Below are 57,671 nucleotides of genomic sequence, written 5' to 3'. Positions count from 1 at the left end.
GACCTGGCGTTCATGCCACACGGCGAGAACGTCATCCTCGTCCTGGACGGCGGGACGGTCGAGCGGGCGATCTTCAAGGACATCGCCGAGGAGATCGTGGTGATGGACCCGGAGGCCGACCTGCCCCCGCTGGTCGAACGGGTCAGGGCCGACGTGCCGGAGGACATGAAGCTGCTCTCCATCTTCACCGACGTCTTCGACGGCTTCCTGCGCTACCTCAGCGCCATCCTCGTCACCGAGGGCGTCCTCGACGAGGAGACCTTCTGGCGGACGGTCGCCGGGTGCGCCGCCGACTACGCCGACAGCGTCCCGCACCTGGCCGAGCGGCTGCGGCGCTACGACCTGTTCGCCCCGGAGTTCGCACTGTCCTGCCTGAACCGGCTCCAGCTGCGCAACAACCAGCAGATGGTCGACCTCGCCGACCCGTCGGCCGCGCTGCAACTCGTCGGCACCCTGACCAACCCCATCGCCCGCTTCGCCCCGGCCGCCCGATGACGACGACGCTCGCGCCCCCCGCCGGGGCGCCGGCCGGCGGCGCGGACGGTCGGGTGCGGGGCCGGTGGCTGATCCTCGCCGTGCTCTGCCTCGCCCAGGTCACCGTGGTGCTCGACAACACGGTGCTGACCGTGGCGATCCCCGTGCTCACGACCGAGCTGGCCGCCAGCACCGCCGACGTGCAGTGGATGATCAACGCGTACGCGCTGGTCCAGTGCGGACTGCTGCTCACCGCGGGCAGCGCCGCCGACCGGTACGGTCGCCGCCGGATGCTGCTGGCCGGCCTCGTGCTGTTCGGGCTCGGGTCGCTGGCCGCCGGGCTCGCCCAGTCCAGCGGCCAGCTCATCGCGGCCCGTGCAGGCATGGGGATCGGCGGCGCGCTGCTGGTCACCGCCACCCTCGCGGTGGCGGTGCAGGTCTTCGACGACGCCGAGCGGTCCCGGGCGATCGGCCTCTGGGCGGCGGCGAGCGCGCTGGGCTTCGCGGCCGGGCCGCCCTTCGGTGGGCTCGTCCTCGCCCACCTGCCGTGGGGGGCGATCTTCCTGGTCAACGTCCCGATCGTGCTGGTCTGCCTGGTGGCGGCGTGGGCGCTGGTGCCGGAGTCGCGCCAGCCGGCCGGCGGGCGCCTCGACCTGGGCGGGGTGCTGCTCTCCACGGCCGGCCTGACCGCGGTCGTCTACGCGATCATCGCCGGGCCGGAACACGGCTGGGCCGCCACCCCGGTGCTCGTCGCGGCGGTGACCGGGGTGCTCCTGCTCGCCGCCTTCGTGGCCTGGGAACGGCGGGTCGCCGACCCCATGCTGGACATGCACTTCTTCCGCAACCCCCGCTTCGTGGGCGCGGTCTCCGGCGTCGTCCTGATCACCTTCGGCGCCACCGGCGCGCTGTTCCTGCTCACCCAGCACCTCCAGTTCGTCCGCGGCTACCCGGCCTGGGAGGCGGGGCTGCGGATGATGCCGTTCGCGCTCTCCATCGTCCTGCTGAACGTGGGCGGCGTCGCCACGCGGGTGATCCACCGGCTCGGGCTGGCGTACTCGATCGCCCTCGGCATGACGCTGCTCGCCGCCGGTCTCGCCCTGATCACCCACGCCCCGTCGGACGGCTACGGGGTGCTGCTGCCGGGCCTGCTGGTGATGGGCGCCGGCTGCGCCGTGGCCAACCCTGCCATCGTCGAGGCCGTGATGAGCGCCATCCCGCCGGAGAAGGCCGGGGCGGGCGCGGGCGTGGACGGCACCATGACGGAGGTCGGCAGCAGCCTCGGCGTCGCCGTGCTGGGCGCGATTCTCAACGCCCGCTTCGCCGCGCTGCTGCCCGCCGCCGTGGCCGGCGCCGGCTCGTTCCCCGCCGCGCTGGCCGCCGCGCGCAGCGAGTCGGAGCGCGCGCTGGTCTCCGACGCGTTCCGCTCCGCCCTGGAGACCGGGCAGACGGTCGGCGCCGTGGCCGTCTTCGCGGGCGGCTGCGTGGCCGCCGCGCTGCTGCGCCGCGCCGAGCGGGCCGGCTGAGCGCCGACCCGACCCGCCCCGTTCCGCTCCGCCAGCCGACGGTGCCGCGGGGAAGGGCTCGTCGCCGCGCAGGTGACCGACGCCGCCGCCAGCCGCGGCGTCGGCGTCCGGCCCGACCGCGTCGACGTCCGGGGCCGGACGGTGCCGGCGTCAGGGCCGGACGGTGCCGGGGCCTGGCCCGACCGTGTCGACGTCAGGGCCGGCGGAGCGTCCGCAGTGCGCCGGCCCAGGCGACCACCTCGTCGAGCATGGTGTTGAGGGCCTGCTCGTGGTGCGCCGCCGGCCGGAAGTCACGGAAGTTGACGAAGTCCGTCGTCAGGGAGAGCGCGACCTGGGACCGGACGTCGGCCACGCCGAGCTGCCCGAGCACCAGCCGCAGGTGCTCCGCCGCCCGCGTGCCGCCGTGCACGCCGTAGCTGACCAGGCCGGCGGAGGCGTGCTGCCACTCCTTGAACAGGAAGTCGACGGCGTCCTTCAGCGCGCCCGGGATCGAGTGGTTGTACTCCGGGGTGACGAAGACGAAGCCGTCGAACCCGGCGATCGTCGACGCCCAGCGGCGTACGGCGGGGCGCCTCGACGGCGCCATTGACGGCGGCAGCACCTCGTCGAAGTGCGGCAGGTCGTGGTCGGCGATGTCGACCAGCTCGACCGTGGCGTCGCCCCGCTTGGCGGCGACGTCGGTCACCCAGCGGGCCACGGCGTCGGCCTTGCGGCCGGGCCGCGTGCTGCCGACGATGACACCGATCCTGACCATGGCTGATCTCCTCTACAGGGTGGGTACGGAACGCACGGGGGCCGGCGGGCCGGTCAGGCCACGGGCCAGCTCCACCGCGCCGTGCAGGGACGACAATCCGCCCAGGGCGGCGGCCCGCACCGGTGGCGCCGGCCGCCCGGGCCGGCCGGCGGCGCGGGCCCGCTCGGCGACGAGCGGCACGAAGTCGGGCAGGCCGGCGGCGAACCCGCCGCCCACGATCGCCAGCGCCGGGTCCAGCAGCTCGCCGAGGCTCACGACCGCCGCCGCCAGCGCCCGGCAGCTCGCGTCGACCGCCTCCACCGCCCACGGCCGGCGCTCGTCGAGCCCCGCCCGCAGGTCGTCGAAGCTCACCTCGGCGCCGCGGCCGGCGCCCGCCCGGCGCAGGGTGGCCGGGCCGGACGCGATCGACTGGAGACAGCCGCGCCGGCCGCAGTCGCAGCGCTCGCCGTCGAGGGCGACGACCATGTGACCGATCTCGGCGGAGGAGCGGCCGGGCACCGAGCGCCCCGCCAGCACCACGCCGCCGCCGATCCCGGTGCCGACGCCCAGGTAGACCACGTCGTCCCGGCCGGCGTGCCGGGCCTCGGCCAGCGCGGCGAGGTCACCGTCGTCGGCGACGGCCGTCGCCGCGTCGGGGAAGAGGCGGCGCAGCGCACCGGCGAGGTCCAGCCCCGCCCAACCGGGCCGGCCGGGCCAGGTGGTGACGGTGCCCGCCGGGTCCGTGGTCGCCGGCATCGCCACCCCGACCGCACCCACCGGTCCCCACACCTCGCGCAGCCGGTCCGCCTCGGCGGCCAGCGCGGCCAGGTCCGCGGCCGGGTCGGCGCCGCGTGGCCAGCGGAAGGTCCGGTCGTACGCCGGCCGTCCGGGCGCCTCCGCGCGCAGCGCCACCTTGGTGCCGCCGACGTCGACACCGAGCACGCCGTCGCCCCGCTGCGGACCGGTCACGCCCGCGCCTCAGCCCTCAAGCACGTGCAGGACCACGAGCGCGACGGCCGCCACCGCGAAGATCACCGGCGTCAGGGTCATCGGGGCCGGGTCCTTCGCGCGGGCGTGGTAGACCACCGCGCCCACCATCTGCAGGGCGAGGCCGATCGCCGCCGCGATGCCCAGCGGCGCCCAGAGCAGGCCGAGCAGCAGCCCGGCGACCGCGGCGAGTTCCAGCACCCCGAGCAGGCGCGTCAGCCCGGGCGAGACGCCGAGGTGGTCCATCCGCTCGCGCATCTGCGCCTGCCCGGTGAGCTTCGGCACGGCGGTGCCCAGGAACACCGCGGCGAGGATGAGGGTCAGGACGAGGATGGGAATGTGCACGTGATGTCCTTCGGGAAGAGTCGGAACGTGCGGACGACCGTACCGCTGGCGCATCGACGCCGATCGGGCCGGACGGCGCGGTGACGGGTCGTCATCGGACGGTCGCGGCGAGGGCGCGGGCGGCCAGGCGGTAGCCCAGCGACCCGAGCCCGACGATGACGCCGCTGGCCAGCGGGGCGATCACCGAGTCGTGCCGGAAGCTCTCCCGGGCCCAGACGTTGGACAGGTGTACCTCGACGAAGGGCCGGGGATAGTTGGCCAGCGCGTCGCGCAGGCTCCAGCCCGCGATCATCAGGGCGCCCGGGTTGACGATGGCGCCCACGGTGTCGTAGTTGTCCTGGATGGCGCGGATCATGGCGCCCTCGCAGTCGTGCTGCTCGGCCACCACCCGCCAGCCCCGTCCCGCGATCTCCTCGCCGACGGCCCGTTCGATGTCGTCCAGGGTGTCGGTGCCGTAGATCTCCGGCTCCCGTCGGCCGAGGATGCCCAGGTTCGGGCCGTTCAGCAGCAACACGTCCGACACGCTTCACCTCGCGGGGCGTGGCCCTGTCCCGACAAGGCCCGATGACTGGTCCACCGCAGTCTTACTACGCCCGCGACGCCGGGCGAACCGGCGGTGGCCGTGGCGCGGCGGACTAAGGGGTGGCTAGGGGCTGTTAGGGGCGGTGACCGCGCGTCCGCTTCGGTTACCGTCCTCCCTGCCGAAGCGACGCCGCCGACTCCAACGGAAGCGTCACCTACCTCGAACCGGCCATCGGCGCCCCGGTGCGCCCGGACCGCGTGCCGGCGGTACCCGGTCGTCCCGCCCGATGGTCCGGCGAAGCCCCTGGTCTGCCCGAGTTGGGAAGTGGGAAGTCATGAGTGGTCAGCCCTCGACGGTGTCGGAGTTCCCCGAGTGGCCGCAGTTCGGCGACGAGGAGCGCGCCGGACTGATCCGCGCCCTCGAACAGGGGCAGTGGTGGCGGATGGGCGGCAGCGAGGTCGACTCCTTCGAGAAGGAGTTCGGTGACTACCACGGCACGCCGCACGCGCTCGCCGTCACCAACGGCACCCACGCCCTTGAGGTCGCCCTGGAGGTGCTCGGCGTCGGGCCGGGCACCGAGGTGATCGTCCCAGCCTTCACGTTCATCTCGTCCTCGCTGGCCGCGCAGCGCCTCGGCGCGGTCGCCGTGCCGGTCGACGTCGACCTCGACACCTACTGCATCGACCCGGCCGCCGTCGAGGCTGCGATCACCCCCCGCACCAAGGTCGTCATGCCGGTGCACATGGCCGGCCAGTTCGCCGACATGGACGCGCTGGACAAGCTCGCCGCCGACGCGGGGGTGGCGGTGCTCCAGGACGCGGCGCACGCCCACGGCGCGCAGTGGCAGGGCAAGCGGTCCGGGGCGCTCGGCTCGGTGGCCGCGTTCAGCTTCCAGAACGGCAAGCTGATGACTGCCGGCGAGGGCGGGGCGGTGCTCTTCCCCGACGAGGAGCTGCGCGAGCGGGCGTTCCTCGTGCACAGCTGCGGCCGGCCCCGCACCGACCGGGACTACCTGCACGGCACCACCGGCTCGAACTACCGGATGGGCGAGTTCACCGCCGCCGTGCTGCGCGCCCAGCTGTCCCGCCTGGACGAGCAGATCGCGCTGCGCGAGCAGCGGTGGCCGCTGCTGTCGAGCCTGCTCGCCGAGATCCCCGGCGTGGTGCCGCAGACCACCGACCCCCGTACCGACCGCAACCCGCACTACATGGCGATGTTCCGCGTCCCCGGGATCACCATCGAGCGCCGCCGCGCCGTGGTCGACGCGCTCATCGCCCGGGGCGTCCCGGCGTTCGTGGCGTTCCGGGCGATCTACCGGTGCGAGGGCTTCTGGAAGGCCGGCGCTCCCGACGAGTCGGTCGAGGCGATCGCGGCCCGCTGCCCCAACGTCGAGCAGATCCACTCCGACTGCATCTGGCTGCACCACCGCACCCTGCTCGGCACGGAGCAGCAGATGCACGAGATCGCCGCCGTGCTCGCCGACGTCCTCGCCGGATGACGGCCCTGCCCCCGGCCGCCGCGCCCGACCGACCGGTGCGGGTCGCGGTGGCCGGCCTCGGGTGGGCCGGGCGGGAGATCTGGCTGCCCCGGCTCGCCGCGCATCCGGGCTTCGAGGTGACCGCCGTGGTCGACCCGGAGCCCGGCGTACGCGACCGGGCCCGCGCCACCCACGACGTCCCGTCCGCGTACGCCGACGTCGACGACCTGCCCGCCGGGGCGGTCGACCTGGTGGTGGTCGCCGTACCGAACCACCTGCACGCCACCGTGGCGGTCCGGCTGCTGCGCCGGGGCGTACCGGTGTTCCTGGAGAAGCCGGTCTGCCTGACCTCCGCCGAGGCGACCCTGCTGGCCGACGCGGAACGCGACGGCGGCGCGGTGCTGCTGGCCGGCAGCGCCGCCCGCTACCGGGCCGACATCCGGGCCCTGACCGGGGTGGCCGCCGAGCTGGGCCCGATCCGGCACGTCGACGTGGCCTGGGTCCGCGCCCGGGGGGTGCCCGACGCGGGCGGCTGGTTCACCCGGCGCGACCTCTCCGGCGGGGGAGCGCTGGTGGACCTCGGCTGGCACCTGCTCGACACGGTGCTGCCGATGCTCGGCCCGACCCGGGTCACCCACGCCATCGGCAGCGTCTCCGACGACTTCGTCAACGACAGCGCCGCCCACGCCGCCTGGCGCAGCGACACCGGCGCCGGTGGTCGCGCCCCCGGGGACGTCGAGGACACCGCCCGGGGCTTCCTGCTCACCGCCGAGGGGACCTCGGTCGCCCTGCACGCCTGCTGGGCCTCGCACGAGTCGCTGGACCGCACCACCGTCACCGTGCACGGCGCCGCCGGATCGGCGACGCTGCGCTGCACGTTCGGCTTCAGCCCCAACCGGGAGCCGGCGCCGGTGCTGACCCGCACCCGGGACGGCGAGACCGTCCGGCTGTCGCTGCCCGAGGAGCCGATCGGCGCCGAGTACGACCGCCAGCTCGACGAGCTGCCCGCGCTGCTCGCCGACCCGGCGTCGCGGGGCGCGGCCGTCGCCGAGGCCCGCCGGACCATCGACATCATCGAACGGATCTACCAGTCCGCCCGGCCCACCGCGCCGGAGCGGCAGCACGCGCTGGCGGGCCATCGCGACCGGTGAGAACCACCGTCGGCCACACTCGCTTCCGGGAGCAGCCATGAGCCATCCATCGTCCACCGTCGAGGTGACCCCGCCGTCGCCGGGCCGCGGCCCGATCCGCGCGGTCGTGTTCGACCTCGACGGCGTCATCGTCGACAGCTCGGCCGTCATGCGTGAGGCGTTCAGCATCGCGTACGCCGAGGTGGTGGGCGACGGGCCGGCGCCGTTCGAGGAGTACAACCGGCACATGGGCCGGTACTTCCCGGACATCATGCGGCTGATGGGGCTGCCCCTGGAGATGGAGGAGCCGTTCGTCCGGGAGAGCTACCGGATGGCCCACCTGGTGCCGCTCTTCCCCGGCGTCCGGGAGACCCTGGAGACGCTGCACTCCCGGGGGATCCGGATGGCGATCGCCACCGGCAAGGCCGGCCCCCGGGCCCGCTCCCTGCTTGACCAGCTCGGCGTGCTGGGCCTCTTCGGTCAGGTGATCGGCTCCGACGAGGTGGCCCGCCCGAAGCCCGCCCCGGACATCGTGCTCCAGGCGCTCGGCCACCTCGACGTGCCGCCCGGCCAGGCGATGATGGTCGGCGACGCGGTCATCGACCTGCTCAGCGGCCGGGACGCCGGGGCGACCGCGGTGGCCACCACCTGGCACGGCGGGGACGTCGCCGCGCTGCTCGCCGCCGGCCCCGACCTGGTCGTGCACGCCCCGACGGAGCTGCTCGCGCACTGCCCGGCGGCCCTCGTCCACTGAGACCCGCCCGCCCGCTCCCCGTCGTGACGGGCGCGACCCGAACCTGTCGTGCACGTCCGGCCCGCCCTGAACAGGCGGGCCGGGACACCGTCCGGAGTCCCCGCCCGCCTGTCCGGTGTGTCCGGTCGGGTCGGTTCAGCCGTTGCGGCTGACCGGCGCCGTACCCACCACGTAGTTGGTGCCGACCTCGACGCTGTTGGGGATCTCGCGGCTGGTCTGGGTGTCGCAGTTGACGATGTTCCAGTGCAGGTGCGGGCCGGTCACGTTGCCGGTCGCCCCGGAGGTTCCGATCCGCTGTCCCTGCGCCACGCGGTCACCGTTGTTGATGATCGTGGCACTCAGGTGGGCGTACTGGGAGCACCGGTTGTTGCCGTGGTCGACGAGCGCCATGATCCCGCCGCCGCCCGCCCAGCCCTCGAAGCGGATGGTGCCCGCGGCGGACGCGAGGATCGGCACGCCCACCGGCATGCCGAAGTCGATGGCGTGCCGGTTGTAGACGTCGTTGTGGGAGAAGCTGCTGCCCGCCGCCTGGGTGATCGGGTAGGCGCGTCCGGCCGGGAACGGCAGCTTGAACTGGGCGGAGCTGCCGCAGGGCGGGACGACCGGGCCGTTCGAACCGGTCTCCAGGAATCCGTCGGTGAGCCACCCGCCGCCCGAGAGCTTGTTCCAGATGTTGGTGACGCCGGCGAAACCCTGGACGGAGTCCCCTCGGACGTGGCAGGTGATGGTGACGGTGTTGCCGTTGGGGACACTGCCGATCACCGCTGCGCTCACCGACGGCGCATTGCGGATGTTCAGCGGGAGTCCACTGGGTACGTACACCCTGACCTGGGCGGCGGCGTGTGCCGGCACAGCCGACAGGGCCACGGTCAAACAGGAGACCAGGACAGCGATCAGGGTCTGCGTTACGCGGCGCAGGGAAATCACCTCCGACTGGCCCGCCGGGGGCGGGCGATAGATCATCATCGACAGCGTGATGCTAGCCCCGGCGGAAGCCGTGGCGATACACGTCGATAGGGGCCCCTGAAGCGCTCTCAGTGCGCGCCGTCGACGGCCCCGGGTCCGGCTTCCAGGAAGCGCAGCATGGCGGTGGCCAGGATCTCGGCGACGGGGGCCGGGACCAGGTCGGTGCGGATGGTGACGCGCAGGAGGGCGCCCCCGTTGCCGGGAAGCACCTCGGCGACGCAGGAACCCGACCACTCCCGGGCGTACGGCTCGACGACCTCCTCGGTCCGGCAGCCGGGCAGCTCCAGCGGCAGCACCACGTTGTCCTGGTAGGCGAACGAGGGCATGCTGTTGGCCACCTCGCGGGACATGCCGAGGACCGGGTCGACGGTCATCTCCACGAAGGAGACGTCCTGGGCGGCCATCAGCGCGTCCGCGGTGCGCTGGACCGCTCGGATCAGGTCCTTCTCCGGCCCGTCGAAACGGACCCGCAGGCAGTTGGAGGTGATCCTGCTCGTGAAGGTGGAGTCGAGGATCCGGCTGCCGCGCTGGGCGACGATCATCAGCAGGGCGATGTCGTCCTGCTGGTGGATGGTGCGCAGCGCCGAGGCGTAGGCGGCGGCGAAATAGGTGGAGCGGCTGAACCGCTGTTCGCGGGCGGCCCGGTCCCAGCGGTCCAGCACCTCCGGAGGGACGGTGACGATGTGCCCGGTCCGAGGGCCCCAGGTCGGGGTCTGCTCCAGCAGCGACTGCGGCCGGCCCTCGCCCTGGCGGGCGAGGCCGCGCAACTGCTCGCGCCAGTAGTCGCGCTGCGCGTCGAGGTCGGTGGCGGCCCGCAGTCGGGTGTGCTCGTCGTGGAACTGGCGCAGCGTGGGCGCGGGGCGGTCCCAGCCGGGCGCCCGGCCGGCCAGGCGGGCGGCGTAGGCGTGGCCGAGGTCGCGGACGAGCAGCGCGTGTGACCAGCCGTCGAAGGCGATGTGGTGGATGCCGATGCCGAACAGGATGCGCCCGGTCGACCTGTCGCGGATGAGCGCGGCCCGCCAGTTGCGGCCCTGGGTGTAGTCCAGCGGCTGCTGCACGGCCTCGGCGAGCTGGTCGAGGGCCTCCTGCTCGCTGGTGGCGTCGGTGAGCAGTCGCAGCTGCGGCATGCCCGGCTTCGGTGGGACGACGGCCACGGGGGGGTCCACCCGCCGGTAGCGGGCGTACAGCGCCTCGTGCCGGCGGTGCACGTCGCCGAGCGCCGCCATCAGCGCGCGCAGGTCCAGCTCGCCCTCGATCCACCAGGTGGTCGGGCAGACCAGGTCGAAGGGGAGCCAGACGAACTTGCCGACCGACAGGGTCAGCGGGACGGGCCCGGCCGGGCCGGGACGGCCGGTGACGGACGGTTCCGGTTCGGCCGGGGGACGGCGGGGCGCGGTGGTGAGCCAGTGCGCCAGGCCGTGCGGGGTGGGCGTGCGGTGGATCTGCGAGACGGGTACGACGACGTCGGCGGCCTCGTCGACGGCCGCGGCGACGGCGGCGGACTGCAGGGAGGTGCCGCCGAGGGCGAAGAAGCTGTCCCGCGTGCCGACCCGGTCGATGCCGAGGACGGTCGCAAACACTCCGGCCACGAGACGTTCCTCGTCGGTGGCGGCCTCGACGTAGTCCACGCCGAGGTCCGGGCGCTGCGGGCCCGGCTCCGGCAGCGCCCGCCTGTCGATCTTGCCGGTGCCGCCGACGGGGAACCGGTCGAGGACCATGATCACGGCGGGGACCATGTACGGGGGCAGCACACCCGAGGCGTGCTCCCGCAGCTCGGTCACGGCCGGCTTGCGGCCGTCCCGGCCGGTCACGTAGCCGACCAGCCGGGCGACGCCCCGGTCCTCGCGGCGGACGACCACGGCCGTGCCGACGCCCGGGTGCTGTTCGAGGACGGCCTCGATCTCGCCGAGTTCGATGCGGATGCCGTTGACCTTGACCTGGTGGTCCATCCGGGCGAGGATCTCCAGCGCCCCGGAGGCGTTCCACCGGCCCAGGTCGCCGGTGCGGTAGGCGACCCCGCCGCCGTACGGGTCGGTGACGAACCGTTGGGCGGTCAGCTCGGGTCGGTTGAGGTAACTGTCGGCGACCCCGGCGCCGGTGATGAGGATTTCGCCGGCCACGCCCATGGGGACGAGGCCGAGGTTGGCGTCGACGACGCGGATCTGCCGGTTGGGCATGGGCCAGCCGATCGGCACGTACGCGCCGCTCCAGCCGGCCGACGCGTCGAACCACGTGCACGCCACGGCGGCCTCGGCGGGCCCGTACGCGTTGATCAGGCGCGCGCCGGCCGCGATCCACCGTTGCGCCATGCGCGGCGGAACGGGCTCCCCGGCGAGGGTCACGCAGGACATGCTCGGGCAGTCGGCCGGGTCCACGGCGGCGAGGTTGGTGGGCGGGCAGAACGCGTGGGTGGTCTCCTCCTTCGCGATCAGCTCCGTCAACCGGCGGGCGTCGAGCAGGTCGTCGCGGGAGCTGACGACGACGCGGGCGCCGGAGGTCAGCGCGGTGTAGATCTCGCCGAGGGCGACGTCGAAGACCGGCGCGCAGCAGTGCAGCATCCGGCTGTCCGGGCCGACCGCGCACTCGTCGCGCATCCAGGTGACGAAGTTCGTCAGCATGTCGTGGGTCAGCACGACGCCCTTCGGCGTGCCCGTGGAGCCGGACGTGTAGATCACGAACGCCGGCCGGGAGGCGTCCACGACCGGCAGCTCGCCCGCTTCGGCCGCCTCCACGGCGGACCACTCGTCGTCGAGGGCGACCACCTTTACGCCGTCCGGGCGCGGGATGCGTGGGGCGACCTCGCCGACGGTGAGCACGACCCGGGCGCCGTGGTCGGCCAGCAGCAGCCGCATCCGCTCCGCCGGCCAGGACACGTCCATCGGCGTGTACGCCGCTCCCGCCCGCAGCACGGCCAGGGTGGCGACGAGGGTCAACATGCCGCGGTCCAGCGCCAGCGACACCACGTCCCCGACGCCGACACCGGCGGAGCGCAGGTAGCGGGCGAGCAGCTCCGAACGGCGTGCCAGTTCCGCGTACGTGACGACCTCGCCGTCGGCGACGCCCGCGACCGCGTCCGGCGTGCGGCGCGCCCACGCCAGCACCAGCTCGTGCAGCGGCTCGGCCGGCACCGGGCGGACCGGACCCCGGCCCCAGGCGAGCAGCCGCTCCCGCTCGGCCGCGCCCAGCAGCGGCAGCCCGGACAGCGGGACCTCGGGTTCCCGCACGCCGGCCGACACCAGCGTCACGGTCTGGTCCAGCAGGCCCCGCACCCAGTCCGCGGAGAAGCCCTCCGCCGCGTGGTCCACCCGCAGCCCGGACCCGTCCGAGGCCACGCTGACCACCAGGTCGACGTCCACGGTCTCCGGGCCCACGCCGGGCACCGGGCCGTCGACCAGGCCCACCGCCACCGGGCCCACCACACCCGCACCTGCCACCGGCGCGGCCCACGCCGCACCCACCCGGCCCACCAGCTCACCGAACGCCGGATCGTCCGCCACGCCCACCCGCAGCACCGTCCCGCCCGAGGACAGGCCGAGCGCCACCTCCTCCTGACCGGTGTAGCGGGCCAGCACCCCGACGAGGCCCGCCAGCACCACCAGTCCCGCCGGCTCCGGGCCCGCCAGGTCGGGTAGCGCGAGCGTACGCAGCTCGGACGCCGCCCGGGCCGGCCACGCCAGCGGCCGGCGCAGGTCACCCATCAGGTCGAGGGCCTCGAAGTCGGGCCCCGCGACACCCGCGGTCGGGGCCTGGGCACCTACGAGCCCGACGGACATGGGTCAACCTCCGATCAGGACCGGCACCACCGGCAGGGGGTACGGCCGGGTCAGGAAACCAGGAACAGGTGCGTGTACGGGCGGTCAGGCGGTGCCGGGAGCCGGGGCGGGCCCCGATTCGAGGAAGCGGAGCATGTGGGCGCCCAACTCCTCGGCGAGGGAGAACGGGATCAGGTCGGTGCGGATGGTGATGCGCAGCAGGGCGTCGGTGTCCCGGGGGATCGCCTCGACGGTCAGCCCGCTCATCACCTCCCGCGCGTACGGCTCGACGACCTCCTCGGTCCGGCAGCCGGGCAGGTCCAGCGGGAGGACCACGTTGTCCTGGTAGGCGAAGCCGGGGATGCTGGCGACCACCTCGCCGGGCAGGCCGACGGCCGGGTCGGCGGCGGTCTCCGAGAAGGGGATGTCCTGGGCGGCCATCAGCTCGTCGACGGTCTGCTGGACGTGCCGGAGCAGGTCCTCCTCGGGCCGGAACCGGACCCGGACGCAGTTCGAGTTGATCCGGGTGGTGAAGGCGGAGTCGAGGATGCGGCTGCCGCGCCTGGCCACGATCATCAGCAGGCCGATGTCGTCCTGCTGGTGGATGGCGCGCAGCGCGGAGGCGTACGCGGCGACGAAGTAGCTGGATCGGCTGAACCGCTGTTCCCGCGCCGCCTGGTCCCAGCGTTGCATGACCTCGGGGGTGACGGTGACGATGTGCCCGGCCTTGGGGCCCCACGCCAGTGCCTGCTCCAGGGGCGCCTGGGGTGGGGCCTCGCCCTGGCGGGGCAGGCCGCGCAGCTGCTCGCGCCAGTATGTCCGCTGGGCTTCGAGGTCGGCGGCGTCGCGTAGCCGGGTGTACTCCTCGTACGACTGGCGCAGCGTCGGCGCGGGGCGTGCCCAGGCCGGGGCCTGGCCCGACAGCCGTGCCGCGTAGGCGTGGCTAAGGTCGCGCACGAGCAGCGCGTGTGACCAGCCGTCGAAGGCGATGTGGTGGATGCCGATGCCGAACAGGATCCGGTTGGTGGTCTTGTTGCGGATCAGGGCGGCGCGCCAGTTGCGGCCCTGGGTGTAGTCGAGGGGTTGCTGTACGGCCTCGGCGAGCTGGTCGAGGGCCTCCTGTTCGGTGGCGGCGTCGGTGAGCAGTCGCAGTTGCGGCATGCCCGGGTTCGGCGGGATGAGCGCCACCGGCGGGTCGACGCGGCGGTAGCGGGCGTGCAGGGCCTCGTGCCGGCGGTGCACGTCGCCGAGCGCCGCCATCAACGCCCGCAGGTCCAGCTCACCCTCGATCCACCAGGTGGTCGGGCAGACCAGTTCGAAGGGGAGCCAGACGCACTTGGCGACCGAGAGGGTCAGCGGGACAGGCTTCGACGGGCCCGGACGGCCGGTGACGGGCGCCTCCGGTTCGGCCTTGGGGCGGCGGGGGGCGGTGGCGAGCCACTGGGCCAGTCCCTGTGGGGTGGGGGTGCGGTGGATCTGTGAGACGGGTACGACGACGTCGGCGGCCTCGTCGATGCCGGCCGCCACCGCCGCCGACTGCAACGACGTGCCGCCGAGGTGGAAGAAGCCGTCGCGTGCCCCGACCCGGTCCAGCCCGAGCACCGCCGCGAAGACCCCCGCGACGATGCGTTCGGAGTCGGTGGCCGGCTCGGTGTACGGCACGTCGAGGTCGGGGCGTTGCGCGTCGGGTGCCGGTAGCGCCCGTCGGTCGATCTTGCCGGTGCCGCCGACGGGGAACCGGTCGAGGACCATGATCACGGCGGGGACCATGTAGGGCGGGAGCACGGCGGCGGCGTGCTCCCGTAGCTCGGCGGTGACGGGGAGGCGACCCTCGCGCCCGGTGACGTAGCCGACCAGCCGGGCGGTGCCGTGGTCCTCGCGGCGGGTGACGACGGCGGTGCCGACGTCGGGGTGTTGTTCGAGGACGGCCTCGATCTCGCCGAGTTCGATGCGGATCCCGTTGACCTTCACCTGGTGGTCCATCCGGCCGAGGATCTCGAGTGCTCCGGTGGTGTTCCACCGGCCCAGGTCGCCGGTGCGGTAGGCGACTCCGCCGCCGTACGGGTCGGTGACGAACCGTTGGGCGGTGAGTTCGGGTCGGTTGAGGTATTGGTGGGCGACCCCGGCGCCGGTGATGAGGATTTCGCCGGGCACGCCCATGGGGACGAGGTCGAGGTTGGCGTCGACGACGCGGATCTGCCGGTTGGGCATGGGCCAGCCGATCGGCACGTACGCGCCGGGCCAGCCCGTCGACGCGTCGAACCAGGTGCAGGCGACGGATGCCTCGGCGGGCCCGTACGCGTTGATCAGGCGGGCGCCGGCGGCCATCCACCGTTGCGCCATGCGGGGCGGGATCGGCTCCCCGGCGAGGGTCACGCAGGACATGCTCGGGCAGTCGGCCGGGTCCACGGCGGCGAGATTCGTGGGCGGGCAGAACGCGTGGGTTGCCTGCTCCTTCGCGATCAGGTCGGTGAGGCGGCGGGCGTCGAGGAGATCGTCGCGGGAGCTGACGACGACGCGGGCGCCGGAGGTCAGCGCGGTGTAGATCTCGCCGAGGGCCACGTCGAAGACCGGCGCGCAGCAGTGCAGCATCCGGCTGTCCGGGCCGACCGCGCATTCCTCGCGCATCCAGGTGAGGAAGTTGGTCAGCATGTCGTGGGTCAGCGCGACGCCCTTCGGCGTGCCCGTGGAGCCGGACGTGTAGATCACGAACGCCGGCGCGGACGCCTCGACGACCGGCAGGTCGACGGGTTCGGCCGCCTCCACGGCGGGCCACTCGTCGTCGAGGGCGACGACCCGTACACCGTCGGGTCGGGGGACGCGTGGGGCGACCTCGCCGACGGTGAGCACGACCCGGGCGCCGTGGTCGGCCAGCAGCAGCCGCATCCGCTCCGCCGGCCAGGACACGTCCATCGGCGTGTACGCGGCTCCCGCCCGCAGCACGGCCAGGGTGGCGATCAACGTCCAGAGGCTGCGGTCCAACGCCAGCGACACCACGTCACCGGGCCGTACGCCCAGCGACCGTAGCTGCGCGGCCAGTGCCCCCGAGCGGCGGGCCAACTCCGCGTACGTCAGCACCTCCCCGCCGGCGACGCCCGCCACCGCGTCCGGCGTGCGCCGCGCCCACTCCAGCACCAGCTCGTGGATCGGCTCGGCCGGCACCGGGCGGGTCGGACCCCGGCCCCAGCCCAGCAGCCGCTCCCGCTCCGCGTCCCCCACCAACGGCAACCCCGACAGTGCGGTCTGCGGCGCTGCCGACCCCACGGACGCCAACAGCACCACCTGGTCCACCAGGCCCCGCACCCACTGGGCCGAGAACCCGTCCGCCGCGTAGTCCACCCGGATCGCCGATCCGTCGCCCGCGACGGTCACGTCCACGTCCACGTCCACCACGTCCGGTCCCACCTCGGCCACCGGAGCGTCCACCAGCCCGACCACCACCGGACCCGCCGCGTCCCGCGCGACCGGCTGGGCCAGCGCCGCGGCCACCCGCGACACCAGCTCCCCGAAACCCGGATCACCCGTGACGTCGACCCGCAGCACGCCACCCGACGACAGCCCCACCGCCACCTCGGCCTGGCCGGTGTACCGGGCCAGCACTCCCAGCAGACCGGCCAGCAGCACCGCGCCGGGGGGCCGCGCGCCGGCCGGGCCGGGCACGTCGACCGGCCGGAACTCGGAGGCCGCCCGGGCCGGCCACGCGGTCGGCCGGCGCAGGTCCCCCATCAGGTCGAGGACCTCGAAGTCGGGCCCGACGACATCCGTGGCCTGGGCACGACCACCAACGAACCCGACAGACATCAGTCAACCTCCGATCAGGCCCGGCGTCGCCTGCGGGGGTACGCCGGGGAAGAACCACGAACTCCGGGGACGCGGCCCGCGCGCCCACGGCCATGACAAGCAGCCCGATGTGTACGGGGTGGACCGTCAACCGGTGGTGGGTGAGCCCGCCGGCCCGGCTTCCAGGAAGCGCAGCATGTGCCCGTTCAGCTCCTCGGCGAAGCTGTACGGCAGGTAGTCGGTGCGGATGGTGACGCGCAGGAGGGCGTGGTCGGCGCGGGGAAGCACCTCGACCGTGAGCCCGTTGGGCACCTCCCGCGCGTACGGGTCGACGACCTCCTCGGCCCGGCAGCCGGGCAGTTCCAGCGGAAGCACCACGTTGTCCTGGAACACGAAGGTCGGCAGGCTGGCGACCACCTCGCCGGAGAGCCCGGCGGCGGGGTCGTCGGCGGTCTCCGCGAAGGGGACGTCCTGGGCCCGCATCAGGTCGCTGATCGTCTCGTTGACCCGCAGGACGAGTTTGTCGTCCTCCGGCCCGTCGAAGCGCACCCGGACGCAGTTGAGGTTCAGCCGGGTGGTGAAGGCGGAGTCGAGGACGCGGCTGCCCCGCTTGGCCACCACCATCAGCAGGCCGATGTCGTCCTGCTGGTGGACGGCGCGCAGCGCGGAGGCGAACGCCGCGACGAAGTAGCTGGACCGGCTGAACCGCTGCTCCCGGGCGGCCCGGTCCCAGCGCTGCATGACCTCCGGCGTGACGGTGACGGTGTGCCCGGCCTTCGGACCCCACGCCAGCGCCTGCTCCAGCGGTGCGGTGGCGTCGCCCCGGCCCTGGCGGGGCAGGCCGCGCAGTTGTTCGCGCCAGTAGGCCCGCTGCGCGTCGAGGTCGGCGGCGTCGCGCAGCCGGGCGTACTCCTCGTACGACTGGCGCAGCGTCGGCGCCGGCCGCGCCCACTCGGGGGCCGCGCCCGACAACCGCGCCGCGTAGGCGTGGCTCAGGTCCCGCACCAGCAGCGCGTACGACCAGCCGTCGAAGGCGATGTGGTGGATGCCCACGCCGAACAGGACCCGCCCGGTCGACTTCTCCCGGATCAGGGCGGCCCGCCAGACGCGGCCCTGGGTGTAGTCGAGCGGCTGCTGCACCGCCTCGGCGAGCTGGTCCAGGGCCTCCTGCTCGCTGGCGGCGTCGGTGAGCAGCCGCAGCTGCGGCATCGCCGGGTTCGGCGGGACGAGCGCCACCGGGGGAGCTGTCCGCCGGTAGCGGGCGTGCAGGGCCTCGTGCCGGCGGTGCACGTCGCCCAGCGCCGCCATCAGCGCCCGCAGGTCCAGCTCGCCCTCGATCCACCAGGTGACCGGGACGACGACCTCCGGCGGCGACATCAGGCACTTCGCGACCTGCTGCGCGAGCGGAACCGGGCCGGGACGCTGACGGGCCTGCCCGGCGGTCGAGCCGGCGTCCGTACGGCGGGGCGCGGTGGTCAGCCAGTGGGCCAGCGCCTGCGGGGTGGGGGTGCGGTGGATCTGCGAGACGGGCACGACGACGTCGGCGGCCTCGTCGATGCGCGTCGCCACCGCCGCCGACTGCAACGACGTGCCACCCAGGTCGAAGAAGCTGTCGCCCGTGCCGACCCGGTCGATGCCGAGGACGGTCGCGAACACGGCGGCGACGAGGCGCTCCTCGTTCGTCGCCGGCTCGACGAACTCCACCCCGAGGTCGGGGCGTCGGGTGTCGGGTGCGGGCAGGGCCCGCCGGTCGACCTTGCCGGTGCCGCCGACGGGGAAGTGGTCGAGGACCATGACGACGGCGGGAACCATGTAGGACGGGAGCACGGTGGCGGCGTGCGCGCGCAGGTCGCCGACGGCGGGGGTACGGCCGTTGCGTCCGGTGACGTAGGCGACGAGTCGGGCGGTGCCGTCGTCCTCGCGGCGCACGACCACGGCGGCGCCGACGTCGGGGTGTCGGGCGAGGGTGGTCTCGATCTCGCCGAGTTCGATGCGGATGCCGTTGACCTTGACCTGGTGGTCCATCCGGCCGAGGATCTCCAGCGCGCCGGTGGCGTTCCACCGTCCGAGGTCGCCGCTGCGGTAGGCGGTCCCGCCGCCGTACGGGTCGGTGACGAAGCGTTCGGCGGTGAGTTCGGGGCGGTTGAGGTAGCCGTCGGCGACGCCGAAGCCAGCGATGAGGATTTCGCCGGGTACGCCCATCGGGACGAGGTCGAGGTTGGCGTCGACGACGCGGATCTGCCGGTTGGGCATGGGCCAGCCGATGGGCACGTACGCGCCGCCCCAACCCGCCGACGCGTCGAACCACGTGCACGCCACGGCGATCTCCGCCGGCCCGTACGCGTTCACCACCCGCGTGCCCGCCGTCAACCACCGCTGGGCCAGCTGCGGCGGGACGGCCTCGCCGCCGAAGATGATGCAGCGCAGACCCGGGCAGGCGGCCGGATCGAGCGGGGCGACGTTGGTGGCCGGTCCGAACGTGTGGGTGACGTCGTGCCGGTTGATGAGGTCGGTGAGCCGACGCGCGTCGAGCAGGTCGTCGCGGGAGCAGACGACGACGCGGCCACCACCGGTGAGCGTCGCGAAGATCTCCCCGAAGGCGGCGTCGAAGACCGGTGCCGCCGAATGCAGCATCCGGCTGTCGGGGCCGATGGCGCACTCGTCGGTCATCCACGCCAGGAAGTTCGTCAGCCTCTCGTGCGTCAGCACGACACCCTTGGGCGTGCCCGTCGAACCCGACGTGTAGATCACGAACGCCGGCGCGGACGCCGGCACCACCGGCAGGTCCACCGGCTCACACGCCCGCACCACCGGCCAGTCGTCATCCAACGCCACCACCGACACCCCGTCGTCACCGGGAATCCGGGGCGCGACCGCACCGACGGTCAACACCACCCGGGCGCCGTGGTCGGCCAGCAGCACCCGCATCCGCTCCACCGGCCACGACACGTCCATCGGCGTGTACGCCGCGCCCGCCCGCAGCACACCCGTCGTCGCCACCAGCGACCACAGCCCGCGTTCCAACGCCACGGACACCACGTCACCGGCGCCCACGCCCACCGACCGCAGATACGCCGCCAGCGCGGCCGACCGGCGATCCAGTTCCCCGTACGTCAACACCTCATCGCCGGCGACACCCGCCACCGCCTCCGGCGTGCGCCGCGCCCACTCCAGCACCAGCTCGTGGATCGGCTCAGCCGGCACCTCACGCACCGGGCCCCGGCCCCACTCCAGCAACCGCTCCCGCTCCGCATCGCCCACCAACGGCAACGCCGACAACCCCACCTCCGGCCCCGCCAACCCGGCGGAGACCAGCACCACGACCTGGTCCACCAGGCCCCGCACCCACTGCGCCGAGTAACCCTCCGCCGCGTAGTCCACCCGCAGCGCCGACCCGTCCGGGGCCACACCGATCACCAGGTCGACGTCCACCACTGCCGGCCCCGCGTCCGCCACCGGAGCGTCCACCAGCCCGAGCACCACCGGGCCCACCGGCTCCCGGCCCACGGCCACCGGCGCCGCCAGCGCCGCGCGCACCCGCGTCACCAGCTCGGCGAAACCCGGATCACCCGCCACGTCCACCCGCAGCGCCGAACCGCCGCCACCGGACTCCAGGCCCAGCACCACCTGCTCCTGGGCCGTCCAACGGGCCAGCACCGCCACGACCCCCGCCACCACGACGTCGCCGCCCGGCCCGTCGTTCGGCGGCGAGGAGGGCAGCACCCGGTGCACCGAGGCGGCCCGGGCCGGCCACACCGTCGGCCGGCGCAGGTCCCCCACCAGGTCCAGTGTTTCGGCGTCGACCGCGCCGTCCACGGTCCGCGCACCATCGAACCCGACAGACATCAGCTCAACCTCCGATCGAGAGGGGGTGACCGGAAGGCACGGGGCCTCGGTACCGCACCACCGGGCGCATTCCGGTCGGCGCGGCAGGGGCGGTTCGCGGGCACCGCGGCCGACTCGGGTGGCCGGGCGCGGACATGCGGTGCGACCAGGACGGGTTCACCGTCCGAATTCCGGGTCGCCACCACGTCGTCGATCGAAAGGAGCAGGTCGGTGCCCGATCCGATCACCGGCGCCTCCCGTCCGTCCGGGGCGCCGCGCACCCACACTCGTCCCCCGCCCGGTGCAATGAAAGGGAACGACGAACCGATGGGGCCCGACCCTACGAAGCGCGGTGGAGTGGCGTACACCCCTAGAGATGCGCACGTCGACCCCTAGGGTGACGGCCGGAGATTCCGGCCGGGGGCCGCCGAGGATACGTCCGGAGCAATGACCGACCACCGGTCCGCGTCCCGTGTCCTCGCCGCCGGATCGGCAATTTGCGCTGGTCAGTGTGGTGTTCTCTGCTGATGATTGATCAGGATCGCGGCCAGATGCCGCGAATTTTTCGGCATTAACACACGCGGCTATATCTTTTCTATAGTGGATGGTTGGCGCCCTCCGGCAGGGTCGATGCACGAATGTCCGGGTTTCGACGGAGAACGATCCCGGGGTCTAAGTCGAAAAAGGCTATTCGGTCAGCCCAGGTCCAGGGTTCGAATCGGAGAATTGGCGATCCCGGCGACGGAAAGGGCCGCCCGCGGTCGGCTGACCGGCCCATCCCACGGAAATGAGCATTGACTATGCTTTGCCGATCATGACCCAGTCGGTGACTGGCAAATTCAGCCACCGCCTGTTGGTGTGCACCTCGCCGAACGCAGCGCTGACCACAAGCCAGCCCGCTACCTGGCCGGTCTCGCCAGAGACCGGCCGGCCGGTGCACGCGGTACGCCCGACTCTCGTGGCCGAGCGGCCTCATCAGGACCGGGAGCGCCTGCGACCGTCCACGTTCTCCGCAGTTCGTGGTCGTTGCGCACCCGGACTCCGTGCCACCCGAGGCCCTTCGTGGGCCGGCATGTCAGGAGATCCAATGGACGGACCTATCCAGGTACAGGTGTTCGCTCACGACGGGGTGGTCCTGGCCCGGCCACCCGATCCGGTGACGACCGCCGGCAGCCGCTATCTCGCCGGTGCGGGCGCCGCCCTGTACAACGGGCTGGACATGATCACGGGTCTCCACCTGACCCTTCCGCACCAGTCGGCGGCCATTTGCAGCACCGGCTCCAGCGCGGACAAGTCGCTGCGCCTGCTCAGTCGGTGCGGTCTCAAGACGCCCAGCGACCTGCGCGAGTTCCGCTCCGGCGCGCAGGCGGTGCAGTTCGCCCGGGACGCCGCCGAGCGGGGCGAGACGCTGGAGTTCCAGTTCCCCCCGCACGATCCGCAGTTGCGGGCCGCGCGGGCCCGGGTCGCCCCGGACCTGCTCGCCCGCCTCAACAACAAGACCACCCTGGAAACACTGATCGCGCCGGAATACCTGCCCCGTCGCCAGGTCGCCACCCCCGCCGAGGTACGCCGCATCGTGCAGCAGGACCGGCGGCCGGCGGTGGTCAAACCGGCCGGCGTCGAGGTGTACAGCGGAATCGCGATCTTCACGAGGCGGTTGCAGGACCGGCGGCACCGGTCACTGTTCAACCAGCTGGAACAGGTGAGCGATCGGTGGATCGTCGAGGAGGAAGTGCCCTTCCGGACGATCTGGGGCGTCCAGTTCGGCGTGACGGAGAGCGGAGCGGTGCAGTACTTCGGTGCGTCCGTACACCTGCCGCAGCCCACTTCGACGTGGGTCGGTTGTGTGATGGACGACGACCAGCCGCCGGCGGAGCTGATCGAAGCGCTGACCGTAGGGGTCCGAAAGGCCAGTGCCCTCGGGTACCGCGGGTACTGCTCCTTCGACGCCGGGATCGGTCGCGACGGCGCCCTGCGGGTCATCGATCCCAACTTCCGGGTCAGTGGGGCCACCACCTCGCTGCTGCACCGCAGTTCGCTGCTGGGGCAGCACCCGTGCGCCATGACGACGTTCTTCTCGCTGGCCCCCGGCGTCGACGCCGAGCCGATCCTCGCCCCGTTCATCGACCGGGGGCAGTTCGTCGCGTTCATGCACCACGACCCGGCGGAGACGGACAACGGCCCGCTGCCGGCCACCATCGTCGGCATGGTCGGCGCTGCGGACCGGTACGCCTGCGGGGTGCTGGTCGCGCAGATCCAGCGGGCACTGGGCGGTTGACGCGTCGTCCCTCTCCGGGCCGTGGTGACGGTCCGGAGGGGAGGCCCGACCGACCACGGCGGCGCCCGTCCCGCCCGGGGGAAAACGCCGTGCGCGCTCGCCGGCGCCGCGGCCATGATGAGGATCATGAGCGTGCGCGTCGACGATCCGGTCCGCCTCGGTGAGAGCCGACTCCCCGACGGGCGGTTGCTCGGCTGGGCCGAGTGGGGGCCGCCGGACGGTGTCCCGGTGTTGCTGTGCCCGGGGGCGGCCACGAGCCGGTGGCTCGGCTTCGGCGCGGACGTCGTCGACGCGCTCGGGGTGCGTCTCGTCTCCGTGGACCGCCCGGGGCTCGGCAGCTCGACCCCCGCGCCCGGCCGGACGTACGCCGACTTCGCCGCGGACATCCGCGACCTCGTCGGACTGCGGGGGCTGGCATGCCCCGCGGTGGTCGGCAACTCGCAGGGCGCGCCGTTCGCACTCGCGTGCGCCGAGGCGGGCGTCGCCGGCGCGCTGGCCATCGTGGCCGGCGCGGACGAGGTCGCCGCGCCGGAGTTCGCCGAGGCGCTGCCGGCGGAGCTGCGTCGGCTCGTGGACACGACTGCCGTCGATCCGGCCGGGGCGGAGCAGATCTTCGCCGGCTTCGACGCGGACGCGATGTGGGACATGGTGACGAGCGGGAGTCCCGAGGCCGACCTGGCGGTGTACCGGGAGCCGGGCTTCGAGGCCGCCTACCGCCGGGCCCTGCACGAGGGGTTCGCCCAGGGCCCGGCCGGCTACGCCCGGGACACCGTCCTGGCCATGGGGCGATGGCCCTTCGACCTCGCGGAGATCACGGTTCCGGTCGACGTCTGGTACGGCGAACAGGACACCAGCCACTCACCCGACAACGGAGCGACGCTGGCCGCCCGGATCCCCGGTGCCGTCCGGCACCTCGTCCCGGGGACCGGTGGCGCGGTGCTGTGGACCCGTGCCGAGCCGATCCTCCGCTGTCTGCTCGGACGAGCATCCACCTGAGCCGGGCTGCCGGCGGTGTCGGGTGCCGGCCGCTACATGCCGGTCAGCGCGGTGCGTACGGCGGGCTCGGGGACGTCGGCGACCAGCTCGGGCCCGGCCGGGCCGTCCAGGACGAAGGACAGGCCCGAAGTGGCTTTCTTGTCCCGCCGCATCAGCGCGACCAACTCGTCGTGGTCGACACCGCCGGGCAGCGCGGTGTCGAGGCCGTAGCCCGCCACCACCTCGTGGTGCTCGGCCACCCGGTCGGCCGGGACGCGGCCGAGGACGCCGGCCAGCCGGCCCGCGAAGACCGTGCCGACGCCGACCGCCTCGCCGTGCCGCAGGCCGAAGTCGGTGGCCCGCTCCAACGCGTGCCCCAGCGTGTGACCGTAGTTGAGGATGTGCCGCAGACCGGAGTCACGCTCGTCGGCGGCCACCACCCGCGCCTTCAGGGCCACGCAGGCGGCGATCTGCTCCGCCACCGGCCGGTCGCGCAGCTCGCCCGCGCCGATGAAGTGCGCCCGGGCGATCTCCCCGTAGCCGTTGCGCCACTCCCGCTGCGGCAGCGTGCCCAGGTGCTCGGTGTCGCAGAGCACCGCCCGGGGCTGCCAGTACACCCCGACCAGGTTCTTGCCCTCCGGCAGGTTGACCGCCGTCTTCCCGCCGACGCTGGCGTCCACCTGGGCGAGCAGCGAGGTCGGCAGGTGGATCACCGCGACGCCCCGGTGGTAGAGGCCGGCGGCCAACCCGACCACGTCCGTGGTGGTGCCGCCGCCGCAGGAGACGACGGCGTCGGCGCGGGTCAGTCCGAACTCGGCGAACGCACGGCAGAGCTGCTCGACCGTGGCCAGGTTCTTGTCGTGCTCGCCGTCGTGGGCCGGCACCACCCGGTGCGGCACACCCGGGTCGGGCGTCCACTCCGGAGGCCGGGCCGAGACCACCACGACCCGCCGGGCACCGATCCGCGCCACCTCCGCCGGCAGCCGGTGGCGCACACCGGGGCCGATCAGCACCGGGTACGCGCGCTCGCCGAGCGCCACCTCGATCCGGGCCGGCTCGGCGGGGGCGTGCGGGTCAGGTGCGGACGGGTGCATGTGGCTGCTGCCTCCTCTTGACGACGGGCACCGGTGCGGCGGCGACCGGGCGTTCCCGGACCATCGACAGGCGCAGCGCCAGCGCGGCCAGCGAGTCGACGTCCGGCCCGATGCCCCAACGGTCGTGGGTGAGCTGGGCGTGGTGCGCCAGCAGGAAGCCCGACGGCGCCGCCGGGTGGTGCCGGCCGACCACGTCGGTCACCCGGTCCAGGTAACGCCGCCAGGCCACGGCGACCTCCCCGCACAGCGGCAGGTCGCCGGCCGCCAGGACGATCTTCTCCGCGCCGGCGTCCGCCTGCGCGGCCAGGTCCCGCCGCTGCGCGGCGGTCAGCCGCTGGCTGCGTTCCTGCCAGTGCAGGAAGAGGAACGCCAGCCGGTCGGCCGCCGGCACCAGCCCCGTCAGGTACCGCAGGTGCGCCACGGCCAGCGGCAGTTCGACGCCGGCCAGCCAGGGAGTGTCCCCGCCGAGCAGGGTCAGGGCCAGGTCGCTGCCCGCCGACGCGAGCGGGCCGCCCCGGGCGGCGTCGCGCACCACGTACCGGTCGGCGGCGAAGGAGACCCCCGGGTCGTACGCGAGCAGCCCCGCCCGTACCGCGTCGAGCGCGGCCGGGGCGGCGTGGAAGCCGAGGCTCACGTGCGGCCCGGCGGGGGAGCCCTCCGGGTCGAAGAACCAGTCCATGCCCGGATCGGCCCGGCGGGCGGCGGCGACCAGACCGGCGAGGACCGTGCCGACCAGCTCGGTCACCCGCGTGTCCGGGGACCCGTCGGCCGGCACGGCCGAGCGGGCGAACAACCAGCAGCGTTCCAACGACGGCACCTCGGCTGACGGGCGGGTGGAGCACAGGACTCGACGGTCTGCGGGGGAGTGGCCCCATCATCGGCCTGCGGCCCGTCCCACCACCTGATCAGCGGTCCGAACTGGGGACGACTTAGGGGGTGACAGGGGTAGGACGCCGGCAGGGTGCTCGGAAGACTTGGGCCGCTACGGCGAGCGGGGTCTACGCCGCGGATGAGAAGTCTCGCCGACGGACGGATGTGGTGACATGCTTCGGAGCGACCTGATCCAGCCGTTGTCCGATCTGATCGAGGCGCACGCCGCCAGGTTGGGGAACAAGGTCGCGTTCCGCGACGACCGCCGGGCGGTCGGATACGCCGACCTGGCGGCGCGGACCCGCCGGCTGGCCGGTCACCTGGCGGCGTCGGGGGTCGGGCGGGGCGACCGGGTGGCCTTCTGCCTCGGCAACCGGGTGGAGACGGTGGAGACCTGGCTGGCCGTGACGCGGGCGGCCGCGGTCGGCGTACCGGTGAACCCGCACAGCACCGACGCGGAACTGGCCCACCTGCTGGACGACTCCGGTGCGGTGCTGGTGGTCACCGACCCCCGGCACCTCGACCAGCTGCTGCGGCTGCGTGCCGGCCGGCCGGCCCTGCGGGTCGTGGTCACCGGGGACGGCCCGGTGCCCGCCGGGGTCACCGCGTGGCGTGACCTGGTCGACACCGAGCCGGGTGTGGACGCCCGTGACGACCTGGGCCTCGACGAGGTCGCCTGGATGCTCTACACCTCCGGCACCACCGGCCGGCCCAAGGGCGTGCTCTCCACCCAGCGCACCTGCCTCTGGTCCGTCGCCGCCTGCTACGTGCCGATCCCCGGGCTCACCGACGCCGACCGGGTGGTCTGGCCGCTGCCGTTGTTCCACAGCCTCTCCCACATCGGGTGCGTGCTCAGCGTGACCGCCGTCGGCGCCACGGCCCGGCTCATCGACGGCTTCTCCGCCGACGACGTGCTGCGCGCGGTCGACGAGGACGAGGCCACCGTGCTGGCCGGTGTGCCGGCCATGTACCACCACCTGGTCACCGCCGCCCGGGAGAGCGGCTTCCGCGCCCCGGCCCTGCGGGTCTGCCTGGTCGGCGGGGCGATCACCACCGGCGCGCTGCGCCGGGCGTTCGACGAGGTCTTCGACGCGCCGCTGCTCGACGCGTACGGCAGCACGGAGACCTGCGGCTCGATCGCCGTCACCCGGCCGGACCAGCCCCGGGTCGAGGGTTCCTGCGGCCGCGCGGTGCCCGGCGTCGAGGTGCGCCTGGTCAGCCCGCAGACCGGCCTGGACGTGCCGACCGGCGCCGAGGGTGAGGTCTGGGTGAACGGGCCGAGCGTCATGCTCGGCTACCACGGCCTGCCGGAGGTCACCGCCGCCGCCCTGCGCGACGGCTGGTACCGCACCGGCGACCTGGCCCGCCGCGACGCCGACGGCAACATCTTCGTCACCGGGCGGCACCAGGAACTGATCATCCGGGGTGGCGAGAAGATCCACCCGGCCGAGGTGGAGGAGGCCCTGCGCGGGGTGCCCGGCGTCGCCGACGTGGCGGTGACCGGCCGCCCGCACGACGTGCTCGGCGAGGTGCCGGTGGCGTTCGTGGTGCCCGGGCCGGAGGGCTTCGACCCCCGGGCCGGGTACGCGGCCTGCCGGGAGAAGCTCTCCTACCACAAGGTCCCCGAGGAGCTGTACGAGATCGGGCAGGTGCCCCGCACCGCCTCCGGCAAGGTCACCCGCCGGCTCCTGCTCGACCGGCCGGCGCGGCTGCGGGCGGTCAACGGCAGCCACCACGAGACGCTGAGCCTGATCGCCTGGCAGCCGCTCGACCTGGCCGCCGTACCGCCGGTCGAGGCGCCCGCCCCGACGGCCGCGCAGGCCGCCGCCGCCCCGGCCCGCCGCTGGGCGCTCGTCGGTCGCGGGAGCGACGAGCTGGTGGAACCGCTGCGCGCGGCGTCGCCCGGGGACCGGTTCCGGTCCCACCGGGACCTGGCCGCCCTGCGCGAGGCCCCGGACGTGCCCGACGTGACGGTGCTGCTGGTCGAGCCGGCCGACGCCGTCGTGGCGGACCTCGCCGAGCGGCTGCGCGGCTGGCTCGACGACGACCGGTTCGCCGGCACCCGCCTGGTGCTGCTGACCGGCCCGGCCGCCGCACCCGCCGCGAGCGACGCGCCCGGCGACCTGGACACCGGGATCGACGCCGCCGCCGTGCCCGGGGGATGGCACCAGGCCGATCCGGCGGCCGGCGCGGTCCAGGCGGTCGGCCGCAGTCTGCAGGCCGCCTACCCGGACCGGATCGTGCTGGTCGACGGCGACGCCGGAGACCGCTCGACCGCCCTGCTCCCCGCCGTGGTGGACGCCGGCGCCGCGCAGGTCGCGATGCGGGCCGGGGCCGCCCTGCACGCCGTCCTCGTGCCCGTCCCGGCGACCGTGCCGGCGCGGCCGGTGAGCGTGGCCGACCCGGACCGCCCGGTCCTGGTCACCGGCGCGGACGGGCCGACCGGCGCGGCGCTGGCCCGACACCTCGTCGCCGCGCACCGCGTCCGCCGGCTGCGGCTGCTCCACGTCGGTGCCACGCCCGGGGTCGCCCTGGTGGATCTGGTCACCGAACTCGTCGCCGCCGGCGCCGACGTCGCCGCGCTGCCCGCCGACCGGGCGGGCGACGAGCCGCCCGGCGGGGTCTTCCTCTGCCCGTCCGACGACGACCTGACCGACGACGAGGACATCGCCCGGCTGCTCCGCCTCGCCGGGAGGCTGGACGCCGCGACCGGGCTCCCGGCCGCCTCGTTCACCGTCCTCGCGCCGTCCGCCCTGCTGCTGGGCGCCGCCGGCCGGGAGCGGGCCGCCTCGGCCGTGGGCGCCCTGCACGCCCTGACCGCCCGCCGCCGGGCCGCCGGTCTGCCGGCCCGGGTCGTCGGCACGACCGCGCACGCCGACCGGGAGCCGTCGCCCGCCACCCCCGCGGTAACCGGAACCGGGGCGGGAAGCGTCGTCCCGGCGGCCGTACGCGCCGATCTCGCCGCGTTCGACGTGGCCCACGACGGCGACGACCTGGTCGTGCTCGCCCGCCCGGCGGGCCACGCCGACGCCGCGCACCCCGCCTGGCGCGGCCCCGTCGCGGCGCTCGACGACGCCGCCGACGACCGGGACGCCGCCGAGTTGCGCCGCCGGCTGGCCGGGCTGAGCACCGCCGAGGGGGACCGGCTCCTGCTGGATCTGGTCCGCACCGCCACCGCCGAGGTGGCCGGCCTGTCCGGCCCGGCCGCGGTGCGCCCCGGCCGGGCCTTCAAGGAACTCGGCTTCACCTCGGTCAGCGCGGTCGCCCTGCGCGACCGGCTGGCCCGGGCCACCGGGGTACGGCTCTCCGCCACGGCCGCCTTCGACCGGCCCAGCCCGGACGCTCTCGCCCGGCACCTCGCCGCCCGGCTGCGCGGCACCACCGGGCAGGCCGGCCCCGCGACGGACCGGCCGTCCGCGCCGTCCACCGTGGACGATCCGGTGGTCGTCGTCGCCATGGCCTGCCGGCTCCCCGGCGGTGTCGGTTCCCCCGAGCAGCTGTGGGACCTGGTCGACGAGGGCCGGGAGGGGCTCACGGAATTCCCCACCGACCGGGGCTGGGACCTGGCGCACCTGTTCTCCGACGACGCGGACCGTCCCGGCACCTCGTACGTCCGGGTGGGCGGCTTCCTGACCGACGCGGCGGACTTCGACGCCACCCTGTTCGCGATCAGCCCGCGCGAGGCGCTCGCCATGGACCCGCAGCAGCGGCTGCTGCTGGAGACGTCCTGGGAGCTGTTCGAGCGGGCCGGCATCGACCCCACCTCGCTGCGCGGCAGCGCCACCGGCGTCTTCACCGGCGTCATGCACCACGACTACGCCGCGAACCTGCGCCAGGCGCCGCCCGGCACCGAGGGCTACCTCGGCGTCGGCACCGCCGGCAGTGTCGTCTCCGGCCGCGTCGCGTACGCGCTGGGGCTGGAGGGGCCGGCGGTCACCGTCGACACGGCGTGCTCGTCGTCGCTGGTCGCGCTGCACCTGGCCGCCCAGGCGCTGCGCGCGGGCGACTGTTCCCTCGCCGTGGCCGGCGGCGTGGCGGTGATGGGCACCCCGCAGGCGTTCGTGGAGTTCAGCCGGCAGCGCGGGCTCGCCCCGGACGGCCGGTGCAAGGCGTTCGGCGAGGGCGCCGACGGCACCGGCTGGTCCGAGGGCGTCGCCGTGCTGCTGCTGGAACGGCTCTCCGACGCCCGCCGGCGCGGGCACCCCGTCCTCGCCGTGCTGCGCGGCTCCGCCGTCAACTCCGACGGCGCGTCCAACGGGCTCACCGCCCCCAGCGGGCCCGCCCAGGAGCGGGTCATCCGCCGGGCGCTGGACGCGGCCGGGCTCTCCGCCGCCGACGTGGACGTCGTCGAGGCGCACGGCACCGGCACCCGGCTGGGCGACCCGATCGAGGCGCAGGCGCTGCTCGCCACGTACGGGACGGGTCGTGGCGACGCCGAACCGCTGCGGCTGGGCTCGCTGAAGTCCAACCTCGGCCACACCCAGGCCGCCGCAGGGGCCGCCGGGGTGATCAAGATGGTGCTCGCGATGCGGCACGGAACGCTGCCCCGCACCCTGCACGTGGACGCCCCGACGTCCGAGGTGGACTGGTCCGCCGGCGCGGTCGAGGTGCTCACCGAGGCCCGCCCGTGGCCCGAGGTGCGACGGCCCCGGCGGGCCGGCATCTCGTCGTTCGGCATCAGCGGCACCAACGCGCACGTCATCGTCGAGGCGCCCGCCGCCGACCCGCCCCCCGTGCCCGGGACCGCGGACCGGGAGTCGCCGTCCGGGGCCGCGGACCAGCAGTCGCCGTCCGGGGTCGCGGACCAGCAGCCGTCGTCCGGGGCGGCCGCCGCCACCCGACGACCGCCCGTGCCGTGGCTGCTCGCCGCGGCCTCCGGTGAGGCGCTGCGGGACCAGGCGGCCCGCCTGCTGACCTGGCTCGACGGGCCCGGGGCGGACGCCGACCCGGCCGACGTCGGGCACGCGCTCGCCACCACCCGCGCCGCCCTCGAACACCGGGCCGTGGTGCTGGCCGGCGACCCGGCCACCGCCCGGACGGGCCTGACCGCGCTGACCCGCGGCGAGGCGGACGCGGACGTGCCGACCGTGCTGACCGGCCGGGTAGTCGACGGCCAGCTCGGCATGCTCTTCGGCGGGCAGGGCGGCCAGCGCGCCGGCATGGGCCGCGAGCTGCACGCGGCGTACCCGGTCTTCGCCGACGCCTTCGACGCGGCCTGCGCCGAACTCGACCGCTGCCTCGCCGGCCACGCCCCGCACCCCGTCGCGGACGTCGTCTTCGCCGCCGAGGGCGACGAACTGGCCGACCTGCTCGACCAGACCCTGTACACCCAGCCGGGGCTGTTCGCCTTCGAGGTGGCGCTGTACCGCCTCCTGGAGTCCTGGGGCGTGCGCCCCGACGCGGTGCTCGGCCACTCCGTCGGCGAGCTGGCCGCCGCGCACGTGGCCGGGGTGTTCCCCCTCGCCGACGCGGCGGCGCTCGTCGCCGCCCGCGCCCGGCTGATGCAGCAGCTGCCCGCCGGGGGCGCGATGGTCGCCGTCGAGGCCGACGAGGCCGAGGTCGCCGCGCACCTCACCGACCGGGTGGGCCTCGCCGCCGTCAACGGCCCGACGAGCGTCGTCGTCTCCGGCGACGCCGACGCGGTGCTGGCCGTCGCGGCCACCCTGCGCGCCGCCGGGCGTCGTACCAGCCGGCTGCGGGTGTCGCACGCGTTCCACTCGCCGCGCATGGAACCGATGCTCGACGAGTTCCGCGCGGTGGCGGCCGGCCTCACGTACCGCACCCCGCACCTGCCGGTGGTGTCCAACCTGACCGGCCACCCCGTCGACCCGGCCCGGCTCTGCTCGCCCGACTACTGGGTGGCGCACGTGCGGGGCACCGTCCGCTTCCACGACGGCGTGCGGGCCCTGCACGGGCAGGGCGTCACCACCTTCCTGGAGGTCGGTCCGGCCGGCGTGCTCACCGCGATGGCCCAGGACTGCCTCCTCGCCGAGGCCGACGAGTTGGCCTTCGTGCCCGCCGTACGGGGCGTCGCCGACGAACCGGAGGCGCTGCTCGCCGCCGTGGCGCGGCTGCACGTCCGGGGCGTCCCCGTCGACCGCGCCGCCCTCGCCGGCCCCGGGCCGCACCGCCGCGTCGACCTGCCCACGTACGCCTTCCAACGCCGGCACTACTGGCTGCCCGCCTCAACCGCGGTCGGTGGCCAGGTCGGCGTCGGGCTGGCCGACGCCGGGCACCCGCTGCTCGGCGGCGTGCTGGCGGTCGCCGGCACCGGGCAGGTCGTCTGCACCGGACAGGTCTCCGCGGCCACCCAGCCGTGGCTGGCCGCCCCCGGTGACGGCACTCCCGCGCTGCTGCCCGCCAGCGCCCTGCTGGACATGCTCACCCACCTCGGCGAACAGCTCGGCACCCCGACGGTGCGGCGGCTGCGCGTCCCCGATCCGGTGCCGCTGCCCGCCGAGGCGACCCTCGAGGTGCAGGTCGGCGTCTCGGCGCCGGACGAGCACCGGCGCCGGGTGGCGCACTGCCACGTCCGGGCCGGCGACGGGCAGCCCTGGCGGGAGGTCGCCGAGGCCGTGCTCGGCCCGGTCGACCCGGAGAGCGGCCGGGGTGCCCTCGCCCCGGCCTGGCCGCCCACCGGCGCCCGACCGGTGGACCTGACCGCCCCGCAGTACCAGGCCATGGCCGGGGAACTGGCCCGGGCCGCGTGGGTCGCCGCCGACCGGCTCTTCGTCGACGTACGCCTGCCCGAGGACGCCCGGGACCCGGACGCCGAGCGGTACGGCGTGCACCCGCTGGTGCTGGAGGCGGCCCTGCGCCTGCTCCCGCTCGCCGACTTCGCGCCCGGCCACGACGCCGCGCCCACCGGCCGGCTGCTGCCCACCGAGTGGGCGGGCGTGCGCCTGCACGCCACCGGGGCGCACGCGCTGCGCGTCTGCCTGGCCCCAGCCGGGGCGGACGCGGTGACCCTGACCGCCGTCGACGCCGCGGGCGTGCCCGTGCTCGACGTGGACCGGGTGGTGCTGCGGACCCTCGACCTGCCGCCCGCCGAGACGCCGGCGCCCCCGCCCGCCCCCGCCGGGCTGTACGCCGTCGACTGGTCGCCCGCGGCGTTCCCGGCGACGCCCGCGCCCTCCTGGACGCTCGCCGACGGCACACCCCCGGACGGGCCGCTGCCGCCGCTGCTGGTGCTGCGCGTCGGCGACGGCGAGCCGGGCCGTTCGGTGCCCGACCGTGCCCACGCCGTCGGCCTCGCCGTGCTCGGCGTGCTCCAGAGCTGGCTGGTCGACCCCCGCGCGGAGACCACCCGCCTGGCCCTCGCCGTCCGCGACGGTGACCCGGTGCACGCCCCGGTGGCGGGGCTCGTCCGGGTCGCCCAGGCGGAACAACCCGACCGGTTCCTGCTGCTCAGCCTCGACGCCACCGACGACGCGACCGTCCGGGCGGCGCTGGCCGTCGCCGGGGACGAGCCCGAGATCGCCGTCCGTGACGGCCGGGTCCTGCTGCCCCGGCTCCACCCCGTCGAACCGCCCCCGGCCGGTACGCCGGTTCCGGCGCTGGCCGGTGGCACCGTGCTGGTGACCGGCGGCACGGGCGGCGTCGGCCGGCACGTCGCCACCCACCTCGCCACCGTGCACGGCGTCGCCGAGCTGGTCCTCGTCAGCCGCACCGGCCGGGCCGGCGACTGGACGGACGCGTTGACCGACGCCGGCGTCATCGTCCGGGTGGTCGCGGCCGACGTCGCCGACCGGGCGGCGCTCGCCGAGGTCGTCGCCCCGCTGGCCGATCGGCTCGTCGCCGTCGTGCATGCCGCCGGGGCCACCGACGACGCGCTGCTCACCGACCTCGACCCGGGCCGCTGGGAGCGGGCCCTGCGGTCCAAGGTGCACGGCGCGTGGCACCTGCACGAGCTGACCGCCGGCCTCGACCTGGCCGCGTTCGTGCTCTTCTCCTCGGCCGCCGCCACCTTCGGCAGCCCCGGCCAGGGCAACTACGCGGCCGGCAACGCGTTCCTCGACGCGCTCGCCGCGCACCGCCGCGCCCAGGGCCTGCCGGCGACCGCCCTGGCCTGGGGGCTGTGGGCCGCGCAGGACGGGATGGCCGGCCGGCTCACGCCGGCGGACCTGGCCCGGCTCGCCCGGGGCGGCACCCGTCCCCTCGACACGGCCGCCGGGCTGGCGCTGTTCGACGCCGCCCTGCACGTCGACCGGGCGACGCTGGTGCCGATCGGGCTCGACCTGGCCGCCGTGCGGACCTCCGGCGAGGTGCCCGCCCTGCTGCGGGCGCTGCTGCCCCCACCGCCCCGTCGGGCCGTCAACGCCGACGCCGCGCCCGCCTCCGCCAAGGGCTTCGCCGACCGGCTGGCCGAGCTGGCCGAACCCGACCGCGCCGCCCTGCTGCTGGACCTCGTACGCACCCGGTGCGCCACCGTGGTTGGGCACACCGGCCCCGACGACGTCGAGCCGCGCCGCCCGTTCAAGGAACTCGGCTTCGACTCGCTGATGGCCGTGGAGCTGAGCAACCGGCTCACCGCCGTCACCGGCGTCCGGCTCGCCCCGCACGCCGTGTTCAACCACCCCACCCCGGAGCTGCTCGCCGCGCACCTGCACGCCCGGCTGCTCGGCACCGCCGCCACCGAGGTCACCGACGCGAGCACCGTCGCCCTGGACGAGCCGGTCGCCATCGTCGCGATGGCCTGCCGCTTCCCCGGCGGCATCGGCTCCCCGGAGGAGCTGTGGCGGCTGCTCGACGCGGGCGCCGACGTCATCGGTGACCTGCCCGACGACCGGGGGTGGCCGCTGGCCGACCTCTACGACCCGGTGCCCGGCACGGCCGGCCGGACGTACGTGCGGGCCGGCGGGTTCCTCACCGGGATCGCCGACTTCGACGCCGCGTTCTTCGGCATCAGCCCCCGCGAGGCCCTCGCGATGGACCCGCAGCACCGGCTGCTGCTGGAGACCTCCTGGGAGGCGTTGGAACGCGGCGGCATCGACCCGGTCACCCTGCGGGGCAGCCGCACCGGCGTCTTCGCCGGCACCCACGGCCAGGACTACGGCGACCGGATCGCCCCCGGCGTGGTCGCCGACGACGGCGAGGTCACCGCCGACGAGGGGCACCTGCTCACGGGTACGGCCGGCAGCGTCCTCTCCGGCCGGGTCGCGTACGCGCTCGGGCTGGAAGGGCCGGCCGTCACCGTCGACACCGCCTGCTCGGCGTCGCTGGTGGCGCTGCACCTGGCCGTGCAGGCCCTGCGCCAGGGCGACTGCGACCTGGCGCTGGCCGGTGGCGTGTCGGTGATGTCCACCCCGGCCGGGCTGACCGGGTTCAGCCGCCAGCGCGGTCTCGCCGCCGACGGGCGGTGCAAGGCGTTCGCCGAGGACGCCGACGGCTTCGGCATGTCCGAGGGCGTCGGGATGCTGGTGGTGGAGCGCCTCTCCGACGCCCGCCGCCGGGGCCACCCCGTGCTGGCCGTGGTCCGCGGCTCGGCGGTCAACCAGGACGGCGCGTCCAACGGGCTGACCGCCCCGAACGGGCCGTCGCAGGAGCGGGTCATCAAGGCCGCGCTCGGCGCCGCCGGGCTGACCGCCGCCGAGGTGGACGTCGTCGAGGCGCACGGCACCGGCACGTCGCTCGGCGACCCCATCGAGGCGGAGGCGATCCTCGCCACGTACGGGCAGCGCCCGGCCGGTACCCCGCCGGTGCTGCTCGGCTCGGTCAAGTCCAACCTCGGGCACACCCAGGCCGCGGCCGGCGTCGCCGGGGTGCTCAAGATGGTCCTCGCCATGCGGCACGGCCGGCTGCCCCGCACCCTGCACGCCGAGCGCCGCAGCTCGCGGGTCGACTGGGAGTCGGGCTCGCTGGAGCTGCTCACCGAGGCCCGCCCGTGGCCCGCGGCGGACCGGCCGGCGCGGGCCGGTGTCTCGTCGTTCGGCATCAGCGGCACCAACGCCCACGTGATCGTCGAGGCGGTCGCCGGGTCGGCCCCGGACGCTGACGCCGCAGCCACGCCGACGGAGGCGTACGCGCTGCCGTGGCTGCTCTCCGCGCGTACCCCGGAGGCGCTCGCCGGGCAGGCCCGGCGGCTGCGGGAACACCTCGCCGAGCGGCCCGACCAGCGGCCCCTCGACGTGGCCTGGTCGCTGGCCACCAGCCGCAGCACCTTCGACTCGCGGGCGGTGCTGGTCGGCGCGTCGCCGGACCAGGTCGCCGCCGCCCTCGACGCGCTCGCCGAGGGCCGGCCCGACCCGGCGGTGACGCGGGGCGAGGCCCGTCCCGTCGGCCGGTGCGTCTTCGTCTTCCCCGGGCAGGGCTCCCAGTGGCTCGGTATGGGACTGGACCTGCTCGACCAGGCCCCCGTGTTCGCGGAGCGGATGGCGGCCTGCGACGCGGCGCTGCGGCCGTACCTGGACTGGTCGCTGCTGGACGTGCTGCGTCAGGTGCCCGGCGCGCCCGGCCTCGACGAGGTCGACGTGGTGCAGCCCGCACTGTTCGCGGTGATGGTGTCGCTGGCCGAACTGTGGCGCTCCTACGGCGTGCAGCCGGCCGCCGTCGTCGGCCACTCGCAGGGCGAGATCGCCGCCGCCTGCGTCGCCGGGGTGCTCTCCCTGCCCGACGCCGCCCGGGTGGTGGCGCTGCGCAGCCGGGCGCTGCGGGCCCTGGCCGGACACGGGGCGATGGCCTCCGTCGCGCTCCCCGCCGACACGGTCCGCGACCGGATCGCCCGGTTCGGCGACCGGATCTCGGTCGCCGCCGTGAACGGGCCGGCCGCCGTCGTGGTGTCCGGCGAGCCGCAGGCGGTGGAGGAACTCCTCGCCGAACTGGCCGGCGAGCAGGCCCGGGTCCGGCGCATCGCCGTCGACTACGCCTCGCACTCCGCCCAGGTGGCGGGCCTGCGCGACGAGCTGGCCGAGGTGCTGGCGGGCATCGCCCCCGGCCCGGCGGCCGTGCCGCTCTTCTCCACCACCGACCTGCGCTGGCTCGACGGCGAGGAGATGGGGCCGGACTACTGGTACCGCAACCTGCGGCAGCCGGTCGAGCTGGAACAGGCGATCCGCTCGCTGGCCGAGCAGGGCCACGACACGTACGTCGAGTGCAGCCCGCACCCGGTGCTCACCGTGGGCATCGAGGCGACCCTCGCCGACCACGACGGCGAGAGCGTGGTGGTCGGCTCGGTGCAGCGCGACCAGGGCGACCGGGCGCGGTTCCTGCTCTCCCTGGCCCAGCTGCACGTGTGCGGGGTCGCGGTGGACTGGCGGCCCGCGCTGGCCGGCGGCCGGCGGGTCGACCTGCCCACGTACGCGTTCGCCCACCGCCGCTACTGGCCCCGGCCCGTCTCCGGCCCCGGCGACGTCGGCGCCGCCGGCCTGGACGCCGCCGGGCATCCGCTGCTCGGGGCGTCGGTCGCGCTGGCCGAGACGAGGGGCCACCTGTTCACCGGGCGGCTGTCGACCGACGCGCAGCCGTGGCTGGCCGACCACCGGGTCTCCGACAGCGTGCTGGTGCCCGGCACCGGCCTGGTGGAACTCTGCCTCCGCGTCGGCGACGAGATCGGCCACCCGGTCCTCGACGAACTGGTCATCGAGGCCCCGCTGACCCTGCCCGCCGACGGCGCGACCCAGGTGCAGGTGACGGTCGGCGCGGGCGGCGACGACGGACGCCGCCCGGTGACCGTGCACTCCCGGCCCGCCGACGGCCCGGCCGCGGGGCCGTGGACCCGGCACGCCAGCGCCACCCTCTCCGCCGACCAGCCCGCCGCGTCGCCGCAGCCCACCACGTGGCCGCCGCGCGACGCCCGCCCCGTCGACCTGACCGGCTTCTACGCCGGCCTGGCAGCCGACGGCTACGCGTACGGGCCTGCGTTCCAGGGGCTGCGCGCGGTGTGGACCAGCGGCGACGAGGTCTACGCCGAGGTGGAGCTGCCGGCGGCCGCACGGGTCGACGCCGACCGGTACGGCCTGCACCCCGCCCTGTTCGACGCCGCCCTGCACGCCGCGCACTTCGGCGGCCTCGCCGGGGCCGGGGCCGGCCGGCTCCTGCTGCCGTTCGCCTGGAACGGCGTCAGCCTGCACGCCACCGGGGCGACCGCCCTGCGGGTACGGCTGACCCAGGTGGGACCGCACGCCATCGCGCTGACCGTCGCCGACCCGACCGGCGCCCCGGTGGCCGAGGTGGCCGCCCTGACGATGCGGCCGATCTCCGCCGCCGAGCTGGCCGTCACCGACGACCGTGCCACCCGCGACGCGCTGTTCCGGCTCGACTGGACGCCGCTGCCGCCGGCCGACGCGGCCACCCCGGTCGACGCCGTGGCCGTCGCGCCCGGCCTGGACGGCTTCGGGCTGCACTCCGGGCTGGACGGGCTCGCCGACGCCGTCGACGCGGGACTGACCCTGCCCGGGGCCGTGCTCGTGCCGCTCGACGCGGAACCCGCGCAGCCCACCCCCCGCGCGGCACGGCACGCCGCCGTCCGCGCCCTCGACCTCGTCCGGCGCTGGCTCACGGAGCCCCGCTGGGCGGCGTCGAGGCTGCTGCTGGTGACCCGGGGCGCGGTGGCCGTGCACCACGCCGGCGAGGTGACCGACCCGGCCGCCGCGGCGGCGTGGGGCCTGGTGCGCTCCGCCCAGTCGGAGAACCCGGGCCAGGTCGTCATCGTCGACGTCGACGGCGACGGGATCGGCCCCGACCAGGTCGCCGCCGTGCTGGCGGCGGACGAGCCGCAGGCCGCGATCCGGGGCGGCACGGCGTACGTGCCACGGCTGGCGCGGGCCGGCTCGGCGGGCGAACTCGCCGCGCCGCCCGCCGCCGCGTGGCGGTTGGACGCGCCGGTGCGGGGCAGCCTGGAGAACCTCACCCTGGTCCCGACCGACGCCGCCGACGCCGTTCTCGGCCCCCGCGAGGTCCGGGTACGCGTCCGCGCCGCCGGCCTGAACTTCCGCGACGTGCTCAACGCGCTCGGCCTCTACCCGGGCGACGCGGGGCCGCTCGGCGGCGAGGGCGCCGGCGAGGTCGTCGAGGTGGGCGCCGAGGTGACCGACCTGCGCCCCGGCGACCGGGTGTTCGGGGTCTTCGTGGGCTGCTTCGGGCCCGTCGCGGTCACCGACCGCCGCCTGCTGGCCCCGATGCCGGCCGGCTGGTCGTACGTCGAGGCCGCCTCCGTGCCGGTGGTCTTCCTGACCGCGTACCACGGCCTGGTCAACCTGGCCGGGCTCGGCCGGGGCGAGTCGGTGCTGGTGCACGCGGCGGCCGGCGGCGTCGGCATGGCCGCCGTGCAGCTCGCCCGGCACCTCGGCGCCGACGTCTACGCCACCGCCAGCCCCGCCAAGTGGGACGCCCTGCGCTCGATGGGCGTCGCCGAGGACCGTATCGCCTCGTCCCGGACCCTCGACTTCGAGAACCGGTTCGCCGGGGCCACCGGCGGACGGGGCGTCGACGTGGTGCTGGACTCGCTGGCCCGCGAGTTCGTCGACGCCTCGCTGCGGCTGCTGCCGCGCGGCGGGCGGTTCATCGAGATGGGCAAGACCGACATCCGCGACGCCGCCCAGGTCGCCGCCGACCACCCGGGGGTGGCCTACACCGCCTTCGACCTGACCCTGGAGGACCCCGACGAGGTGCAGCGCATGCTCGTCGAGCTGCTCGGGCTCTTCGAGCGGGGGACGCTCACCCCGCTGCCCACGCAGGTGTGGGACGTCCGCCAGGCGCCGGAGGCGTTCCGGCACGTCAGCCAGGCCCGGCACGTCGGCAAGGTGGTGCTCACCCTGCCCAGGGCGTGGGACCCCGACGGCACCGTGCTGCTGACCGGCGGGACCGGAACCCTGGGTGGGCTGGTCGCCCGGCGGCTGGTCGAGACGCACGGCGTACGGCGGCTGCTGCTGGTCAGCCGCCGCGGCGAGCGGGCCCCCGGCGCGGCCGAGACGATCGCGGAACTGCGCTCCCTGGGCGCCGAGGCCACGGTCGTGGCGGCCGACGTGGCCGACCGGGACAGCCTGGCCCGGGTCCTGGACGCGGTACCGGCCCGGCACCCGTTGACCGCGGTCGTGCACCTCGCCGGGGTGCTCGACGACGGGATCGTCACCGCCCTCACCCCGCAGCGCGTCGACACCGTGTTCGCGCCGAAGCTCGACGCCGCGTGGCACCTGCACGAGCTCACCCGCCACCTCGACCTCGCCGGGTTCGTGCTCTTCTCCTCCGGCGCGGGCGTCTTCGGCGTACCCGGTCAGGCCAACTACGCGGCGGCCAACGCGTTCCTCGACGCGCTCGCCCTGGCGCGCCGGGCCGAGGGCCTGCCGGGCCGGTCGTTCGCCTGGGGACTGTGGGAGCAGGCCAGCGAGATGACCGCCAAGCTGGACCGGACCGACCCCCGGATCACCGCCCGCGACGGGCAGCTCGCGATCCCGTCCGACCTGGGGATGGCCCTGTTCGACGCGGGCCTGCGGCTGGCCGAGCCGGTGCTCGTGCCGACCAGGATCGACGTCGCCGCGCTCGGCGAGCGGGTCGAGCGGCCCCCGGCCCTGCTGCGCGGGCTCATGCGGCGGGAACGGCCGAGCGCCCGGTCGAGCGCCCCGACCGGCGGCGGGCGCACCCTCGCCGACGAACTGGCGGCCCTGGCCGGGCCCGACCGCCACACCCTGGTGGTCGACCTGGTACGGGAGCAGGCGGCGAGCGTGCTCGGGCACGGCAGCCGCGCGGCGGTCGCCCCGGGCCGGGCGTTCAGCCAGATCGGCTTCGACTCGTTGACCGCCGTCGAGCTGCGCAACCGGCTGACCACGGCGACCGGTCTGCGCCTGCCGGCCACGCTGATCTTCGACTACCCGGACCCGAACGAGCTGGCCACGTTCCTGGTGTCGCAGTTGGCGCCGGACACCGGCCCGGAGGTTCCGCCGGTCCTCACGGACCTGGAGAACCTGGAACGCTCGCTGACCGAGGCCAGCGTCGAGGCGGAGCTGCACGCCCAGATCGGGTCCCGGCTGGAGGTGCTCATCGCCAAGTGGCGGACGATGCGCGCCGGCTCGGGCGGGGATCCCGACCTCGACCTCGAACTGGCCAGCGACGACGACCTCTTCGACCTCATCGACTCCGAACTCGGTCTCTGATGGCCGTCCGGCCGCCCCGCACGGCGCGAGCCGTCCCTTCCGACACCGTGTCCGACCGACCCCCGAGGAACCGATACCGATGCTGATGACCGACGTCCTGATCGTGGGCTACGGCCCCGTCGGTGAGATGCTCACGATCCTGCTGGCGCAGCGAGGGCTCACCGTCACGGCGGTCGAGCGCTGGGCCACCCCGTACAACTTCCCGCGCGCGGTCTCGTACGACGGGGAGGCGAGCCGCATCCTGGCCGCCGCCGGGGTCGCCGACCGGCTCGGCCCGGTGGTGGAGTCGTCGGGCGAGTACACCTTCAAGAACGGCTTCGGCCGGACCCTGCTGCACGTCAAGGTCACCGGCGACGGCCCGATGGGCTGGCCCGACTCGGTCTCCTTCTACCAGCCCGGGCTGGAGGCGCTGCTCGCCGAACGGGGAGCGGAGCTGCCGGGCGTGACGGTGCTGCGCCCGTACCAGGTGACCGGCCTGGTCGAGCACGACGACCGGGTCGAGGTCACCATCGCCGGCCCGGACGGCGAGGAGGTCCACGCGGCCCGCTGGGTCGTCGGCTGCGACGGCGCCAACAGCTTCGTCCGGGAACACCTGGGCAGCGGCGTCACCGACCTCGGCTTCACGTACGACTGGCTGGTCTGCGACGTCGTGCCGCACGAGGCCCGCGAGTTCAAGCCGAACAACCTCCAGGTCTGCGACCCGGCGCGCCCCCGCACGGCCGTGTCGGCAGGCCCGGGGCACCGGCGGTGGGAGTTCATGCGGGTGCCGGGGGAGAGCCGGGAGGAGTTCGAGACCGTCGAGAGCGTGTGGCGGCTGCTCGGCCTCTTCGACATCACGCCCGACAACGCGACCCTGGAACGGTACGGCGTCTACACCACCCAGGCGTGCTCGGCCGACCACTGGCGGTCCAACCGGATCCTGATCGCCGGCGACGCGGCGCACGTGATGCCGCCGTTCATGGGGCAGGGCATGAGCTCGGGTTTCCGCGACGCCCTCAACCTCGCCTGGAAGCTCGACCTGGTGCACCGCGGCCTGGCCGAGGAGGCGCTGCTGGACACCTACCAGGAGGAGCGCTGCGCGCACGTGCAGCACGCCATCCGGATGTCCATGGACTCGGGCACGGTGATCTGCGAGACCGACCGCACCGCCGCCGCCGGCCGGGACGCCGTCATGCTCGCCGAACTGCGCCGACGCACCTCCCGGCCGCGCACCCGCTCCCTGCTGGAACCCCTGGCCGGCGGGGTCCTGCACGCCCGTACGGCAGAGGCCCCGGCGGCCGGCGCGGGCGTGCCGATGCCGCAGGGCCGCGTCGAGGTCGACGGGCGCACCGGGCTCTTCGACGAGGTCGTCGGCACCGGCTTCGTCCTGGTCTGCGCCGAGGACCCCGACGACCTGCTCGACGCGGACGCCCGGGCCTTCCTGGACTCGCTCGACGCCCGGGTCGTCCGGGTCGTCCCCGCCGGCGCGCCCGCCCCCGGGCCCGGCGCCGCGCCGACCGCCTTCGACCTCGACGACGTGTACCTGTCCCACCTCAAGCGGTACGACGCCGTCGCGGTGCTCGTCCGGCCCGACTTCTACGTATTCGGCACGGCAGCCGACCCGGCCGGTGTACCCGCGCTCGTCGAGGACCTGCGCCAGCAGGTCCGGCGCGGCTGATCGGCATCCACCCCTCGGAAGGAACCCACATGTTCGAGAACCTGAAGATCGCCGGCCGGGCGATCCGCACGGTCTTCACCGCCGACCCCATCACCCGGGTCCGGCGCTTCTACGAGATCCAGTCGCCCGACGTCGAGTTCGCGGCCCGCCGCACGCACTACATGAACGTGGGCTACTGGGAGGACGGCGTCACCGACCTCGACACGGCCGCCGAGGCGCTGGCCGACAAGCTGGCCGACGCCGCCGGGCTCAAGCCGGACGACACCGTCCTCGACGTGGGCTTCGGCTACGCCGACCAGGACTTCAAGTGGCTGCGCGAGCGCCGGGTCGCCAAGGTGTACGGGCTCAACATCACCCCGCACCACGTTGAGGCGGCGCAGCGCCGGGCGCAGGAGGAGGGCCTCGCGGACCGCACCGACTTCCGGCTGGGCAGCGCCACCGAACTGCCCTTCGAGGACAACACCTTCGACCGGGTCGTCGCCCTGGAGTCGGCCTTCCACTTCTACCCGCGCAGCGCGTTCTTCGCCGAGGCGCTGCGGGTGCTGCGCCCGGGTGGCGTGCTGGCCACGGCCGACATCATCCCGGTCAGCGGGGACGTCGTCCGCGCGGCCATCCAGTCCGGCCCGCTGAGCTTCGTCAAGTTCAGCATCCCGAAGGAGAACTGGCACGACCGGGACACGTACCGGCAGGAGCTGGTCGAGGCCGGCTTCGCCAACCCGGAGGTGCACTCGATCAAGGAGCGCACCTGGGAGGGCTGGCGGGCGTACATGGCGGGACGGACCAACGACCCCGAGTTCCGCGCCGTCGTCAAGCCCGCCGTGCGCAAGAGCATGGCCGCGCACTGGAAGAACCAGGACCTCATGAAGCGCGAGATGGCGCAGCTCGACTACGTGATCGCGGTCGGCCACAAGCGGTGACGCCCCGCACGGACGAGGGGCCCGCCGACCGGTCGTGACACCGGCGGACGGGCCCCTCGTCCGTGGGATCAGACGGCGGGCGCCGCGGTCAGGGCCGTCGAGATGGCCCGCAGGACCGCCGGCTGGTGCTCGGCCAGGAAGAAGTGCCCGCCCGGGTAGACCTTCAGGTCGAACGGCCCGGTGGTGTGGGTCGACCAGGCCCGGGCCTCCTCGACCGTCGTCTTCGGGTCGTCGTCGCCGGTGAAGACGGTGATCGGGCAGCTCAGCGGCGGACCCGGCCGGTAGGTGTAGGTCTCCGCCGCCCGGTAGTCGCTGCGGATCGCCGGCAGCGCGGCCCGCAGCATCTCCGGGTCCCCGAGGACGGCGGAGTTGGTGCCGCTGAGCTTCCGGACGTCGGCCAGCAGGCCCTCGTCGTCGAGCAGGTGCACCGTCTCGTGCCGCGCCTGCGACGGCGCACGGCGTCCGGACGCGAACAGGTGCGCCGCCGTACCGCCGTCCTGCTCGATCAGCCGGGCGAGTTCGAAGCCGACGCTGGCCCCCATGCTGTGCCCGAAGATGGCCACCGGCTCGTCCAGCCACGGCCGCAGCACGGTGAAGACCTCCCGCGCGAGCTGGTGGATGTCACCGATGCACTTCTCGTGGCGGCGGTCCTGCCGGCCCGGGTACTGGATCGACAGCACCTCGACGGCGGGGGAGAGGCTGCGGGAGACGGGGAAGTAGAAACTGGCCGACCCGCCGGCGTGGGGCAGGCACACCAACCGCCTGGCGCCACCCGGAGCCGGGTGGAAGCGTCGCACCCACAAGCCGTTGTCGGTATTTGGCGTGGTCATCCTTGGCGGTCCTTCCGGCGGCTGCGTTTCCCGACCGGATCTGCACGGACCCGGTCGAGGCGACGCTAGTGCGACGGGTGGGGACCGGACACCCCTAGCTGGCCCGTTGCCTGGTTAGGGGTTGTCCGCGCTCGCGCACACCCAATAACTTCTCCCCGCAGATGGGGATCTGCGTGGCTCTCGGCCGAGCGAGCCGAACGACAGATACAGGTGTCGCCTGAGACTTCTGCGCATTCGTACCGTCGCTTACGTCGAGTCTCCGCCGTGAATCGCGATGGGCTGGGTTGATGGACACCGAAGACAAGCTCCGGGAGTACCTGAAGAGAGTCACCGCCGACCTGCGGCGGACCCGGCAACGGCTCCGTGACGTCGAGGCCGATGCGCAGCAGCCCATCGCGATCGTCGGCACCGGCTGCCGGTTCCCGGGCGGCGTACGCACGGCCGAGGAGCTGTGGGAGCTCGTCGCGGCCGGCGGCGACGCCATCGCCTCCTTCCCCACCGACCGTGGCTGGGACCTGGACGCGCTCTACGACCCCGAGCGGGCCCGGCCGGGCACCTCCTCGGTACGCGAGGGCGGCTTCGTGCCCGACGCCGCCGAGTTCGACCCCCGGCTGTTCGGCGTCTCGCCGCGCGAGGCCCTCGCCATGGACCCGCAGCAGCGGCTGCTGCTGGAGACCTCGTGGGAGGCCGTCGAGTCGGCGGGCATCGACCCCACCAGCCTGAGGGGCGCCCGCGTCGGGGTGTTCGCCGGCATGACCCACAGCGGGTACGCCCACCCGCCGGAGACCCCGCCGGCGGGCGTCGAGGACTACCTGGGTCTCGGCAACGCGGGCAGCATCGCCTCGGGTCGGGTGGCGTACTCGTTCGGGTTCGAGGGCCCGGCGGTGACGGTGGACACGGCGTGTTCGTCGTCGCTGGTGGCGTTGCACCTGGCGGTGCAGGCGCTGCGGTCGGGCGAGTGCGACCTCGCCCTGGCCGGCGGCGTGACGGTGATGCCCACCCCGGCGGTGTTCGTCGACTTCACCCGGCAGGGCAACCTCTCCCCGGTGGCCCGGTGCCGGGCGTTCGCCGACGCGGCGGACGGCACGGCGCTCGCCGAGGGCGTCGGGATGCTGCTGGTGCAGCGCCTGGCGGACGCGCAACGCGACGGCCGCCAGATCCTGGCGGTGGTACGCGGCACGGCCGTGAACCAGGACGGCGCGTCGAACGGGTTGACGGCGCCGAACGGCCCCTCCCAGCAGCGGGTGATCCGGCAGGCCCTCGCGAGTGCGGGTCTGTCCACGGCCGACGTGGACATGGTGGAGGCGCACGGCACCGGCACGACGCTGGGCGACCCGATCGAGGCGCAGGCCCTGCTGGCGACGTACGGGCAGGGCCGGGATGCGCCGTTGTTGCTGGGGTCGGTGAAGTCGAACATCGGTCACACGCAGGCGGCTGCCGGGGTGGCCGGGATCATCAAGATGATCTCGGCGATGCGGACGGGTGTGGTGCCGGCGACTCTGCACGTGGACGCACCGTCGTCGCACGTGGACTGGGCGTCCGGTGCCGTGGAGCTGGTGACGCGGACGCGTGAGTGGCCGGCGGTGGAGCGTCCCCGTCGGGCGGGCGTGTCGTCGTTCGGCATCTCCGGCACGAACGCCCACGTGATCCTGGAACAGCCGGAACCCGAGACCGATCCCGAGATCGAGGCGGAACCTGCGGCGGGCCCCCTGGGGCTGCCGGTGCCGTGGGTGGTGTCGGGTCGCTCGGAGCGTGCTCTGGCGGGTCAGGCGGCGCGGTTGGCGTCGTTCGTGCGGGACCGGTCCGATCTTGCGGTGGCGGATGTGTCGTGGTCGTTGGCGACGACCCGGGCGGCGTTGGAGCATCGCGCGGTGGTGTGGGGCTCGGACGTCGACGAGCTGGTCGCCGGCCTGTCGGCTGTCGCCGAGGGCGGGCCGGCGGTATCGGGTGTGGTGTCGGCGGGCCGCCGGGCGGTGTTGTTCACGGGTCAGGGCTCGCAGCGCGTGGGCATGGGCCGGGAGCTGTACGACGCGTTCCCCGTCTTCGCGGCGTCGTTCGACGCGGTGTGCGCCCGGTTCGACGGCTTGCTGCCGCGTGCTCTGCGCGAGGTGGTGTTCGCGGAGGCGGGTTCGGCTGACGCCGGCCTGCTGGATCAGACCGTCTTCGCGCAGGCGGGGTTGTTCGCGGTCGAGGTGGCGTTGTGGGAGTTGTTGTCGTCGTGGGGTGTGCGGGCGGATTTCCTGGCGGGTCACTCGATCGGTGAGGTGACGGCGGCGTACGTGTCGGGGGTGTTGTCGCTGGCGGATGCGTGCGCGCTGGTGGCGGCGCGGGGCCGGTTGATGCAGGCGTTGCCGGCCGGCGGCGTGATGGCGGCCGTCGGCGCGTCGGAGGAGGCTGTCGCCGAGCTGATCGGGGCGTCGGGTGCGGCGGTGGACGTCGCGGCGGTCAACGGTCCCGCGTCGGTGGTGGTCTCGGGTGCCGCCGGCGAGGTGGCCCCGGTGGTGGCGACCGCCCGTGAGCGGGGTTGGCGGGTCAAGGAGCTGTCGGTCAGTCACGCGTTCCACTCCCGCCTGATGGAGCCGATGCTCGACGAATTCCGGTCGGTGGTGGCGGGGCTGGACTGGCAGCCGCCGAGGATCCCGATCGTGTCGAACGTGACGGGCGCGGTGGCGGACGCCGCAGAGATCACCGATCCCGGCTACTGGGTGCGGCACGTGCGGCAGCCCGTGCGGTTCGCCGACGCCGTACGGACCCTGCACGAGCAGGACGTGACGCACTTCCTGGAGGTCGGCCCCGACGCCGTGCTCACCGCGATGGCCCAGGACTGCGTCGAGGCGACCGGCGACGTCCGGTTCACCGCCACGCTGCGAGCCAACCACCCCGAGCCCGACACGCTGCGCACCGCCCTCGCCGAGCGGTACGTCACCGGCGGCCACGTCGACTGGACCGGATACCTCACCGCTGCCGGGGCACGCCCCCGCACGGTCGCCCTGCCCACGTACGCCTTCGACCACCAGCGCTACTGGCTCAACACCACCGACGGCGGCGCGGGCGCGCCCGGGCTCGGCGTCCGCCCCGTCGACCACGCGCTGCTCGGCGCCGCCGTACGCGTGGCCGACGACGACGCACGGCTCTTCGGCACCGAACTCTCCGCGCGTACCCACCCGTGGCTCGCCGAGCACGTCGTCTGGGACTCGGTCGTGGTGCCCGGCGCCGCCCTGGTCGAGATGGTCCTGCACGCGGGCGCGCAGGTCGGCTGCGACGCCCTCGACGAGCTGACCCTGGAGGCGCCGCTGGCGCTCACCGGGCAGGACGCCCGGTCGGTGCAGGTGAAGCTGGGCACGGCGGACGAGGAGGGACGCCGGCCGGTCACCATCCACTCGCGGGCCGCCGCCGACCCGGACGGGGAGTGGGACCGCCACGCGGCGGGCGTCCTCGCACCCGCCGCACCGCAGCCCGACGGGGCCGAGCCGGGGCCCTGGCCGCCCACGTCCGGCACCGCCGTCGCGGTCGACGAGGTCTACACCGAGCTGTCCCGCCTGGGCGTCGAGTACGGCCCGCTCTTCCGTGGCCTGCGCGCCGTCTGGCGTACCGACGACGAGGTCTGCGCCGAGGTGGCGGTGCCCGACGGCACCGAGGTCGCCGGCTTCGGTATCCACCCCGCCCTGCTGGACGCGGCCCTGCACGTCGTCGGCCTGCTCGACGCCGACCAGGAGGCGTCCGGCGTACGCCTGCCCTTCGCCTGGACCGGCGTCACCCTCTCGGCGGTCGGCGCGACCACGCTGCGGGTACGCGCCCGGCGCAGCGGCGGCGGGGTCACCCTGACCCTGGCCGACCCGGCCGGCGTCCCCGTCGCCCGGATCGGCTCCCTGGTCTCCCGCCCCGTGACCGCCGAGCAGGTACGCGGCGCCGACGCGGGCGTCGACTCCCTGTACGACGTCGCCTGGCAGAGCGTCCCGGCGGGCGCCCCGGCGACCGCTGGCGCGGTGCTCCTCGGCGACGCCCCGTCCGACCTGGCGGCACTCGCCCGGTACGGGCTCGCCGAGCTGGCCGACGCGGTCGACGTCGGCCTGCTCGACACGGAGCTGGTGCTGCTCGCCGCGTACGCCGACGACGAGCGCGCCCCGGTCCCCGCCGCCACCCGGACCCGGCTCGCCGCCGTGCTGACCGCCGTGCAGGGCTGGCTCGCCGACGACCGGCTGGCGGAGCGGCAACTGGTCGTGCTGACCCGGGGGGCCGTCCCCGCCGGCGACACCGGCCGCACGACCGACCTCCCCGGCGCGGCGGTCTGGGGCCTGCTGCGCTCGGCCCAGGCGGAACACCCCGGCCGCTTCGTGCTGGTGGACCTCGACGAGGCGCGGCGACCGGAGCCCGGCACGGTGGACCTGGTGGCCCGCGCGGTCGCCACCGGCGAACCCCAGCTGGCGGTCAGGGACGAGCGGGTGCTGGCACCCCGGCTCACGCCCGCCGTTCTCGACCCGGCGCTGGGCGCCGACCTCGACCCCGACGGGACGGTCCTGGTCACCGGGGCCACCGGCGCCCTCGGCGGCCTGCTGGCCCGGCACCTGGTCAGCACGCACAAGGTGCGCCGGCTGCTGCTCGTCAGCCGGCGCGGATCGGACGCCCCCGGCGCGGCGGAGCTGCTGACCGAGCTGACCGCGCTGGGCGCGCAGGTCCGGTTGGTGGCCGGCGACGTGGCGGACCGGGACTCCCTCGCCGCACTGCTGGCCGGCGTCCCCGCCGAGCACCCGCTCACCGGCGTGGTCCACGCCGCCGGCGTCCTCGACGACGCGGTGATCTCGGCGCTGACCCCCGGGCGGATGTCCGCCGTGCTCTCCGCCAAGGCCGACGCCGCCTGGCACCTGCACGAGCTGACCCGGGGGCGGAACCTGGCGATGTTCGTCCTCTTCTCGTCGGTCGCCGGCGTTCTCGGCGGCCCCGGGCAGGGCAACTACGCCGCCGCGAACGCCTTCCTGGACGGCCTCGCCCAGCACCGGCGCGCCGCGGGCCTCGCCGCCACCTCCCTGGCCTGGGGGCTCTGGGCGGCCGACAGCGGAATGACCGGCGCCCTCGACGCCGCCCAGCGGCAGCGGATGAGCCGCAACGGCCTCAGCCCGCTCGACACCGACCAGGCGCTGCGCCTCTTCGACGCCAGCCTGCGCGGCGGCCGCCCCCACCTGGTGCCGGCGCTGCTCGACCCCGCCGCGCTGCGCCGCCAGGCCGACGCCGGCCAGCTCCCGGCGCCGCTGCGCGGCCTGGTCCGGGCCCGGCGGCGCGTCGTCGCCGGCGGCGGCGGCGACGGCGGCGGACCGTCCTTCGCGCAGCGCCTGGCCGGCACGCCCGAGGCGGAGCGCGGCCGGCTGGTGGAGGACCTGGTCAAGGCGCAGGTCATCGAGGTGCTCGGCTACCCGCCGGCCACCGTCGTGCCCTCCGGGCAGACGTTCACCGGCCTCGGCTTCGACTCGCTGACGGCGGTGGAGCTGCGCAACCGGCTGACCGCCCTCACCGGGATCCGGCTGCCGGCGAGCCTGATCTTCGACTGCCCCACGCCCGCGGCCCTCGCCGACTTCCTGCTTGTCGACGCCGCCCCGCCGGCGCCCGAGGCGGGCCTGCTGGCCGAGCTGGACCGGCTGGAGGCCGCGTTCGCCGCGACCGGGCCGGAGGAGCTGGAACGACTGGCCGGCGACGACGAGACGCGGACCGCCGTGGCGGTCCGCCTCCGGGCGCTGGTCACCAGGTGGAGCGACGCCACCGATCGGTTGGCCGACGTCAGCCAGGCCCTCGACGAGGCCTCGGACGACGAGCTGTTCGACTTCATCGACCAGAAGTTCGGCCGATCCTGACCACGAGTCCGCCGCTTGCCCCTTAGCGACAGGTGATCAACCCGATGGCGAACGAAGCCAAGCTCCGCGAGTACCTCAAGCGCGTCACCGCTGACCTGCACGAGACCAGCGAACGCCTGAGGGCCGTCGACGAGCAGAACCACGAGCCGATCGCGATCGTGGGGATGGCCTGCCGCTACCCGGGCGGGGTGCGGACCCCCGAGGCCCTGTGGCGGCTGGTCGAGTCCGGCGTCGACGCCGTCACGCCGTTCCCCGCGGACCGGGGCTGGGACGTGGAGAACCTCTACGACCCGGACCCGGACGCGCACGGCAAGTCGTACACCCGCGAGGGTGGCTTCCTGCACGACGCCGGCGAGTTCGACGGCGGGTTCTTCGGCATCTCGCCGCGCGAGGCGCTGGCGATGGACCCGCAGCAGCGGTTGCTGCTCGAGGTCGCCTGGGAGGCGGTCGAGCGGGCCGGCATCGCCGCCGACTCGCTCAAGGGCAGCCGCACCGGCGTCTTCACCGGCGTCATGTACCACGACTACGTCTCCCGACTGAACGGCGTGCCGGAGGAGGTCGAGGCGTTCGTCGGCACCGGCAACCACGGCAGCGTCGTCTCCGGCCGCATCGCGTACACCTTCGGGTTCGAGGGCCCGGCGGTGACCGTCGACACCGCCTGCTCGTCCTCGCTGGTGGCGATGCACCTCGCCGTGCAGGCCCTGCGCTCCGGCGAGTGCACGCTCGCGCTGGCCGGCGGTGTCACCGTCATGTCCAGCCCCGACACGTTCGTCGGCTTCAGCCGCCAGCGCGGCCTGTCCCCGGACGGGCGCTGCAAGTCCTTCGCCGCCGCCGCCGACGGCACCGGTTGGAGCGAGGGCGCCGGCCTGCTGCTGCTGGAACGGCTCTCCGACGCCCAGCGCAACGGCCACCCGGTGCTCGCCGTCGTCCGTGGCACGGCCGTCAACCAGGACGGCGCCTCCAACGGCCTCACCGCGCCGCACGGCCCATCCCAGCAGCGGGTGATCCGCCAGGCCCTCGCGAACGCCCGACTCTCCCCGGCCGACGTGGACGCGGTGGAGGCCCACGGCACCGGCACCCGCCTCGGCGACCCCATCGAGGCGCAGGCGCTGCTCGCCACGTACGGCCGGGACCGGGCCGAGGACCAGCCCCTCTGGCTCGGCTCGATCAAGTCCAACCTCGGGCACACCCAGGCCGCGGCCGGCGTCGCCGGCGTGATCAAGATGGTCATGGCGATGCGCCACGGCGTCCTGCCGCGGACCCTGCACGTCGACGAGCCGTCCCCGCACGTCGACTGGTCGGCCGGGGCGGTGAGCCTGCTCCGGGAGCCGCGCCCGTGGCCGCGTGGCACCCGGCCCCTGCGGGCCGGCGTCTCCTCGTTCGGCGTCAGCGGCACCAACGCCCACGTCATCGTCGAGGCCGCCCCGCCCGCCCCGCAGCCGGCCGCCGGCACCGACGCCGTCGCCGGGCCCGACCCGCTGCCGTGGGTCGTCTCCGCGCGCAGCGCCGCCGCGCTCGGCGCCCAGGCCGACCGGCTGCGCTCCTGGCTCGCCGAGCACCCCGACGCCGCGCCGGCCGCCGTGGGCCGGGCCCTGGCCGCCGGCCGGTCCGTCCTGGAACACCGGGCGGTGCTGCTCGGGGCCAACCGGGACGAGCTGGTCGCCGGGCTCGGCGCGCTCGCCGACGGCGTCCCGGCGGCGTCCGTGCGGCGCGGGGTCGCCAGCCCCACCCGCGTCGCCGTGCTCTGCACCGGGCAGGGCGCCCAGCGCGTCGGCATGGGCCGACAGTTGTACGCGGCGTTCCCGGTCTTCGCCGCGGCCTTCGACGCCGCCTGCGTCGAACTGGACAAGCACCTCGACCGCCCCGTACGCGCCGTGCTCGACGGTCCCGCCGAGGTGCTCGACCGCACCGGCTACGCCCAGGCGGCGCTGTTCGCCGTCGAGGTGGCGGCCTACCGGCTCGTCGAGTCCTGGGGCGTCGTGCCGGACTTCGTGGCCGGCCACTCGGTCGGCGAGGTGGCCGCCGCGCACGTCGCCGGCGTGCTGTCGCTGCCCGACGCCGCGCGCCTGGTCGCCGCCCGGGGCACCCTGATGCAGGCCCTGCCCACCGGCGGGGCGATGGTGTCGATCCGCGCCACCGAGGCGGAGGTGCGCCAGCACCTGGACACCGCCGGCGAGGCGGCCGGCGCCGGCCTGGCCGCCGTCAACGGCCCGGAGTCCGTCGTCGTCTCCGGCGACGAGGACGCCGTGCTGGCGGTCGCCGCACACTTCGCGGCCCTCGGCCGCAGCACGAAGCGGCTGCGGGTCAGCCACGCCTTCCACTCCGCCCGGATGGACCCGATGCTCGACGCGTTCGGCGACGTGCTCGGGCAGTTGACCTTCGCCGCGCCCCGGATCCCCGTGGTCTCCACCGTGACGGGCGCGGTGCTCGACCCCGACGAGGTGCGCTCCCCGGCGTACTGGCTGCGCAACGTCCGCGACACGGTCCGCTTCGAGGCGGCCGTGGCCACCCTGCGTGAACTCGGGGTGGGCGCGTACGTCGAGGTGGGGCCGGGCGGGGTGCTCTCCGCGCTGACCCAGGAGATCGTCGGCGCGGACCAGGCGGTGTGCGCCCCGATGCTGCGCGCCGACCACGACGAGGCGGCGACGGCGCTGGCCGCCGCCGCCACCGTGTGGGCCCGGGGCGTGCCGGTGGACTGGGCGGCCCTGTTCGACGGCCCGCCCGTGCCGGTCGACCTGCCCACGTACGCGTTCCAGCGCGAGCGCTACTGGCTGCTGCCCCTGCCACAGGCCGCCGACGTGACCGCCGCCGGACTGACCCCGACCGGCCACCCGCTGCTCGGCGCGGTGTTCCGCTCGGCCGACGGCGACGAGGTGACGCTCACCGGCCGGCTGTCGGTGGAGAGCCAGCCCTGGCTGGCCGAGCACGCCGTACGCGACGTGGTGCTCTTCCCCGGAACCGGCTTCGTGGAGCTGGCGCTGCGCGCCGGCGCGGAGGTCGGCGCCGACCGGCTCGCCGAGCTGACCCTCCAGGCGCCGCTGGTGCTGCCGGAGACCGGCGGCGTCGACGTGCAGGTCGCCGCCGAGCGCACCGGCGGCGAGGCGTGGCAGTTGACGGTCCACGCCCGCCGCTCCGGCACCGACGACCTGTGGGTCCGGCACGCCACCGGCCTGCTCGCCCCGGCGCACGAGGACGGCGGGGCCACGCTGGCGGACTGGCCGCCGACCGGCGCCACCGCCCTGGACGTGTCGGAGCTGACCGGGCGGGCGGCGCGGGCCGGGTTCGCGTACGGCCCCGCCTTCCAGGGGCTGCGCGCCGCCTGGCGGGTCGGCACCGACGTGTACGCCGAGGTGGCGCTGCCCGAGCCGGCGGCCGACGACGCCGGCGCGTACGGGCTGCACCCGGCGCTGCTCGACGCCGCCGTGCAGGCGGTCGGGCTCGGCATCGTCGACCCCGGCGAGGCCCGGCTGCCGTTCGCCTGGTCGGACGTGACGCTGTCCGCCCACGGCGCGGACACGCTGCGGGTACGGCTGACCCCCACCGGCGCGGACACGGTGGCCATGCTGGTCGCGGACGCCGCCGGCGAACCCGTCGCCCGGGTCGGCTCCCTGGTGCTGCGGCCCCTGCCGGCCGGGGAACTCACCTCCGGCGGGTCCCCGTGGCGTCGCTCGCTGTTCCGCCTCGACTGGCCCCGGCACGCCGGCGGCGTGGGCGCGCCCGACGGCACGACCTGGGCGGTGCTCGGCGACCGCCCCGCGCCGCTGCCGTCCGGCGTGACCGCCGCCCGGCACGCCGACCTCGACGCGCTCTGCGACGCGGGGGTACCCGACGTCGTGCTGTACCCGGTGGCCGGCGCCGCCGCGACCCGCCCCGGCCCGGTCCACGACCTGCTCGCCGAGGTCCTCGCCGTGCTCCAGGGCTGGCTCGCCGCCGAGCGCCACACCGGCGGGTCCCGGCTGGTCGTCCTCACCAGCGGCGCCGTCGCCGTGGACGACGACGCCGACGTCGCCGACCTGGCCGGCGCCGCCGTGTGGGGCCTGCTCCGGTCCGCCCAGGCCGAACACCCCGGCCGGTTCCTCGTCGTCGACCTCGACGAGGAGGAGAGCTCCGCGTCCGCCCTCGCCGGCCTGCTGTCGGCCGACGAGCCGCAGGCGGCGGTGCGCGACGGCGTGGTCCGGGTGCCCCGGCTCGTCGCCGCCCCGGAACCCGACGCGCCGGCGCCGGCGCTGGACCCGGACGGCACGGTGCTGGTCACCGGCGGCACCGGTGCCCTGGGCGCGCTCGTCGCCCGCCACCTGGTCACCCGGCACGGGGCCCGCCACCTGGTGCTGACCAACCGGCGCGGGCTCGCCGCGGCCGGCGCCGCCGACCTGCTCGCCGACCTCGCCGACCTGGGAGCCATCGCGACGGTCGAGGCGTGCGACGCCGCCGACCCCGACGCCCTCGCCGCGCTGCTCGACCGGATCGACCCGGCGCACCCGCTGACCGGCGTGGTGCACACCGCCGGCGTGCTGGCCGACCGCACCCTGACCTCGCTCACCGCCGAGTCCCTCGACGAGGTGCTCCGGCCGAAGGTGGACGCCGCCGCGCACCTGCACGAGCTGACCGCCGCCCACGGCCTCGCGCTCTTCGTCACCTACTCGTCGGCGGCCGGCGTGACCGGCAGCCCCGGCCAGGCCAACTACGCGGCGGCCAACGCCTTCCTGGACGCGCTCGCGCACCGGCGGCGGGCCGCGGGCCTCCCCGCACACTCCCTGGCCTGGGGGCCGTGGGTCGAGTCGGGCGGCGGCATGACCGCCGGCCTCGACCGGGCCGACACCGACCGGCTGGCCCGCGCGGGCGTACGGCCGCTTCCCGAGGCGGACGGCCTCGCCCTGCTCGACGCCGCCCTGCTGACCGGCCTGCCCACGACGGTGCCGATGGCGCTGGACGGCCCGGCGCTGCGCGCCCAGGCCGAGGCGGGCACCCTGCCGTCGGTCCTGCGCGGCCTGGTCCGCGCGCCCCGGCGTCGCGCCGCGCGGTCGGGCCCGGCGGAGACCGCCGCCCTGACCGAACGGCTGGCCGGGCTCGACCGCGAGGAGCGCGCCGCGGCCCTGCTGCGGCTCGTCCTCGACCAGGTCGCGGCGGTGCTGGGGTACGCCGACGCCGCCGCCGTCGAGGCCGGACGCCCGTTCACCGAGCTGGGCTTCGACTCGCTGACCGCCGTCGAGCTGCGCAACCGGCTGGGTGCGGTGACCGGCCTGCGACTGCCGGCGACCCTGGTCTTCGACCACCCGACCCCGCTCGCCCTGGCCGAGCACCTGGACGCCGAGACCGGGACCGCCGCCGGTGCGCCGCCGGCCCCGGTCGCCGCCGTCGCGGCGCTCGACGAGCCGATCGCGATCGTCGGCATGAGTTGCCGCTACCCGGGCGGCGTACGCAGCCCCGAGCAGCTGTGGGACCTCCTCGTGGCCGGTGGGGACGGCATCACCGGCTTCCCCGCCGACCGGGGCTGGGACGTCGACGACCTGTACGACCCGTCCGGCGCGCGCCGGGGCAGCAGCTACGCCCGCGAGGGCGGCTTCCTGGCCGACGCCGGCGACTTCGACGCCGACCTGTTCAAGATCTCGCCGCACGAGGCGCTCGCCATGGATCCGCAGCAGCGGCTGCTGCTGGAGACCTCGTGGGAGGCCATCGAGGACGCCCGGATCGACCCGCTCGCGCTGCGGGGCCGCCCCGTCGGCGTGTTCGCCGGCATGATGTACCACAACCACGCCGCCGGGCTGGCCGACGTTCCGGAGGCCCTCGACGGCTACCTCGGCGTCGGCACCGCCAGCAGCGTGTTGTCGGGCCGGGTGGCGTACTCGTTCGGTTTCGAGGGGCCGGCGGTGACGGTGGACACGGCGTGTTCGTCGTCGCTGGTGGCGTTGCACCTGGCGGTGCAGGCCCTGCGGTCGGGCGAGTGCGACCTCGCGCTGGCCGGCGGCGTCACCGTGATGGCGACGCCCGAGACGTTCATCGACTTCTCCCGGCAGCGGGGCATGGCCCCCGACGGCCGGTGCAAGTCGTTCTCCGACGCGGCGGACGGCACGGGCTGGTCCGAGGGCGTCGGCGTGCTGCTGGTGCAGCGGCTGTCGGACGCGCGGCGCGACGGGCGCCGGGTCCTCGCGGTGGTGCGGGGCACGGCGGTGAACCAGGACGGCGCGTCGAACGGTTTGACGGCGCCGAACGGCCCCTCGCAGCAGCGGGTGATCCGCCAGGCCCTCGCGAACGCCCGGCTGGGCGTCGGGGACGTCGACGTGGTGGAGGCGCACGGCACGGGCACGACGCTGGGCGACCCCATCGAGGCCCAGGCGCTGCTCGCCACGTACGGGCAGGACCGCGACGACCGGGACGCGCTGCTGCTGGGGTCGGTGAAGTCGAACATCGGCCACACGCAGGCCGCCGCCGGGGTGGCGGGCGTCATCAAGATGATCATGGCCATGCGGCACGGGACCGTGCCGGCGACGCTGCACGTGGACGAGCCCTCGTCGCACGTGGACTGGTCGTCGGGCGCCGTGGAGCTGGTGACGCAGGCGCGTGAGTGGCCGGGTGTGGGCCGCGCGCGCAGAGCGGCCGTGTCGTCGTTCGGCATCTCCGGCACGAACGCCCACGTGATCATCGAACAGGCGGAGCCGGAGCCCGCCGCGGCGTCTGCCGCAGCCGTCGGGTTGCCGGTGCCGTGGATGCTGTCGGGACGCTCCGAGCGGGGCCTGGCCGGCCAGGCGGCGCGGTTGGCGTCGTTCGTGCGCGATCGTGGCCTGTCGCCGGTGGACGTGTCGTGGTCGTTGGCGACGACCCGGGCCGCACTGGAGCATCGCGCGGTGGTGTGGGGCTCGGACGCGGACGAGCTGGTCGCCGGCCTGTCGGCGGTGGCCGAGGGCCGGTCGTCGGGTGTGGTGTCGGCGGGCCGCCAGGCGGTGCTCTTCACGGGCCAGGGCTCGCAGCGCGTGGGCATGGGCCGGGAGATGCACGACGCGTTCCCGGTCTTTGCGGCGTCCTTCGACGAGGTGTGCGCGGAGATCGATCCGCACCTGCCGCGCGCGCTGCGCGAGGTGGTGTTCGCGGAGGCGGGTTCGGCCGACGCCGGCCTCTTGGATCAGACCGTCTTTGCGCAGGCGGGGTTGTTCGCGGTCGAGGTGGCGTTGTGGGAGCTGCTCTCGTCGTGGGGTGTGCGGGCGGACTACCTGGCGGGTCACTCGATCGGTGAGGTGACGGCGGCGTACGTGTCGGGGATGCTGTCCCTGCCGGACGCGTGCACCCTGGTGGCGGCGCGGGGCAGGTTGATGCAGGCGCTGCCCGCCGGCGGCGTCATGGCGGCGGTCGGCGCGCCCGAGACCGCGGTGCGGGAGATCATCGAAGCTGCGGGTGCGGCGGTCGACGTCGCGGCGGTCAACGGCCCCGCGTCGGTGGTGGTCTCGGGTGCCGCCGGCGAGGTGGCGTCGGTGGTGGCGGCCTGTCGTGAGCGGGGTTGGCGGACGAAGGACCTGGCGGTCAGTCACGCGTTCCATTCGCGCCTGATGGAGCCGATGCTGGAGGAGTTCGCGTCGGTGGTGGCGGGGCTGGAGTGGCGGTCGCCGCGGGTGCCGATCGTGTCGAACGTGACGGGCGCGGTGGCGGACGTCGGAGAGATCACCGATTCCGGCTACTGGGTGCGGCACGTGCGGCAGCCGGTGCGGTTCGCCGATGGTGTGGTGGCGTTGCGGGCGCAGGGGGTGGACACCTTCCTGGAGGTGGGTCCGGATGCGACGTTGACGGCGATGGTGGCGGAGATCGTCGCGGATGCGGGGGTGCGGCGGGTTCCGGCGTCGCGGCGGGACCAGTCGGAGGTCGC

23 protein-coding genes (1 of these 23 running past the window's edge) are annotated in these 57,671 nt (G+C 75.2%); 12 read left to right on the top strand and 11 right to left on the bottom strand.

All coding sequences use genetic code 11. The features are described from left to right. Together ABZ573_RS21650 and ABZ573_RS21645 are read left to right on the top strand one after the other, a co-directional pair. Nucleotides 1-495 carry the 3' end of an IucA/IucC family siderophore biosynthesis protein gene (locus tag ABZ573_RS21650; protein ID WP_358120358.1) on the top strand. The gene continues 1,320 nt to the left of window position 1, outside the view, so the window shows 495 of its 1,815 coding nt (coding positions 1,321-1,815); its start codon lies off the left edge, out of view; it ends in the stop codon at nt 493-495. After that, nucleotides 492-1,997, top strand: a complete 1,506-nt coding sequence (locus ABZ573_RS21645; protein ID WP_358120355.1) for an MFS transporter — start codon at nt 492-494, stop codon at nt 1,995-1,997. The genes ABZ573_RS21650 and ABZ573_RS21645 overlap by 4 nt, the downstream gene beginning before the upstream one ends. Before the next feature lie 193 nt (nt 1,998-2,190). On the opposite strand, the gene ABZ573_RS21640 is transcribed toward ABZ573_RS21645, so the two are convergent. The 4 genes from ABZ573_RS21640 to ABZ573_RS21625 all read right to left on the bottom strand — a co-directional run bounded on the left by ABZ573_RS21640 (nt 2,191) and on the right by ABZ573_RS21625 (nt 4,585). Next, nucleotides 2,191-2,751, bottom strand: coding sequence for an NAD(P)H-dependent oxidoreductase (locus ABZ573_RS21640; protein ID WP_151455068.1), 561 nt, complete (start codon nt 2,749-2,751; stop codon nt 2,191-2,193). A 12-nt stretch (nt 2,752-2,763) separates the two neighbouring features. Then, nucleotides 2,764-3,699: an ROK family protein gene (locus ABZ573_RS21635; protein ID WP_358120351.1), complete on the bottom strand. Its 936-nt coding sequence runs from the start codon at nt 3,697-3,699 to the stop codon at nt 2,764-2,766. A 9-nt stretch (nt 3,700-3,708) separates the two neighbouring features. Next, nucleotides 3,709-4,062, bottom strand: coding sequence for a DoxX family protein (locus ABZ573_RS21630; RefSeq protein ID WP_151455066.1), 354 nt, complete (start codon nt 4,060-4,062; stop codon nt 3,709-3,711). Nucleotides 4,063-4,153: 91 nt separating this feature from the next. Beyond that, a complete protein-coding gene (locus ABZ573_RS21625) occupies nt 4,154-4,585 on the bottom strand; it encodes a type II 3-dehydroquinate dehydratase (protein ID WP_151455065.1) in 432 nt (143 codons plus the stop codon). A gap of 334 nt (nt 4,586-4,919) precedes the next feature. On the opposite strand from ABZ573_RS21625, the gene ABZ573_RS21620 reads away from it, so the two are divergent. From ABZ573_RS21620 to ABZ573_RS21610, 3 genes are read left to right on the top strand one after another with little or no spacing between them, the layout of a single operon-like run. Continuing rightward, nucleotides 4,920-6,083 (top strand): DegT/DnrJ/EryC1/StrS family aminotransferase, encoded by a 1,164-nt coding sequence (locus ABZ573_RS21620; protein ID WP_327028023.1) that lies wholly within the window; start codon nt 4,920-4,922, stop codon nt 6,081-6,083. Beyond that, nucleotides 6,080-7,213: a Gfo/Idh/MocA family oxidoreductase gene (locus ABZ573_RS21615; RefSeq protein ID WP_151455063.1), complete on the top strand. Its 1,134-nt coding sequence runs from the start codon at nt 6,080-6,082 to the stop codon at nt 7,211-7,213. The genes ABZ573_RS21620 and ABZ573_RS21615 overlap by 4 nt, the downstream gene beginning before the upstream one ends. 37 nt (nt 7,214-7,250) lie before the next feature. Next, nucleotides 7,251-7,946, top strand: coding sequence for an HAD-IA family hydrolase (locus ABZ573_RS21610; protein ID WP_327028025.1), 696 nt, complete (start codon nt 7,251-7,253; stop codon nt 7,944-7,946). Between the two features lie 135 nt (nt 7,947-8,081). Here ABZ573_RS21610 and ABZ573_RS21605 read toward each other — a convergent pair whose 3' ends face one another. The 4 genes from ABZ573_RS21605 to ABZ573_RS21590 all read right to left on the bottom strand — a co-directional run bounded on the left by ABZ573_RS21605 (nt 8,082) and on the right by ABZ573_RS21590 (nt 20,290). Further along, entirely contained in the window at nt 8,082-8,720 is a 639-nt protein-coding gene (locus ABZ573_RS21605; RefSeq protein WP_358120346.1) for a peptidoglycan DD-metalloendopeptidase family protein, read from the bottom strand. A 260-nt stretch (nt 8,721-8,980) separates the two neighbouring features. Beyond that, on the bottom strand, nt 8,981-12,685 hold the full coding sequence (locus ABZ573_RS21600; protein WP_358120343.1) for an amino acid adenylation domain-containing protein: 3,705 nt from the start codon (nt 12,683-12,685) through the stop codon (nt 8,981-8,983). Between the two features lie 84 nt (nt 12,686-12,769). Continuing rightward, the gene (locus ABZ573_RS21595; protein ID WP_358120340.1) at nt 12,770-16,465 is read right to left on the bottom strand and encodes an amino acid adenylation domain-containing protein; all 3,696 of its coding nucleotides are present in this window, start codon (nt 16,463-16,465) and stop codon (nt 12,770-12,772) included. A gap of 126 nt (nt 16,466-16,591) precedes the next feature. After that, on the bottom strand, nt 16,592-20,290 hold the full coding sequence (locus tag ABZ573_RS21590; protein WP_358120337.1) for an amino acid adenylation domain-containing protein: 3,699 nt from the start codon (nt 20,288-20,290) through the stop codon (nt 16,592-16,594). Between the two features lie 1,090 nt (nt 20,291-21,380). On the opposite strand from ABZ573_RS21590, the gene ABZ573_RS21585 reads away from it, so the two are divergent. Together ABZ573_RS21585 and ABZ573_RS21580 are read left to right on the top strand one after the other, a co-directional pair. Beyond that, entirely contained in the window at nt 21,381-22,547 is a 1,167-nt protein-coding gene (locus ABZ573_RS21585; protein WP_358120334.1) for an ATP-grasp domain-containing protein, read from the top strand. 132 nt (nt 22,548-22,679) lie between these two features. After that, the gene (locus ABZ573_RS21580; protein ID WP_151455521.1) at nt 22,680-23,543 is read left to right on the top strand and encodes an alpha/beta hydrolase; all 864 of its coding nucleotides are present in this window, start codon (nt 22,680-22,682) and stop codon (nt 23,541-23,543) included. A 32-nt stretch (nt 23,544-23,575) separates the two neighbouring features. On the opposite strand, the gene ABZ573_RS21575 is transcribed toward ABZ573_RS21580, so the two are convergent. After that, complete coding sequence (locus ABZ573_RS21575) at nt 23,576-24,616, bottom strand: 3-dehydroquinate synthase family protein (protein ID WP_358120331.1); 1,041 nt, start codon at nt 24,614-24,616, stop codon at nt 23,576-23,578. Next, nucleotides 24,597-25,433: a hypothetical protein gene (locus ABZ573_RS21570; RefSeq protein ID WP_225852288.1), complete on the bottom strand. Its 837-nt coding sequence runs from the start codon at nt 25,431-25,433 to the stop codon at nt 24,597-24,599. Before ABZ573_RS21570 ends, ABZ573_RS21575 begins: the two co-directional genes overlap by 20 nt. A gap of 226 nt (nt 25,434-25,659) precedes the next feature. Here ABZ573_RS21570 and ABZ573_RS21565 point away from each other — a divergent pair, with 226 nt between their 5' ends. The 3 genes from ABZ573_RS21565 to ABZ573_RS21555 all read left to right on the top strand — a co-directional run bounded on the left by ABZ573_RS21565 (nt 25,660) and on the right by ABZ573_RS21555 (nt 43,146). Next, entirely contained in the window at nt 25,660-40,572 is a 14,913-nt protein-coding gene (locus tag ABZ573_RS21565; protein ID WP_358120328.1) for an SDR family NAD(P)-dependent oxidoreductase, read from the top strand. Between the two features lie 79 nt (nt 40,573-40,651). Beyond that, the gene (locus tag ABZ573_RS21560; RefSeq protein ID WP_358120325.1) at nt 40,652-42,229 is read left to right on the top strand and encodes a bifunctional 3-(3-hydroxy-phenyl)propionate/3-hydroxycinnamic acid hydroxylase; all 1,578 of its coding nucleotides are present in this window, start codon (nt 40,652-40,654) and stop codon (nt 42,227-42,229) included. A 29-nt stretch (nt 42,230-42,258) separates the two neighbouring features. Beyond that, nucleotides 42,259-43,146, top strand: coding sequence for a class I SAM-dependent methyltransferase (locus ABZ573_RS21555; RefSeq protein ID WP_132240759.1), 888 nt, complete (start codon nt 42,259-42,261; stop codon nt 43,144-43,146). A 68-nt stretch (nt 43,147-43,214) separates the two neighbouring features. Here ABZ573_RS21555 and ABZ573_RS21550 read toward each other — a convergent pair whose 3' ends face one another. Further along, nucleotides 43,215-43,976 carry an alpha/beta fold hydrolase gene (locus tag ABZ573_RS21550; RefSeq protein WP_151454782.1) on the bottom strand — a complete coding sequence of 254 codons (762 nt, stop codon included), beginning with the start codon at nt 43,974-43,976 and terminating at the stop codon, nt 43,215-43,217. Nucleotides 43,977-44,263: 287 nt separating this feature from the next. Between ABZ573_RS21550 and ABZ573_RS21545 the strand changes: the two genes are divergently transcribed. Further along, complete coding sequence (locus tag ABZ573_RS21545) at nt 44,264-49,819, top strand: SDR family NAD(P)-dependent oxidoreductase (RefSeq protein WP_358120321.1); 5,556 nt, start codon at nt 44,264-44,266, stop codon at nt 49,817-49,819. A 44-nt stretch (nt 49,820-49,863) separates the two neighbouring features. Continuing rightward, a partial coding sequence (locus tag ABZ573_RS21540) for a type I polyketide synthase (RefSeq protein ID WP_358120318.1) occupies nt 49,864-57,671 on the top strand: 7,808 nt, incomplete at its 3' end.

Origin of the sequence: Micromonospora sp. NPDC007220 (assembly GCF_040634035.1) — a bacterium.
Lineage (GTDB): Bacteria > Actinomycetota > Actinomycetes > Mycobacteriales > Micromonosporaceae > Micromonospora > Micromonospora reichwaldensis.
The sequence above is the reverse complement of the archived record's forward strand: the minus strand, read 5'-3'. Positions and strand labels throughout refer to the sequence as shown.

Excerpts from the sequence above, each read along its gene's own strand:
- ABZ573_RS21645 (WP_358120355.1), top strand. The coding sequence starts at position 492 with ATGACGACGACGCTCGCGCCCCCCGCCGGGGCGCCGGCCGGCGGCGCG.
- ABZ573_RS21640 (WP_151455068.1), bottom strand. The coding sequence starts at position 2,751 with ATGGTCAGGATCGGTGTCATCGTCGGCAGCACGCGGCCCGGCCGCAAG.
- ABZ573_RS21620 (WP_327028023.1), top strand. The coding sequence starts at position 4,920 with ATGAGTGGTCAGCCCTCGACGGTGTCGGAGTTCCCCGAGTGGCCGCAG.
- ABZ573_RS21615 (WP_151455063.1), top strand. The coding sequence starts at position 6,080 with ATGACGGCCCTGCCCCCGGCCGCCGCGCCCGACCGACCGGTGCGGGTC.
- ABZ573_RS21610 (WP_327028025.1), top strand. The coding sequence starts at position 7,251 with ATGAGCCATCCATCGTCCACCGTCGAGGTGACCCCGCCGTCGCCGGGC.
- ABZ573_RS21600 (WP_358120343.1), bottom strand. The coding sequence starts at position 12,685 with ATGTCCGTCGGGCTCGTAGGTGCCCAGGCCCCGACCGCGGGTGTCGCG.
- ABZ573_RS21595 (WP_358120340.1), bottom strand. The coding sequence starts at position 16,465 with ATGTCTGTCGGGTTCGTTGGTGGTCGTGCCCAGGCCACGGATGTCGTC.
- ABZ573_RS21590 (WP_358120337.1), bottom strand. The coding sequence starts at position 20,290 with ATGTCTGTCGGGTTCGATGGTGCGCGGACCGTGGACGGCGCGGTCGAC.
- ABZ573_RS21575 (WP_358120331.1), bottom strand. The coding sequence starts at position 24,616 with ATGCACCCGTCCGCACCTGACCCGCACGCCCCCGCCGAGCCGGCCCGG.
- ABZ573_RS21565 (WP_358120328.1), top strand. The coding sequence starts at position 25,660 with ATGCTTCGGAGCGACCTGATCCAGCCGTTGTCCGATCTGATCGAGGCG.
- ABZ573_RS21560 (WP_358120325.1), top strand. The coding sequence starts at position 40,652 with ATGCTGATGACCGACGTCCTGATCGTGGGCTACGGCCCCGTCGGTGAG.
- ABZ573_RS21555 (WP_132240759.1), top strand. The coding sequence starts at position 42,259 with ATGTTCGAGAACCTGAAGATCGCCGGCCGGGCGATCCGCACGGTCTTC.
- ABZ573_RS21550 (WP_151454782.1), bottom strand. The coding sequence starts at position 43,976 with ATGACCACGCCAAATACCGACAACGGCTTGTGGGTGCGACGCTTCCAC.
- ABZ573_RS21545 (WP_358120321.1), top strand. The coding sequence starts at position 44,264 with ATGGACACCGAAGACAAGCTCCGGGAGTACCTGAAGAGAGTCACCGCC.